We start from the raw sequence: 56,550 nt of genomic DNA on the forward strand, positions 1-56,550 counted from the left end.
GAGGGAGCGCTTGCTGCGGACGCTCTTGGACTCCTCCACGCTGTTGTATTTGTAGGCGCAGGCCGGGTACGTCGGGCTCTTCGCGTGCCCCGTCACGTGTTTATAGAGACACCCCGTGGAAGCGTCGCTCTCGGGATGTTTGTCCTTGTCGGGAAGCTCGGTCCAGTGCCGTTTGGATGTCATGGTCGTGCCTCAGGCTACGGGGACGGGAGAGTGGATGAGCAGTGAGCCGCGGCCACCTTCATCGCCGCAGACCCAGAGGAGGGCGCTTGATTCTGGGAGGTAGCCTCGCTCGAATCCGCGCACCGCCATGCAGATTCCGAGTGGGCCAGAGGCCGCGCCTGTTTCTCCGAAAGAGGAGGCGGGGTACCACGTGGGTGAATCCCCGAGGTATCCATGCGCGCGCAGCGTGACGAGTGCATGGCCCCAGTCGGTCGCGCGATAGCTGTCCCCATTCAAGGCCGCGATGACCCGGAGCGCCTGGTCCCGTGGCTCGCCGAGCGAGGCCAGGGTCCGCCGGATGCAGCGCACGAGTGCTCCGCCCAGTGCAGGGTTGCGCGACAGCCGATGGACTGGCTCCGCGTCAACGTGGGGCGCATCCATCGTCGCCAGAATCCGGGCTCCGCGCCTGACCGCTGTGTCCCCGCGCTCCACGAGAATGAAGGCTGAGGCTTCCCCAGGAAGGAGTCCTACGGGATTCCCAGGTGATTTCAGCAGGCGCAGTTGGTCGAGCGCGTCGACGAGCCCGGGCTCCATGAGGCTGTCAACGCCTCCGATGATGCAGGAGTCGATCGTGCCTGCCTCGAGTTGCCGATGCGCGTCTTGCAGCGCGAGCATGAAGCCCGTCTCGCCCAAGGCGAGAGGTTGCACCTTCGGAGTGGCGTGGAGCCTCGCGCTCCGGAGAACGGCGGGGATCAGTCGCTGTTGGTAGCTGGCGAGGCGTTCCTCGTGGTTCGCGGGCGGGACCGCTTCTCGCTCAGCCAGCTGTTGAAGGTAGTAGCCATTCGGAGCGCAGAGATGGAACGCGCATCGTGGCCCGAGGAGCTCCCGGTCGGTCCGCGAAAGCAAGTCCAACAATGCCTCGGTGGCCAGCACCGCGAGGCGGGCATGACCCGAGAACCCCTCGGTGAGCCAGGGGATGCCAATACCTCGCGCGGGTTCGAGGTGTCGGCTCTCTGGGTCCCATACCTGCACATCCTTGAGCTCACTGATGCGGGACAGGCCCGCACGGCTGGCAGCGCAGCTGGCGATGACATCGTCGCCAAGCGCGGAGACCATGCCCAGCCCCGTGATGGCCAGCCGCCCCGAGGGTGGGCGTGTGCTCGGTCGTCGGCGGTCCGAACCCCGTTGCGCCAGGGGCATCACCCGCTGAGGTCGCGCGGTGGCGACCAGTTGCTGGAAGGGCTGATTGGGACTCACCCGTCCCAGGACGTCCTGGCTTGTCTGCAGCTGGGTCCGCTGTCTCGAAGTGAAGCTTCGTGACGAGAGGAGAAGCTGACCGCGGCTGCGCAGCTCCAACTCCTGAAGCAAGACGTGGCGCCGCCGCATGGGCACGTGCTCGAGACATTCCAGCAGCCACTTCCCGCTCAAGGGAGCGCCCAGCAGGTAACGTGCCCCGCGCTCGAAGCGGCCTCGGTGCTCCTGCCACCAGGTGCGGACCGCGTCAGACGCGGCGAGCGGGAGTTTGTCTGCGGAAGTGGGTTCCTCCGCATCGCCAGAGTCGTCCTCCTCTTCGGGATCGGAGGACTCCGGCGGTGTGCGCGCGTAGCGGCCCGTGAGACGCAGGCCAGTGATGGCACCGAACGCTTCCGCTGCGAGCCGTCCCAAGGCTGCGTCGTCGAGCAACTGCAAGCAGTGCTCCGCCGCCTCGACGCGCCCGCTGAATCCCAGGGCCCAGATGACCTCGTCGCGGTTGCTGGCCGATGTTGCCGCTTCCAGCAGCCACTCCATATCGGCGCCGCTGCCCCCGAGTCCGAGCAGGAGCAGGGCTCTCCCGTCTGGAGCGGGACCCTCGGCCAGTTTTCTGCACAAGGGCCAGGCCGAGCTCAGGCCCATGGCCAGTGCGGTCTGGAGTGCTTCGGCACGGACGGTGGGGCTCGGTGACTCCAGCGCCTTGAAAACCGAACGCTCGGAGACTCGTGCCTGGGTAACGCGAGCGACCTTCAATGCTGCCGCGACCACCTCGAGGGATGCGTGCGAGAGCAGTGGCTCAAGAGGGAGTCCGGGCTCCTCGCCCCAGGCAGCCATGACCTCTAATGCGGCGGCTTGCACGCCGGCTTCCGGCGCGGCGAGCATGGGTGAGAGGGATTTCAAGACGCGCGGCGAGGCACACAGCTCCAGGGCGCGTCGGAGTGAAGGGAGAGTTGCACTCTCGGCTTGCGCGAGCGCTTCGAGGACCGCGGTCTCCGCCTTCTCGTCTCCGGATGAGAGCAAGGCCAGTGCTGCCGCGGTGACGACCTCCGAGTCCTCCGCCGCGAGTCCTGGAAGCAGCAGTTTCTGGTGAGCGCGGGGGCCACCCAGCACCAGAGCGTCGACGTGCGCCAGCATGCGCGCCTCGGGACCCTCGGCCAACTCCGTCAGGGTGTAGTCCGGGGAGTCCAGCCCACGCTCCCAGACGGTCCACAGGAAGGAGGCCTCGTTGAGGTGATCCTCCAGAAGCTCCTGTTGTGCTTTGGAGGATGCGGGTCTCATGGTGCATTCAGCTGCCGCGGTGCGCGCCGCACTCAGTCATCAAAGTCATTGCTGCACGCCACGCACTTGGGCTTGCCCGCGCTCTTGCCGATCGCGACGACCGGCGGTTGAATCAAGGGCGCGGGCGGCGTGTTCTTGTCGTTGTGGAGCATGAGGTCCATCGCGCGAGCGACGTTCTTGCCCTCGAACTTGACGTCGAACGAGAAGTTCGCGAACTCGGCCTTGCCTTTGGTCTTTCCTGAGGCGACGCCACCAGCGGAGCCAGCCTCATCACCGGTGCTGGTGCTGAAGTTCGAGTCCTTCACGCAGACGGGATTGCCCTCCACGCTGACGTTCTTGGTGCCCTTGTCGGTGTCGGACGACTTGGCGACATTGGGATAAGGGATGGGCACGGGGCCACCGGGGGTCGGTGTCTTGCAAACATCTGGGAATGCGACCGTCACCCCGTTCGAGTCCTTGGTCACCACGGACATCTTGTTGACACCGACCGTGTTCGCCATGAGACCAAGTGTAGCCGTTGGCCTTCGAAGGGGGCAAATCCGACCTTGTTCCGCTACCGAGGTCTGCGCCCTGCAGCGGATCATCCCAGGGGTGGTGTCGCCGGTGACTTCAAGCCACCGATGAGGCATTGATTGTCTGGGTTTCAGGGCGAGTGACATCCCTTGAGATGGCGATACTCCCAGCCAGGGGGTTGGCCATGGCGCTGGATGCGCTTGCCCACCTGCCCCGCAGGGTGGGGTGGGCGAGGAACCGGCCCGTCGTTCGGGCCCGCGTGAAGTCTCGGTGACTTGGGGGGACCGAGGGGGCCGGCGCTTCGCTGGGCTTGGGTGCTTCTGTCCTGGCATCGCCCTGGGGCACTGCCCACCGTTGGCCCGTGAGCGGGCCACCCGTGGGCCCCAGCGACGAGAGGAAGGCACCGTGAGCGAGGAGTCGATTCCCGAGAGCGAGTATCACAAGCTCAGCCCCTTCGAGCTGAAGGACGAGCTCATCCAACTCGCGGACGAGTCCGTCCGCACGCGCGCCGCCGTGATGATGAACGCCGGGCGTGGCAATCCCAACTGGGTGGCCCTCACGCCTCGCGAGGCGTTCTTCCTGATGGGCGAGTTCGCCCTCACCGAGAGCCGACGCGTCTGGAATGAACCCGACGTCGGACTCGGCGGCATGCCGAAGTCTCCCCAGATTGCTCAACGCTTTCGCCAGTTCCTCGCCGGCCGCGAGGACAACGCGGCCGTGCGCCTGCTGCGCGACGCGCTCGACTACGCCACCTCCACCCTCAAGTTCGACCCCGACGCGTTCATCTGGGAACTCACCGACGCGGCCATCGGTGACAACTACCCCGTGCCGGACCGGATGCTCGTCCACACCGAGCGCATCGTGCAGCAATACCTCGCTCAAGAGATGTGCGACGGCTCGCCACCGCCGGGCCGCTTCGACCTCTTCGCCACCGAGGGCGGCACCGCCGCGATGACGTACATCTTCTCGTCGCTCGTGGCCAACGGCGTCCTCCGAAAGGGAGACACCATCGCGCTGGGCGCGCCCATCTTCACGCCCTACCTGGAGATTCCGCGCCTCGACGAGTTCGCCTTCCGCACCGTCGATGTCTTCCAGAGCGAGACCACCGCTCACGGCGAGCACACCTGGCAGTACCCGGACTCGGAGCTGCGCAAGCTCGAGGACCCTCGCGTGAAGGCTTTCTTCGTGGTCAATCCGTCCAATCCCGGCGCGGTGGCCATGCGGCAGAAGTCCATCGATCAGCTCGTGCGGCTCGTGCGCACCAAGCGCCCCGACCTCATCATCCTCACGGATGACGTGTACGGCACGTTCGTCAATGGCTTCCGCTCGCTCGCGGCGGACCTGCCGCACAACACGCTCCTCGTCTATTCCTACTCCAAGCACTACGGCTGTACGGGCTGGCGGCTGGGCGTGGTGGCGCTGCACGAGGACAACGTCATCGACGCCGCCATCGCGAAGCTGCCCCAGCCCGAGCGGGCGCGATTGACCGCGCGCTATGGCTCCATCGCGCTGGAGCCCGCGAGCTTGAAGTTCATCGACCGGATGGTGGCGGACAGCCGCGCGGTGGCGCTCAACCACACCGCGGGCCTGTCCCTGCCGCAGCAGCTCCAGATGGCGCTGTTCTCCCTCTTCACGCTCTTGGACAAGGACGAGTCCTACAAGAAGCGCTGCCAGCGCATCTGCCGAGACCGCTTGCAGGCGCTCTTCCAGGGCATGGGCATCCCCTTGCGAGACGACCCGCTGCGCACGGCCTATTACCAGACGCTCGACCTGGAGGCCTGGTGCCGGGAGCACATCGGGGAGGACTTTGTCGACTTCGTGGAAGCGCACCACGACCCGTTGGACATCGTGTTCACCCTGGCGCGGCGCTATGGCACGGTGCTGCTCAACGGCAGTGGCTTCGATGGCCCGCCCTGGTCAGCGCGCGTCTCCCTGGCGAACCTGGATGATGACGCCTACCCGCGCATCGGAAAGGACCTCAAGGAGGTCGTGCTGCTGGCCATCAAGGAATGGAAGGAGTCCGGGGGGGCTCCTTCGCGCACGATTCACTGAGGTCCGGGAGGCTCGACCATGGGACGTCTTGGCACGGTCTTGAGGAGCTGGCTCGTCATCTGGGGGCTCGCGGTTCCCGCGCTCGCGGTGGCGCAAGGGCAAACATCCTCGCAGGAGAAGGCGCCCGCGGCAGCCGCGGCCCCGAACCCGAAGGATGCAAAGCCCGAGAAGCCACTGGCCAAGGTGCGCATCGTCGCCACGGGAGGCACCATCGCGGGCTCCCAGGGCAACGCGCAGCAATACGGTTACAAGTCCGGGGCCTTCAAGGTGGAGGACCTCATCAAGAGCGTGCCCAACGTGGACAAGCTCGCGTCACTGAGTGGCGAGCAGGTCGTCAACATCGGCAGTCAGGACATGAATGACGCCGTCTGGTTGAAGCTGGCCGCGCGAGTCAACGCGCTGCTCGCCTCGCCCGACGTGGACGGCGTGGTGGTGACGCACGGCACGGACACCATGGAGGAGACCGCCTACTTCCTCGACCTGGTGGTCAAGAGCGACAAGCCCGTGGTGCTGGTCGGGTCGATGCGTCCGGCCACGGCCATCAGCGCGGACGGGCCCGGCAACATCTACAACGCGGTGGCGGTGGCCGCGGATCCGAACGCGAAGGGGCGCGGCGTGCTGGTGGCCATCAACGATGAAATCCACGCGGCGCGGAACGTCACGAAGATGAACACCACCAACGTGGAGACGTTCCAGAGTCCGAACCGGGGCGCGGTGGGCGTGGTGCACACGGGCGACATCAACTGGTTCGAGCGCATGGACAAGAGGCACACCACGCAGTCGGAGTTCAGCGTGGCCGGGCTGGAGAAGCTGCCCCGCGTGGACATCCTCTACGCGCACGCGAACATGAGCCCGGACCTCATCGAGGCGGCGGTGAAGAATGGCGCCAAGGGGCTCGTCATCGCGGGCGTGGGCGACGGGAACATGACCCAACAGGCCATCGATACGCTGGCGAAGCTGGCGAAGAAAGGGATTGTCGTCGTGCGCAGCAGCCGGGTTCCCACGGGGCTGGTGCTGCGCAACAACGAAATCAACGACGACTCGATGGGCTTCGTCGCCTCGGGGGAGTTCAACCCGCCCAAGGCCCGCGTGCTGCTCCAGCTCGCGCTCACCCAGACGACAGACCCGCACAAGGTCCAGGCCGCGTTCGACAGTTATTGAGCGCGCCGGGGTTCGCCAAAGAAAACCGCCTGCCTCGAAACGGGTTTCCGAGGCAGGCGGACTTCATGACCTCAAGCTGTCGGACGCGGGGTCACTCCGTCGCCGGCAGACTGCAATAGCCCGGCGCCGGGGTGCTGTACCAGGCGCAGATGTTCTTCGGACAGAACTGCTGGGTGGTGTAGCTGCGGCACCACGAGTCGGGAGCGCCCTGCGCAGAGACGTCCTTGTTCGGCTGCTCCTCGCTGCCCGCGCCACAGGCGCTCACCAGACCGACCAGACTCACGAGAGCCAACAATCGCATTGCCTACCTCCGGTTTGGGGGGGTGTGAAGCCTAACTCACCTCCGGTGCTAGCTGCGGCCTTTCAGCTTCCACCACACCCAGCGGACCCAGGACGCGGGACTCGGCTCGACACGCATCAGGACTTCGTCCTCGCGGCCTCGGATGGGCGCGGGCAAAGGTGGCCCGCGTGCGGGCGAGGGCAGTGGCTCGGTGCCGTGCAGCCCTCGGGCCTGTCGCTCCATCACCTCGGCGAACGAGCGGCGAACTCCGTTGCGCTGCGTCACGGGTGCGGCGCTGTCCACGCGCTCGGTGGCCCGCACACGGAGGACGCCGTCCGCGCCCTCCGCTCGGGAGATGCCGGAGACCCGGTCGACGGGTCCCCGTGTTCGACGTCCGTGGCTCATGCGGACCTCCAGCCCGCGGGAGCGTAACGCCCTCGCGGCGCTCAGGCCACCGAGCCTCGGCGTGGTGCTACCCCACCTTCTCCTCGGTGGCGCGGGTGATGCGGTCGAAGTCGAAGTTGGGCGAGGGGTCGTGCTTCTTACTCGTGATGTCCTTGTGGCCCACGACGTTGTCCACGGGGACGTCGTAGCGCTTGGCCAGATAGGGGACGAGCTTCTCCAATGCCTTGTACTGGGCCTCGGTGTAGGCGTCCTTGCCATCACCCTCGTTGACGATCTCAATGCCAATCGAGCGGTTGTTCACGTCCCCCGGCTTGCCCGGCAGCGAGCCCTCTCCCGCGTGCCATGCGCGCTTCTGGTCGCCGACGAGCTGGTAGATGGTGCCGTCCTTGCCAATCACATAGTGGGCGCTGACGGGACCGCCGCGCTGCTCCTTGTACCAGACCTTCGCCTTGCCCCAGGGCGTGCTGGACTTGCCCGTGAGCGTCTCCAGGCTGCTCGTGTCAGAGCCATCCGCCGTGTGGTGCAACACGATGGAGTCGATGTCCTGGCCCGCGGGCCGGTCATTGAAGTTCTTCGAGGGCCGCACGACCATCGGCGGCGTGGGGTTGGTGGGATCCGTCGACGGCGGCGTCAGCGGCGCCGGGGGTTGGGGCGGCGTCGGAGCGGGGCCTGGGCTCGGAGACGGCGTGGGTTGAGGCTTCTTCGACGGCTCGAACGTGTCCGTGGGCTTCGGCGTCGGCCCGGGCGTAGGCGAGGGCGCTGCCTTCGCCGTGGGCTTGGGTGATGACGTGAGCCCGAGCGGGCGCAGCACGGTGTTGCGAAGGATTCGCGAGAAGGGTCCGACCATGGGGAGAGATCCGGGACGGCGTGGGGAGATGAACGATTTATCGGCCCGGGCGCGACCAAGTTGTGCCGAATTCTGCGAAGACGTTGCGGAGGCAGCCTCGTGACGCGTCAGGCCGATGCTTCGCGTGCGAGCGCTTCGCAACAGGCCAGCACTTGCGCGAAGGGCCACTCCTCCAGTGCGCCAAAGAGCGCGTGGCCTCCCAACTTCGCGCGCGTCAGCGCGGGGCTGCTCAACCCGCACAAGAAGCGCGCGGCCTGTCGCGGGTGTCCCAGGGCCTCGGGGTGTCGCGCGACGAGCGCGCGGAACGTGGAGGTGTCGAGCTGCTGACGAGGCTCGGGGCGAGCCCGTGGTGCGGGAAGGGACTGGGCCACGCCCGTGCGACAGAAGGTGCAGTGTCCGCAAGGGCGGGCGCGCTGCTCGCCGAAGTGGGCCACGAGCGCGTTGGTCTGACAGCCCGCATGCGTGACCAGGCGCAGCACCGCTCGGACGCGTGAGAGCTCCTGGGCTTCGCGCTGCTCGAAGCGGCCCTGAAGCAGCGTGACGAGCGCCTCGGCGTCTTCGTGGGGACGCAGGCGCGTGTAGCGCTGGCGCGGCTCGGAGACCTGCGTCTCCGCGAGCCCCTGCTCCTGGAAGTAGTCGAGGGCCTTCATCACGCGCTCGCGTGGCTGGCCCAGCGCCTGGGAGACGGCTTGCATGTCGAAGGTAAACCAGGTGCGCCCCTTCTTCGCGTGGGCGAACAGGTCGCGCACGAAGCGCGCGCGCTCCCCTTGGAAGCGCCCGGACAGCTCCTCCAGCGACACGAGGGGCCGCACCTTGTAGCCCGCATAGTACGGCGTGCCTTGTCGCAGCACGCCCGCCAGCTCCAAGTAGGTCAGGGCCGTGCGCAGCACCAAGGGGCGCAGGTCGTGGCGCTGGCCCAGGGCGAACAGGTCCACGTGCGGCTCGGGGCCCGCGCCGAGCAGCTCGGTGACGAGTCCTCGGAGCGCGACCGGGAGCGGTGTGTCTCCCAGCGCGAAGTTCTCCAAGGTGGGCACGTCGTCCGGGCACGCGAGCAGCTCCACGATGGACGGCTGGCCGTCTCGTCCCGCGCGGCCCACTTCCTGGCTGTAGCTCTCCAGGCCCTTGGGCAGATTGTAGTGGTACACGAAGCGAACATCCGCCTTGTCGATGCCCATGCCGAACGCGATGGTCGCCACGACGATGCCGGAGGCCGAGGCCGTCCAGGCTTCTTGCACCTGCGCGCGCGCCTCGGGCTCCATGCCCGCGTGATAGGCGCTCGCGGGGAAGCCCTTCGCGCGGAGCATGGCCGCCACGCGCTCGGCCGTCTGCTGAAGCGTCACGTAGATGATGGTGGGCCCGGGCGCGCGAGCCCGCAGTCGCTCCACCAGCAGCGCGTCTCGCTGCTCGGCGGAGGTGGGGGTGGTCTCCAGCGTGAGGTTGTCCCGGTAGAAGCCAGTGACGATCGCGTTCTGCTCCGGGATGCCGAAGCCCTGGCAGATGTCGCGGACGACGGAGGGCGTGGCCGTGGCGGTGAGCGCCAGGGTGCGCTCGACCTTCAGTGCACGGGCGGCCTGCGCCAGCTTCAGATAGTCCGGACGGAAGTTGTGGCCCCACTCGGAGACGCAGTGGGCTTCGTCCACGGCGAACAGGGAGATGCGCAGCCCGTGCAGCAGCTCCACGAAGCGCTCGTTGTTGAAGCGCTCGGGGGCCACATAGAGGAGCTTGAGCGCGCCCGTGCGCAGCGCGTCCGTCACCTCCCGCGAGTCCTCCAAGGACAGAGAGGAGTCGAGGCGCGCGGCGCGGATGCCTCGGCGCTCCAGGGCATCGAGCTGGTCCTTCATCAGCGCGATGAGCGGAGACACCACCACGGTGAGTCCCTCGAGGACTTGCGAGGGGAGCTGGTAGCAGAGTGACTTGCCTCCGCCGGTGGGGAACACCGCGAGCGCGGACCCCTGCGGTGGCAACAGCCGCGAGAGCACTTCGCGTTGGCCGGGGCGGAAGTCGTCCAGCCCGAATCGCTCGCGCAGCACCACGCTCAGCGTGTCGTCTCGCATCGTCCATCCTTCGCCGACGGGGCGGCGTTCTCCCACCGAGTCGATGAGGTGCCGCCTCTCTTTCCGGAGGCGCACTCCACCGTCAAGCCCCGTTCTTGATGCAAGCGGCGTGTTCGAGGTGGAGCCCATCCCTTCGGACCGCGGCGGCGCTGCGATGCGTCTTGCGTCACCGCCTCGCGTCACGTCGCGCGCGGAGGTGGCACGCGGCCTCTGGTGTGTGGGTGCGCCACCGGCTTCCTCGCACGGTGGCTGCGTGGGTGCGGACCGCGGGCGCGCGGCTCAAGACCTTGGAACAAGACGGGTTGCGCGGGTGGGTTCGCACAAATGTCAGTCCCCCAGTGCACAACGTGCGCGGTTCGTTCAACCCCGTGCCGTTGTTCATCGAGAAGGCTCAGAATGTCCGCGATTTCATTTCTGTCGGGCGGCGAAGTCCTGGAGCGCGTTCGCCGCTGTGCCGCGTCTGTCACCCGCTATCCCCTCGATATCCTCACCGCGGAGGCCCAACTCGAGGATGAGCTGGGGATCGACTCGGTGAAGCTCGCCGAGATTGTCGCTGTCGTCTGCCGAGAGTTCGCCATCCCCGCGGAGTCGCTGCCGCGAGGTGGAAAGGCCCGGACGTTGGGGGCCATGGCGGAGCAGGTTCACGTTCTGCTCGGGGATGCGCGGCCGTCCCGAGTCATCGCTCCCGTCCCCGTGCGCGCCGAGGAGAAGGCTCCCACGCCTCCGGTCGCGATCGTGGCGGAGTTGGAGCAGCGCGTGCGGGCGGTGTTCGCTCGCGTGACGCGCTATCCCGAGGCGCTGCTCACGATGGAGGCGGACCTGGAGGACGAGCTGGGGATCGACTCCGTGAAGCAGGCGGAGGTCCTGGCGGTGCTCGTCAAGGAGCTGGGGCTGTCCCAGGCGCCGAAGCCGTCCCAGCGATTGAGGACGATTGCCGCCATCTGCGAGGCGGCGCGGGTGCAAGGGAAGCCTGCACCGGCTGCGCCTCCCGCCGAGGCACCGGCTGCTCCGCGTGTGGCTCCTGCCGCGAAGGCGCCTCGCACGCGCGCTCCCTTCGAGGGGAAGGTCGCCCTCGTCACGGGATCCGGCAAGGGCATTGGCAAGGTCATCGCCACGCGGCTCGCCAGCGCGGGCGCCACGGTCATCGTCAACTCGTTCCACTCGCGAGAAGAAGGGGAGCGCACCACGCAGGAGATCCTCGCCGCGGGCGGACAGGCGATCCACCTGTGGGGCTCGGTGGCGCAGGAGGAGCACCTGGAGCGGATTTTCTCCGCCATCGCGGAGCGGTTCGGTGGGCTCGACTTCCTGGTGTGCAATGCGTCCAACGGTCTCATTGGCCCGTTCGATCGAATCACTCCGCGCGATTGGGACAAGGCCTTCCGCACCTGCATCACGGGCACCTACGAGTGCGCGATGCGCGCGCGGCCCTTGATGGCGCGTCGCGGTGGCGGCTCCATCGTCACGATGTCCACGTCCATGTCGCAGCGGTACATGCATGACCTGGGCTGCCAGGGCGTGGTGAAGGCGGGAGTCGAATCGCTCACGCGGTATCTGGCGGCGGAGCTGGCGCCCGAGGGCATCCGCACCAACTGCGTGTCCGCGGGGCCCGTTCACGGCGAACTGCTGGAGATGTTCCCAGCTGCGGCGGACCGGGTGGCGCGGTGGGAAGCCGCCACGCCCGGCGGAGTGCTCTGCAGCGCGGATGACGTGGCCGACGTGACGGAGCTGTTGCTGGGCGCGAAGACGCAGCGCGTGAATGGCGCCATCTGGGTCGTGGACGCCGGGCTCTCCGGCACCGTCGATGGATTGTTGCCGAGCACGGACCGCGAGACTTCCAACGGACATGGCCGGCGCGTGCAGCCCACGCTCGATGCCTGACAGGGGACGGACCACCATGGGCTACTTCGCCGTCCCGTACGACATCCACTTCGATGACACGATGGCCTACGGGAGCCATCACTTCCTCACCAACTTCAAGTTCCAGTGCGCGGGCCGAGAGCACCTGCTCTTCAGCCCCCACTTCTTCGAGGTCCCCGAGTTCCGGCGCGACTTCGATCAGGTGCTCCTGCTGACCTATGAGGGGTACTCGCGCAACCTCGCTCCCGCGAACCTGGGCGACTCGCTCGTGGTGCTGACCACGTTCGAGGAGCTGGGCGAAGTCTCCGTGCGCTTCTGCTTCCGGACGCTGAAGAAGGATGGGACGCCGGTGGCTTGCGGCTACCAGACCGTCCTGTGCGCGGACCGGGGAACGGGTCACCTGCGCGCCTTCCCCGCCTCCTTCCGCCCGTGCTTCGAGTCGCTGCGCGCGATGTTCGAGCCGGAGTCAGAGGACAGCTTCCGTGACCGGGTGCTGCGAGGCGGCGCCTCGACCCATGGCCTCTTCCCGGACTCGCTCCGGGCGCTCGCGCGCGAGCTGCTGGCGGGCCCCACGCCGCTGGGGAGCGCGCGCATCGTGGAGGAAGCGTCGCCCGTGGCCCCCACGGGCCCCGCGCTCCCCGTCATGTTGCCCGAGCCTCGACTGGCGCCGGGCTCCTCGGTCTTCCTCTTCGCGGGACAGGGCTCCTTCGACCCCGCGCTCTTCGTGCGACTCAAGGCGCTCCAGCCCGAGCTGCGCGACGAGCTGGCCTCGGTCGTGGACGTGGCGCGCCTTCACGGGCTCGATGCGGCGCCGTTGCTCGCGGCCGTGGATGCCACGGCGGTTCAAGCGGCGTTGGAGCGCGCGCCCTTGTTGGATCAGCTCGGCATCTTCCTGTCGGGTGTCCTCGGGGCTCGGTGGCTGTGCCAGCGCGGCGCGACGCCGGACGTGTTCGTGGGACACAGCTTCGGAGAGATCGCCGCGCTGACGGCGGCAGGCGCGTTGGACCTGCGTGGGGGCGCGGAGGTGGTGTGCCTGCGCATCCGGGCGCTTCAGTCCGTGGCGGACGACCTGGGCACGCTCGCCGCCGTGGCCCTGGGGAGAGAGGAGACCGAGCGTGCCATCGCGGACAGTGGCGCGCGACGGTTGGAGCTCGCGGGCTTGAATCATGCTCGGCAGACGGTGGTCTCTGGCGCTCGCGTGGAGTTGGAGCGGCTCCAAGGCCATCTGGCGCGGCGGGGGCAGGGGTTCACGTTCGTCACCAGTCGCTATCCCTTCCACCACTCGGGGCTCGCGTCCGCGGCGGAGGTGTTCCGCGCCTCGCTGGCTCACGTGACGATGAAGTCTCCCCAGGGGCTCGTGTACTCGCCCATCGAGCGACGCGCGTATGCCGGTGCGCCGGGGGAGCTGGCCTCCGCGCTCGCCTCTCACCTCGTGCGTCCGTTCGACTTCCTCGGCGCGGTGGAGACCCTGGCGCGCGCGGGCTGCACGCGCTTCGTGGACTGTGGGACGGACGGTCGGCTGGCGCGCATCGTCCGACGCATTCTTCCGTTGGACTCCCAGGTCGAGACGAGCACCCTCGTCAGCGCGCTGCCGGAGCCCATGCCCGCGCAGGCGCCGCGTCATGAATCCGCTGCCCCCATGCGCCCCTCGCGTGGGCCCGAAGGCAGCGCTGATTCGGAGATCGCGGTGGTGGCCCTGGGTTGCATGCTCCCGGGTGGAGCGAAGGACCCGGAGGCGTATTGGCAGAACATCCGGCGCGGCATCAGCGGCATCGTGGATCCCGGCGTGAATGAACCGTCGCTGGTGACGGACTTCGTGGGACCTGCGGGCACGCCGGACCGCACCTATACGCTCCTCACGGGCGCGGTGCGGGATGCGGACCTCGTGGCTCCTGCCGGCATGGCGCCCTCGCGGTTCCAGGGCTACGTGCGGGAGCAGAAGCTGCTGGCCATCGCGCTGTCCCAAGCGATGCGCGGTCTGGGTGACGTCACGGCATGGAGCGCAGGGCGCATCCAGTGCTTGCTGGGATCCACGGCGGAAGGCTCCGCGGACTACGACGCCGCGCTCAGCCTCGAGGCCGGCGAGGCCCTGCTGCGTGCCCAGGGGGTCCATTCCGCGGAGGTGGACGTCGTGGCTCGCGCGGCGCGCTCGGTGCTCGGAGTCACGTCTCACTCCTCCGCGTTGGCGCCGCATCCGACGCTCCAGGCGGTGGTGACGGAGGTGGTGGGCTCGGGGGTCTCCACGGTGCTGCTCGACGCCGCATGCGCTTCGTCCCTCTATGCCATCGCGCTGGGGATGAAGGCGCTCCAAGCCGGCGACGCGCGGCTCGTCCTGGCAGGAGGCGTCTTCTCTCCGGGTCCTGGCAACAGCTGTCTGTTCTCTCAGTTCAATGGCCTGTCCGCCACGGGGAGTCGTCCCTTCGATGCGCGCGCGGACGGGGTCATCTTCGGAGAGGGCGCGGGCGTGGTGGGGTTGATGCGGGTGTCGGATGCGCTCGCGTTCGGGCTGCGGATCCACGCCGTCATCCGTGGCGCGGGGCTCTCCAGCGATGGGCGCAGCAGCTCCGCGAACGTCCCTCGCTCGGAGGGACAGGTGGCCGCGATGAAGGCTTGCTACGCGGCGGCTCAGGTGGACCCGTCCACCATCCAGTACATCGAGGCGCACGGGACGGCCACGCCCGCGGGGGATGCCACGGAGCTGAAGTCGATGGCGCGCATCTTCGGAGGCCAGGGCAAGGGCGTCCAACTGGCCAGCGTCAAGGCGCTGATTGGCCATGTGGGCTGGGCCGCGGGCGCCGCGTCCGTCATCAAGCTGTGCAAGGCGCTGGAGCATCAGTGCTTCCCGAAGCAGTCGAACTTCGACCACGCGGGCGCCGAGCTGCGCGCGCTCGGCTCGGACTTCGAGGTGTCCACGCAGGAGCAGCCCTGGCCGGAGAACGGCGTGCATCCGCGCCGTGCCGCGACCAATGGCTTTGGCTTCGGCGGCACCAACGCGCACCTGGTGCTGGAAGAGTATCGAGAAGGTGCGGCGTCGCGCCGGGTCGAGCCTCGGACCACCGAGGGGCTCAATCTGGTGGTGGTCGCAGCGGAAGGACTGTTCCCGGATGCGAAGGGGGCCCCCGTCGCGGGAGTGCCGGCGGACACGGGCACGCGCTTCGACACGCGGGCCTTCCAGTTGCCGTCCACGGTGCGGCTGTTGCCAGACATCTCGGAGGACATGGACTTGACGCAGGGCATGGCGCTCTCGGTCGCGAGCGCACTCGTCCAGAAGCTCGCTGGCTTCGACGCGCTCAAGTCGGGGACCGCCATCGTGCTCGGGCTGGAAGGGAAGACCCGGCGAGGCGTGGAGGCCATTCAACGCGTCCTGGCCTCATCCACGCGTCGCGGTCTGCTCGCGCTCGCGGGGCGCACGCCGGAGGGGCCTGCGCTGAGGCCGCTCGCGGAGCGCTTCCACGACGCCGTGCTGAACTCCTTGCGGCCGTCGGGGCCCTATACGCTTCAAGGGATGATGCCCAACGTCACGCCAGGGCGGGTGGCGGGAGCGCTCGACGTCAAGGGGCCCAACTTCGTCATCGACGCGGCCGGTGCGTCGCTGGCGGCGGCGCTCCGCGCCTCACGGGGCATCTTGGAGAGCGGCTTCGAGCTGGTGCTGGTGGGCAGCACCCACGTGCTCCGACCGGGAGCGCGTGAGATCGCGGCCACGCCCGCCGAGGGCACGGTGTTGCTCGCGGTCACGACGGAGGCGATTGCCACGCGGCGAGGACTGACACCGCTCTGTCGGCTGCGCGCGTCCTCCGAGGGCTCGACCTCGCCGGCTCCGCACACGGAGCTGCCCGCGCACTCCGCGGGTGAGGCGTTGGCGCTGCTGCGCGCCGCGCGTGCAGCGGGAGCGGGACACGCCACCACCCTGCGCTTCCATCCGGAGGCGGCGACGGGCGCGCGGCTGGAGGTTCAGCTCCAACCCATGACACCCGCGCGGGCCTCCTCGCCGAGCCCGCAAGCGGAGCCTGTCGCGGCCGAGGTGTCCGAGGGTTTCGACCACTCGGCGCCCATCGGCTATCACGCGCCGGTGCTCGTCGAGCGCTCGGTGCGGGCTCCGGGCACTCCGCGGTTGAAGGGGCGCCGGGTGCTCTTCCTCGCGCGAGACGAGGCCATGGCCCGCGCGCTGGCGAACCATGCGGAGTCGCTGTGTGGGCCTGACTACTTCATCCTTCATGCGGGGGGCGCCGGCGGCGTTGGGCGGGTTCGAGGTCTCGACCTGTCACGAGAAGACGCAGTCGAGGCGGGCCTCGAGGCGCTCGCCTTCGAGCCGCAGGTCATCCTCGCGGTCTGCCGACTGGAGCCCGAGGTCCGCGAGGTGGAGGTCGTCACTGAGACGGCCTTGCGCCATGAGGTGCTGGAGTTGCTCTTCCTCGTCGCGCGGCGGACCTACGAGCGCCTCCGCGCGGGAGAGGTCGAACTGGTGAGCGTGTGCGTGGGCGGAGTGGGGCCGCGACGGGTCCTTCACCCCGTCACGGGCCTCTTCGCCGGAATGCTCAAGTCCATCGCGCGCGAAGTCCCTGCTCGAAACGTCCGCGCCATCGCGACGTCGCCGGGAACGCTCCAGGAGGCCCTCACCCAGGCCATCACCGAGCTGGGCTCGGAGGAAGAGGGGGAGCACTCCGTCGAGGTCTGCTTCGACGGACCCCAGCGGTGCGTTCGTCGCCTGCGTCCGACGGTGCGTCCGGCGAAGGGGGCCGCCCTGCTCGATGCGAACTCCGTGGTCCTGCTGACCGGAGGTGGTCGAGGCGTGACCGCGGTCCATGCCGCGGCGCTGCTCAAACGCTACGGATGCAAGGTGGTGCTCCTGGGGCGCAGCGATCCCTCGGATGCTCCCGAGCAAGTCTTGCGCGCCGCGGACGACGCACTGCCCACGGTGGAGCGGGAGTTCTACGCCGCGGAGTTGGCCGCCAACCGCGCGGCGAAGATGCCGGAGCTGCGCGCGCGCTTCGAGCGCTACCTGGCTGTGCGTGAGTTGAGAGCGACGCTCGAAGGACTGGCGAGACTCCCGGGGCGGACCGTCTACCGCGTCGCAGACGTGACGAATCCGAGCGACGTGGCGCGGGTCATGGATGAGATTGCGCGAGAGGAGGGGCGCCTGGACCTCGTGGTGCATGGGGCCGGAACGCAGACCTCCAAGAAGTTGAACCGGCGTCGGCTCTCCGAGCTACGGACGAACCTGGGGACCAAGCTGCTCGGGTTGAGGAACCTCCGGGACGCTTGCGAGAGCCGGTTCTCGAAGCCGGTGTCATTCCATGTCCTGACGTCTGCCTTCAGCTTCTTCGGCAACGATGGACAGGCGGACTACGGCGCGGCGAACGAGGCGCTGGACCGGCTGTGCGCCTGGGTCAGCGATGCCAGCCAGCAGGTGCGCTGGTGCAGCGTGGGGTGGCTCGCCTGGGATGGAATCGGGATGACGCGTGGCTCGGAGTACCGCGTGCTGGGAGCCAGCCGTCAGCTCCGAGGCATCCGCGCCGAAGAGGGAGAGGCGCTGTTCCTCCAACTCGTCGAAGGACAACCGAGCGAGCCCATCAACGTGCAACTCACCGACAGCGAGCGTGCCTTCTACGCGTTGGAGCTGCTCCCACCCGAAGCTCCGCGAAGCGCGGTGATGGGGCCCGTGCGGCGAGACGTCGTGGTCGATGCGAATCGGGTCCCGTGCCTGGCGGATCATCTGGTTCGGGGCACTCCCACGCTGCCTGGGACATGGGCGCTGGACTTGATGCTGCGCGAAGCACTCGGCGACCAACGGCCCGAGCTGCGCACCGTCACCATCGAGGACGTCCGCTTCTCACGCTTCATCCGAGTGAAGCCCGGAGGCCAGCAGGCCTTGCGCGCGGAGTGCACGACGCTGGAGGACTCGAAGGCGCGGCTCGTCGTCCAGGTGAAGCTCACGGGGGACATCGTCCACGCGACCGGCGTGGTGCTGGAGCGAGACCTCGTCTACGCCGAGGCCCGCTTCACGCTGACCGCCGATGCGCCTCGGGGTGAGCCGTGGCTCGACCTCGCGAAGCCCTCGGGCGCTGGCATCCCGGCGCACGACCCGCATTGCGCCACCGGTGGCCCCATCGAGCTGCGGAAGATGTTCGATTGCCTGACGGACATCACGCTCGACCGGTCGGCGCGCTTCGCGAAGCTGGGCCTCCCCTCGACACCGGGGCAAGCCGGGGACGCGGTTCCCGCGCTCGTCATGGACGCGGCGCTGCGGCTGAGCGCGATGCATGTCGAGGGGGTGTCGGACGCGGTCTTCGCGCCCACGCATTTCCAGCGTGCCACGTTCGACCGAGGGCTGGTGACGGGCCAGCGCGGGGGGCCTCCGCACCTCTCACTCAAAGCGCTCACGCCTCGACTGGAGGGGGACGTTCTTCGCTGCGGCACTGTCGCGGCCATCGATGACGCGGGACGCCTGCGGATGTTGCTCGAAGGTGGCCTGGCGCGGCCCATGGCCTGAACGTCGTTCTTCATCGGTGACCCATGAATTCGACCGCGCTTTCAATGTCGACCGTTCCCGTTCCCGTGGACGACCCGAAGTTGCTTCGCTCGGAGCTGCGGCGCCTCCTGCCCGCGGAGGCGTTCAAGCCTCAACCGCTCCGAGGCGTCATCGCGTTGTCGCTGGTGCCACTCAGCATGGTGCTGATGGGGTGGATTGCGTGGGGAGGGCTGCCTGGTTGGGCCTGCTTCCTCCTCTCCTTCGTGGTGGGGCAGTTGGTGACCACGGTGGGGCTGGCCGCGCACGAGGCCCTGCATCACGCGGTGTTCCGCAGCCGGCGTCTCGAAGACCTCATCGGTTGGTTGGGCTTCAGTCCCTTCCTGGTGACGCCCGGCAACTGGCGCGCGTGGCATGTCCAGGCGCACCACAGCGCCGCCAACGTCCACCTGCAGGACCCGGACATCCTCCCGCGCCAGCCAGACCTCCGCACCCAACGGTTCGCACGGCTGTTCCACGCGATCTCACCGGGCTCGCGAAACTGGCTCAGCTACATCAGCTTCAGCCTGTTCTTCACCGCACAGGGGCAAGCGTTCCTCTGGTACCACTGCGACCAGCCGCAGTTCCGACACGTCCGGTTGAGCCGGCTCCGGGAGCGGTCGTTGACGGTGCTGCTCGCGCTGGGCTGGGGTGGCCTCGGGTGGATGATGGGGCCGAGGGGCGCGCTCTACGCGCTCGTGTTGCCGCTCGTCTTCGCCAACATCACCTTGATGATCTACATCGCCACCAATCACTGGCTACAGCCCGCGTCGGAGGACAGTGACAACCCGTTCGTGAACACCGCCAGCGTGCAGACGCACCCGGTGATGAACTGGCTCCACCTGAACTTCAGCTATCACCAGGAACATCACATCTTCCCGGCGATGAGCCCCAAGTTCGCCCCGCTGGTGCGCGAGCACGTGCGAGCGCTCAACGCGGAGGCGTCCACGGTCTATCCCCACCTCCGGGCGCTGCGGATGCTGTACTCGCGGCCGGCGCTCTATTCCCCCGTGGATGGGCGCACGTTGGTGGGACCCGAGGGCGCGCCCGCCGTGACGACCGAGTCACTGCGCCACCAATTGTTGGCCCCGGACTCATCGGCATAGGAGCGCTCCGGGGGGGCGCGGGCATCTCCGGGGAAGCGCTCCCCGGGGGTGCCGCCTCGCGCGCCGGGTCCACCGTGTCGTCAGCGCGGCGGAGCGTCACAGCGCCAGGAGCACATCCACTTTCGCGCGCAGGACCTGGGCCTCGGCGTGCTTGCCGAGGCTGGCGAGCTGCTCCGCCGCGTCCCGGCGCTCTTGAATCTCTCGCTGGACGAGGGCGTGCACTTCCTCGGGGGACAGCAGCAGACGGGGCACCTCACCGCTCCCCAGTCCGCCCGAGGTTCCGGCGACCTCTCCGAGCACGGTCGCGGGGGCGTGACTCAAGTCGGGCGCCTCGGCGTTGTCGATGGCGGCGAGCGTCTCTCTCAGGACCGCAACGCCGTGCGTGTCGCGATTGCGCAGGGCGGTCTTGATCGAGGTGCGCAAGGTGGCCTTCCACTCCTCCACGGTTCTCATGCGGTCACCGTAGCGGCGCCGCCTGGGGCGCTCAAGCGAAGTCGGGACCTCGGACTCCGGAGGGGGGCAGGCGCGTCGGCTCACCTGCCAGCATTCCTCGACGAGGACTTCACGCGCGTGTCGGAGCGCCACGGCGCCCCTTCCCAGTCCTCGCGATGACCTTTCCTCGCGCGTGACACCCACGGTCAGGGATGCGCTGCGCCCGAACGCTCTATCCGGAGCGCACGGCTTCAAGTTGACAGGATGCTGTCTGATTCATACATCGACAGCATGCTGTCGAAGTGGATGTCCAACCCTGGGGAGTCGAAGCGTGCGTGAAGCCATGGCGATGTGCCTGAGTCGTCGGGTCTGGGGTGTGTCGTGGGGACTGCTCCTCGCGTCGTGCGCGAGTCACCCTGGCACCCAGCCCGAACCCGGGCCTCCTGAGGTCGTGATGAAGTCGAAGGTCGTGGAGGGACCGCAGGGGCGCTTGTCCGTGCGGGAGGCAGGAGCAGACGGGGCGCCGCCTGTGGTGTTGTTGCACGCGGACTCGGGCCGGGCGAGCCAATGGCAAGAGGTGCAGCTTCGCCTCGGGCGCGAGTACCGAGCCGTCGCGCTCGATTTTCGCGGCAGCGGAGAGAGCGAGCCCGCGAGGGATGGAGACTACGGCTATGGGGGGCGGGCCGCGGACCTTGGCAGCGTGGCGGACGCGTTGGGTCTGAAGCGCTTCGTGTTGGTGGCCCACAGTGGTGGCGGCGCGGTGGCCCTGGAGTACGCGGCGCATCATGCGGAGCGCGTCGCGGGGCTCTTCCTGGTGGATCCGCCCACGGACCCTCGGGCCTTGCCGCAGGCCGTGCGAGATGGGTTCGTGGCGGCGCTGAAGGGACCGGACTCGCTGGCGTTCCAGCAGGACTACTTTCGCTCGATTGCCGGCGCGGACCCAGTGGTGCGCGAGCGCGTGGTGGTGGACTGCGCGGCCGTGGCCCCCGCGTGCCGCGCGGGCGTGGGCGCGGCGCTGGCGGAGTGGAACCCCGAGCCCACGCTGAAGGCCTGGCAGGGGCCCTTCTTCATCCTCGCCAGCGCCGCGAATGACAACGCGAACGCCCTCTATCGCTTGCGCGCGGACGTCCCGCATCAGGTGTTGTCCGACACAGGACACTGGCTTCAGCTCGAACAACCCGCGATGGTCGAGGATGCCATCCGGCGGTTCCTCGCTGGACTGGAGTCGGAGGCCCCCTGAGCATGCCCGTCGAGAAGAGCGAAGCCGCGTCCATCCTGACCGACATCGTCCTCCTGGTGTTCCGGCTCGAGGGCGGCTTCATGGACGCCGCCGAGCGCATCGCGATTCCGGCGGGGCTGACGGCCGCGAGTTGGAAGGTGCTGGGGGCCACGCTGGAGGCGCCGCGCACCGTCGCGGAGATTGGCCGCAACATGGGGCTCGCGCGCCAGAGCGTCCAGCGGCTGGCGGACATCCTGGTCTCGGAGGGGCAGGCCACCTATCTCGACAACCCCGCGCACAAGTCGGCGCGGCTGCTGACGCCGACGCGGGCGGGCCGCGCCGCCATTGACCGGCTGCGCGATCGCCAGTCTCGCTGGGCCAGCGCGGTGAGCGAGGGGCTGGGCGAGAAGGCGCTCGCGCAGTGTCGCGCGACGCTGCGCGGGTTGGTCGAGCGGACGGAGCAGGTGGAGGCCGAGTCGCGGGAATCGGACTGAGCGAAGCGATTGCGGGAGGGCCGTTCTACCCAGGAGCCAGGAACTGACTGGTCATCCTCAAGCGCCCCTCCCCTGGCTTCTTCCCATGCAGTTCTGACGGCAGGGGGTACCACGGTGTCATTGACATACATGTCGCGCATGCTTGGCTTGGGTTTGTTGCTCCTGAGCGTGGGGTGTGGAGGCGGTCACGGGGTGAAGCCCGGAGGCCCACAGTCGGGCACGGCGTTGTTGATTGGAAATGTGGGGGGAGATGGGGGTGGCTTCATCATCCTCCCGAACGGAACGCTCGGGCGCATCCCGCCTTGGACGGGCCCCCTGGCGGTGCGGTGGTTGGATTTGCTGTCGAACGCGGTGCTGTTGGACCGGCTGGAGGACTCCAAGGATTCAGAGGAGCAGGCCCTGCGGCCTCGCGTCGAGCAGCGCATGGCGGACCTCGCGGTGGAGGTCCGGCGGCAGATGGTGCCGGAGCCCAACTTCGCCACCGAGGCGCTGCAGCGGGAGATGGTGGTCCTCATCTACCTGAGCCCGGGCGTGTCGCGGGATGGCGGTGGCTACGCCATCACGACCAATGGACGCATCATCAAGGTTCCACACCACAGCCCTGACGCGCTCCGGGTCATCCTCCAGGTGGCGCAGCGGCTTCAGCTCGCCCCGGAGCCGCGCGGCAAGCCGCAGCCGGACCCCTGGCGTCCCATCTTCGAGCAGCTCGAGGTGGGGCTGGCGGATGCCATGAGGGCGCTGCCCGCTGCGCTCCAGGCGCTCAACTGACCCGAGCCCGTTGCCCGTCCTTGGAATGGACGGGCAAGCCGGGCGTTGGGAGTCCGCCGTGGGCCTCGCGTGGGGAACACGTCCACGCGAGGGGCTCATGATGCAGGGGTGACCGCAGGGCAGGGGGTGGGCGCGCTGCTGATGAGCAAGTCCTGGGCGGCGGTGGTGCGTGAGGACCTCCACGTGCCGGGCGAGCCTGGCATCCGGCTGGCCCAGGACCTCGCGCGCGCCGGACACGCGGTCTTCGTGATGGATGCCCGAGGGTACGGAGGCTCCACCCAGCCTCAGGCGATGAGCGTCCCCGCGGCGAGCCCGACGCTGGTGGGCTGGGCCACGGGCGGCCATTGGGCGGGCATGTACGCCAGCCTCCATCCGGAGCAGGTCAGTCACCTGCTCATGCTCAACGCGCTGTACGCGGGGAGCGCGCCGCACGCCATGCTCGGGCGCGGCACGGACTTCGAGGACCCTCACCGGCCCGGCCAGTTCAACACCGAGGGACTCCAGGCCTACCGCTGGGACACGGCGGCCTCGCTCCATCCCCGTCGAGGACACGTCGCAGTGGCGCTCGCCCGAGGTGGCCGCGGCCATTCAGCGCGAGGCGCTCGCGAGCGACCCGTTGGCGGGAACGCGGACTCCGCCCGCGTTCCGCGCGCCCTCGGGAGCGCTGGAGGACAGCTTCTACCTCGCCATGGGTCGGCAGCTGTGGGACGCCGCCCCCATCACCGCGCGCGTCCTCATCGTGCGCTCGGAGAAGGACTTCTGGAGCCGGCCCGAGGACGTCCGCCGGCTCCAGGAGCACCTGGCGCACGCGGCCCAGGTGAAGGCCGTCACGCTTCCAGGTGCGACACATTTCGTGCATCTGGACCGCCCCGACAAGGGGCGGGACCTGTTGCTCGCGGAGACCCTCACCTTCCTCGCGGAGGGCTCCGCGTCGCGCGGGCCGTAGCCTCGCTCAGTACGACACCACGGTGTTGGGCAGCATGAGGCGGCTGTCGCGCACGGCGGGCGCGGCGGAGTCCTCCAGGCTGAGCTGGATGACCGCGTGGTGGTGGCGCTTCAGCTCGGAGACGGGGGCCCGGAAGTGGATGGGTTTCGGAATGAAGCGCAGCGCTCCGGCGCTCCCGCTGGCCTGCTCCTGGTAGGCCCCGAAGTCATCGAACCGGGCCTGGACCTCCACCGTGGCGGCCGCGCTTCCGGACGGGAGCCAGAAGTAGGCGACCAGGGGCGAGTGGTCCGCGAGCGCCAGGTTCATGGCCTGCGCGGTGGGCTGAAGCGCCACGGTCAGGGGCTTGCCGTCCGCGGTGATGGTGACCTCGCGGATGCTCGCGAAGGCGGCCTCGTAGTTCGTGGCGCGGGTTCCCGTCAGGCGCAGTTCGTAGCGTTCCGCGACATTGTCCGCGTCGTCATGCCCGCGGATGTCCATGGGCGTGTTCCCGCTGTCACACGCCGTCCCCAGCAGCCCCAGGGCCAGGCTCACTCCCCACATCCAGCGCATCCCTTGCTTCACGGCGTCCCCCCCACCGACTGCATCAAGTCCACAGCGTGCACGGGCGTGCTCGGGCCCGACTGAAATCCACGAGGCGGCGTCAGCTGCGCGCCCTGGTGGTGCAGCGACAGCAACCGCTCCAGCGCCCCCTGCTGCCCGGACGTCCCGGTGAGCCACTGGTTCTCTGCGTCCTGCATGGCCTGCGCGAAGTCCGACGACGGCGTGAAGAGGCGGCGGTTGCACTCGCCCACCACCAACTCGCGCGCCAGCTGCGTGCGCAGCGCGCGCTCCGGCGTAGCGGGCGCGCCCTGCATCTCCAGCGCGGGGTTGGCCCAGAGGACCTGCAGGGCCCTCTGCACCGAGTCGATGACGACGCCCGGGGCCAGCTCGATGCTCCCCGTCGCCAGGCAGCGGTCCAGCGCCTGCTCATGCGTCAGATAGAAGCCGCGGTCCTGGAGCGGCCGAGGCGTCGCCGGCGTCAAGAACGGGCAGCTCGTCATGTCGCCGATGGCCAGCGGCGCCTGGGTGGTCAGGAAGGTCGCCACGCTGGTGGTGACGTTCACCGCGAAGAGCGCGTTCTCCAGCGGGTTGACCGTGTAGCACTGCAGATAGAACGTCCCGTCCGTGGTGAACGAGCCCGAGCACGGCTGGATGCCGACGTTCGGGAGGGTGGGACCGTAGTCCGCGAGCACCCCGGTGGTGGGGTCGAACGTGCACAGCCGCGCGGTGTAGCTGTTGTAGCCATAGATGATGTTGTCGAGCGGGTTGACGGCCCAGGCGAGCGGCAGATGGTCGAACGTGTGGCCCGTCTGCGTGACAGTCAGCGTGGGCAGGTCGATGGTCGCCCAGGTCGTGCCGAAGTCTCCCAGCACGTAGGTGCCCGTCCGCGTCACCGTCCCGATGATCCACTCATGCCCCGCCAGCTCGGGAAGAGGCCGGACGTCCTCGATGGAGCCGTCCGAGGCGATGCGAATGAGGTGGGGGTTGGGGTCGGGGATGAGGTGCTCGTTGCTGATGGCGTAGATGTGGCCATCCAGCGGGTTGAGCCCCATGGCGTCATAACCCCACTCGACTGTCGTGGAGATGGGCGCGGTGGCGAAGGTCGTCGGGTCCAACGAGTGCAGGTCCGTGACGGTGGCCACGCGCGAGGACACGTAGAGCGTGTCGCCGCACGTGAACTGGGGCGAGGCCTTGCACTCGACGAAGGTGGAGCACTGGGCCGAGCCCGTGTCCCAGCCAATCTCCAGCGTGTCCGAGAAGGACGGCGTCCCACCGCCCAGGGCCTCGCAGTCCGCGAGGCTGTTGATGGTGTGGTCGAAGTCGTAGGTGACAGAGTCCCCCACGGGGATCGTGACGGGCGGCGCTGGCGTGAAGGACCAGCCGAACGGCGCCAGCAGCGGGTCCTCCGCCGTCAGCAACTCCGAGGGCAGCGTGGGGTGGGTGTTGCTGACCTGGTAGTGGAAGTGAAGCGTGGCCGGGTAGCTGGACAGAACCAGACTCGACTCGCCATTCACTTGCGTGGTGCACTTCAAATCGTGGGCGCTGGCCTGGCCTGCCAGGAGCAGCGTCCCGAGGAAAATTCCCCATGAGGTTGGTCGCATGCGCGCCTGCTGTGCAGGCCGAGTGCCGAGCCCGGGTTGGCCCATTCATGTCCTGGGATGGGCAGATACAGGCCGGACACAGGCCCCAAGCGGGGCAACCTGGGAACAACGCTGGCACGCGAGTGGAAGCCAGGACCCCAACGTGGGAACGGCGTTGCTCCGGTGCGCTCGCTGACCGTTGACCGGTGCACGGGCGAAGAAGGCGGACGCCTGCATCGTCCCGTGGGGGGCCCTCGCCCCGAGGACGCGCGGGGGACCGGCCGCTACCCCTCGGGGAGTTGGTCGCTCTCCATCGGGCGGATGCGCTCGTCGGGCTGCGCGGTGATCTCCCCTGCCTGCTCCGCTTCATCACCCCGGCGGAACTCGTGGATCTGGTCCGGGAGGATGTCCCGGAAGTCCGCCTCCTCTTCGAGGGGCGGCGTCATGGCCAGCTCCTGGTCGGTGACGTTGATCTCCTCCTCGCCTGTGTCGGGGTTCACGTGTCGCAGCGAGGCGGACTCCCCCACGTCCTCTTCTCCGAGCTTCTTGAATCGCATGGCGTCGGCTCCTCCGGGCGGGCTCGCCGGGACGACTGCTTCGGCCGCCCATCATGAGAACCGCCGAGGAGGGACGCCGCAATTCGCGCCGCTCGCTCGGCTGGCCTGCCATGTGGCGTCGCTGGCGGCGTCGCTAGTGGGGAGTCGCCGGGCTCGCGCCGCCGGAGGGGTAGGTGGGCTCCACCTCGAGCAGCACCATGGACAGCGCCAGCACGCGCGACAGCGTCTCGCGCAGCGTGTAGCGCCACGGAGTGGGCCGTCCTTCATCCGCCGCCACGCCCCAGGCATCGATGCCCACCGAGTTGGCGATGAAGAGCGCCCGCGACAAATGGAATCGCTGGGTGACGAGCAACGCCCGGCGCGCGCCGAACACGGTGTGGGCCCGCAGGCAGCTGTCGTACGTGGACAGCCCGGCCTCGTCGCCCATCACCACGGTGTCCGGCACGCCCCGCTCCAGCAGGTAGCGCCGCATGGCGCGCGTCTCGTCATGGAAGGGCGCCGAGGAGTCCGCGCTCACCAGCACGGCCTCCACCTTGCCCTGACGCCACAGGGCGATGGCCGCGTCCAGCCGCTGCGCGAGGACCGGGGAGGGCACCGCGCCCGGCGCCAGCCCCGCGCCAAAGACGAGCGCCACGGGCGCGCGCGGGGCTCCGGAGAGCGGCACGATGCGGTCCTCGTAGCTCTGCCGCACGAAATGCGACAGCGCCAGGATGGCCAGCACCGCCGCGACCAGGGCGACGAGCCCCCTGCGCACCCAGACCCCGCTCGCCACGCCAGACGTCATGGTTCCCGTGAACACCGATGAGGAAGACGGGGCATTCTCCCTGGCCCTCCCTCGCGCGGGAAGGCGAGTCTTCGCCCCGTGTCCACTGACGCCCAGGGGCCGGCTGCTCCCCGGACAGCCGGTCCGGGCCACCCCTGTCTGCGGGTCTCTGGGAGACGGGTGGCACCCCGCCGTTGACCGCCCCGCGCCTCGCTTATATAGGGGGCCCCGCCGTGCGCCCGGCCTCATGAACACGAAGGCGTGCGTCCCACAGGAGCTCCCAGGTCCATGGCGTCCCTTCGAGACATCCGCAAGCGCATCCGCTCGGTGAAGAACACGCGTCAAATCACCAAGGCGATGAAGATGGTCTCCGCCGCGAAGCTCCGCAAGGCGCAGGACGCCATCCTCGCCGCGCGGCCCTACGCGCAGACGCTGGATCAGATCATCTCCGACCTCGCCGCCCGCGCCGCGGACGAGGGGCTCGCCCACCCGCTCCTGACGCCGCGCCCGGTGCGCCGCGTGGAGCTGGTGGTGCTGACGTCGGACCGCGGCCTCGCCGGCGGCTTCAACTCCAACATCACCCGCCGCGCCAACCGCTTCCTCTACGAGAACACCGCGCTGGAGAAGATCCAGATCTCCACGGTGGGCCGCAAGGGCAACGACTTCTTCCGCACCCGCGGCTTGACCATCCGCAAGGACTTCGGCGGCCTGTATCAGCGCCTGTCCTACCGCGCCGCCGCGGATGTCGCCGAGGAGCTGGTCGCCAGCTACGTGAACGGCGAAGTGGACCAGGTCATCGTGGTCTTCAACGAGTTCATCTCCGCCATCAACCAGAAGGTCACGATGATGCAGCTGCTGCCGCTGCAGACCTTCGGACCCCAGGTGCCCGCCGAGGCGCAGGGCCCGGCGCTGGTGGACTTCAAGTACGAGCCGGACCGTCAGGCCGTCCTCGACCGGCTGGTGCCCCAGGCGGTCAACATCAAGCTGTACCGGGCGCTGCTGGAGAGCGTGGCCAGCGAGCACGGCGCGCGCATGAGCGCCATGGAGAACGCCACCAGCAACGCCACGGACATGATCAACAGCTACACGCTGGTCTACAACCGCACGCGTCAGGCGGTCATCACCAAGGAGCTGATGGAGATCGTCTCCGGCGCCGAGGCGCTGAAGTAGCTCCCCACCTCGCTGGTGGTACCCCAGGGCCCGCTCGCGCATGTCGCGGCGGGCCCTCTGCTTTGGGGCCGAGCCCCGGGAGACCGAGAGGGCGGGCGCCCGGCGCACCCCTCCGCTAAGCGCGTCTTACACCGGAGGGCCCGGGAAGCTTGACCCTGCGGGGTCCCCCCCGGTAAAGGGGGCCCGCCCTTCCATCCGGGCCGAATTTCTGACGGAGCGCGGTACCCCGGCCGCTCCCGCACGAGGCAGACGAATTCCATGAGCGCTCAAGTTCCGACGACTGGCAAGGTCACGCAGGTTCTCGGCCCCGTGGTCGACGTGGAGTTTCCGCCCGGCGGACTCCCCGAGGTCTACTACGCCCTCAAGCTGACGAACCCCAACCTGGGCGACACGCCGGACAACCTCACGCTCGAGGTCGCGCAGCACCTGGGCGAGAACACCGTGCGCTGCATCGCCATGGACTCCACCGAGGGTCTCGGCCGTGGCCAGGCGGTGAAGAACACGGGCGCCCCCATCCAGGTGCCGGTGGGCAAGGCCACCCTGGGCCGCATCCTGAACGTCACCGGTGAGCCGGTGGACGAGATGGGCCCCGTGACGTCCTCGGAGTACTGGTCCATCCACCGCGCGCCCCCGCCCTTCACCGAGCAGGACGTGCGCGTGCAGATGTTCGAGACGGGCATCAAGGTCATCGACCTGCTCGCCCCCTACACCCGCGGCGGCAAGATCGGCTTGTTCGGCGGCGCCGGCGTCGGCAAGACGGTGCTCCTCCAGGAGCTGATCCGCAACGTGGCCGTGGAGCGCGGCGGCTTCTCCGTGTTCGCCGGCGTGGGTGAGCGCACCCGCGAGGGCAACGACCTGTACCACGAGATGCAGGAGACCAAGGTCATCAAGACCGACAACCTGGAGGCCAGCCAGGCCGTCCTCGTGTACGGTCAGATGAACGAGCCGCCCGGCGCCCGCGCCCGCGTGGCCCTCTCCGCGCTCACCATGGCCGAGTACTTCCGCGACGTGGAGGGCCGTGACGTGCTCCTCTTCGTGGACAACATCTTCCGCTTCACGCAGGCCGGTTCCGAGGTGTCCGCGCTCCTGGGCCGCATCCCCAGCGCCGTGGGTTACCAGCCGACGCTCGCCACGGAGATGGGCGGTCTGCAGGAGCGCATCACCTCCACGACCAAGGGCTCCATCACCTCGGTGCAGGCCATCTACGTGCCCGCCGACGACCTGACGGACCCGGCGCCGGCCACCGCGTTCGCCCACCTGGACGCGACCACGGTGCTCAACCGCTCCATCGCCGAGCTCGCCATCTTCCCGGCCGTGGATCCGCTCGACTCCACCAGCCGCATCCTGGATCCGGCCGTCGTGGGCGCCGAGCACTACGCCGTCGCTCGCCGCGTCCAGGGCATCCTGCAGCGCTACAAGGAACTCCAGGACATCATCGCCATCCTCGGCATGGACGAGCTCTCCGAGGACGACAAGCTGGTGGTGGCGCGCGCCCGCAAGATCCAGCGCTTCCTGTCGCAGCCGTTCTTCGTGGCCAAGGTGTTCACGGGCAAGGACGGCCGCTACGTGAAGCTCCAGGACACCATCCGGGGCTTCAAGGAAGTGTGCGAGGGCAAGCACGACGACATCCCGGAGACCGCCTTCTACATGTGCGGCGATATCTCCGAGGTCCAGGAGAACGCGCGCAAGCTGGCGGCGGCGTAAGCTGTCCGGCGTCTTCTCCTCCCGCCCGAGGTTGCCATGCGCCACTCCGCGCTCGCCCTGTCCCTGATGTTGCTCGCGCTCCCCGCCCTCGGTGCGGAGCGCGCGGGGCGGGCTCGGGTGAGCGCGAACGGCGTCTACAGCGTCCGGCTGGTGGAGGTCTCCCCCGGACACTGCCGGTTGGAGATGCTGAAGGAAGACGGCCCCGTGTGGCAGGTGGACGCGTGCGCGGGGACGGTGGACGACCTCTACTTCGCGTCCAATGACGGCGAGCGGGTGTGGGTGCTGTACCCGCTGGTGGAGAAGGGCAGTCCTCCGCCGCGCAACCCGAAGGTGAAGAAGAAGGACCGGATCCCCGCCTGGGCGAACGTGGTGGTGGCGGTGCAGTTCGACCGCACCGGGCAGCGGCTGCAGGAGAAGCGGTTGCCGGAGTTGCTCACCCTGCGGCAGCTCTCCGAGGTCCGGCAGATGGAGCACCACTTCAAGTGGCTGGAAGGCACGCTGGGCATTCCGGGCAAGGGCCCGCGCCTGACGGACGCCGGGGTGGTGGAGTTCGAGCCCGTGGGTGTGAAGACCCACGCGCTGACATTCTGAGGATGGTCATGGCCAAGCTGACTGTGGAAATCGTCACCCCCGAGAAGCGCATCCTGTCGGTGCAGGCAGACGAGGCCATCGTGCCGGGTGGCCGAGGCCTCTTCGGCGTGCGTCCGGGCCACACGCCCTTCCTGTCCCTGATGGAGCCGGGCCCGCTGACCCTCATCGAGGCGGGGCGCCAGGACACGTACTTCGTCGCCGGCGGCTTCGTGGAAGTGGGCAACGACAAGGTGCTGGTCCTCGCGGACGGCGCCGAGCAGGTGGCCGGCATCGACGTGGAGAGCGCCCGCCAGCGGATGGCCGACGCCCAGAAGCGCCTGAGCGCGCTGTCCGCCGACGACGCCCGCTTCGAGGTCGAGCAGGCCACGGTGCGCCGCGAGGCCGCGCGCATCAACGTCGCGGGCATGCGCTAACGCAGCGCGTGCCTTCCCCGTGCGAGCGGGGAGTCCGGGGCGAGGGAGCTGTGCTCCTGGGGCGTGTGTCCCGGTGAGCGAGCCCCCTGGCCCCGTTTTCTTTTCGCGGCGATGGGCCTGGGCCAGGCGCATGATGTCGTGCCGCCATGAGCTCGCCCACACTGGAACTGTTCCACCGCATCGCGGACCCGCAGTCCGCCACCGCGCGCCGCTTCGTCACCGACCATCAGCTCGAGGACCGCGTGCGCTTCCGCAACCTCACCTATCCCGAGGTCGAGGCGGACTGGCGCCGCCTGGGCGGACAGTCCTCGCCGGCGCTCTGGGATGGCACGCACCTGCACCAGGGCGCGGAGGCCGTCGTCGCGCGGCTGTTGGCCGTGGTCAACCTGGGCCGAGACGCGTCCTGATGTGCGCCGTGTCGCGGTGGAGCGGCGCGACGAGGCCTCGTCAAGGTGAACGCATGATCCCGTGTGCGGGGCTCGCGCATGGCGTCATCACTGCTGCGCGCGGACCATCCTGCGGTGGACATGCGCGCGTCATCACGCGGTGTCATGGGCGCGCGTGCTTGCCGCGATCATCCTGATTGCGGTAGCTACCGCGCCCCCGGGTGTGTCGCGGGCGACGGTGGAGGCGGACGGTGACGACGTGCGCGATACAGCTCGGCGGAAGGCTCCGGACACATGGAACCACCGACCCCGCCCCGTGCACGTCAAGTCCCCCTGTCCAGCCATGCGCGCATGCCACGCGAATCTCGGGGCTCGTCCTTGGCTGAGGCTCGGCTAATCTCTGCGCCTCCGATGCCGCTGACTCCCTCCGAGCGCCAGGACAGGTTTCATGCGGCGTTCCTGGGCCTCGCCATTGGGGACGCGCTCGGCTTTCCGCTGAGGGGCATTCCTCCCGCGAGCCTGGCGCGCCTGCCGGGGTTGGCGGAGGACTTCGCTCCGCGCCCGCGCGGCAAGTTCGCCAAGGGCCAGTTCAGCGACGACACGCAGCTCTTGCTCGCGGCGGCGGAGAGCGTCATCCGCGAGGGCAAGGTGGATGGCCGCAGCGCCGCGGCGCACCTCGCGTGGCTGTGGCAGGAGGGCATCATCCTCCAGCCGCCCCGCAGCCTCTCCGAGTCGCTCCAGCGGCTGGCCGGCGGTACGCCGTGGATGAGCGCGGGCGCGCCCCTGGGCACCAAGTGTCCGTCCGTGCTGAGCCGCGCGCTGGTGGTGGGACTCTTCGAGGGCGGACAGCGCGCGCGACTGCCGCATGACGCGGGCGTGCTGACCGTCATCACCCACAAGGACCCCATCTGCGCGGCGGCGGCGGCGGCCTTCGCGCAGGCGGTGGCGCTGGGCATGGAGGAGGAGGCGCTCACGCCCGCCGCCTTCTGCGAGCAGCTGGCCCTGGCCGCCCAGGTGCACGACAAGCAGCTCGCGGAGGAGATTCGGCACCTGCCGCGCCTGCTGACGTGGGACACCACGCGCGCGCTGAACCAGCTGCGCAAGGTGGGGGTGCCGCCCAGCGAGCTCAAGGGCGTGGACGGGCTGCCGCCGCACGTGGTGCCGGTGCTGCTGACGTCGCTGTACGCCGCGCTGAAGGTGCCTCACGACTTCCGAGAGGCGGTGGCCGTCAGCCTGCGCTGCGGCGGCGAGGCGGACGTGGCAGCGGCCCTCACGGGAGCGCTGGTGGGCGCGCACCTGGGCACGCGCGCCATCCCCGCGCGGCTCCGCAAGCAGGTGCTGTACGTGGAGAACCTCGTGGACACGGCGGACCGCCTCTTCCGGGCCCGCCAGGTGCGCGAGACGCTCGCCACCGCCATGGCGCTCCACAACCGCCGTCGCTGAGGCTCCCGCGGCGGAAGGCTCCAGGAAGCGGCCGGGCGGGCGCGGGACGCGCGGGCCGGGGGCTTCCGTGGGCGCCGAGGCGCGCGCACCTTGTGCGGAGGATGGCCACGGGCCGCACGGGCGCCAGGCGGGCGAGCGTGGGCGGGCTTCGTCGCGTCCGCCCAGGAGGCACCCGCCGTGGACCTCGAATCCGAACGCCTGGAGCGAGCCCAGCTGGAGACGCTCTCCACCACGGAGCTCATCCGTCATGCGCTCGCGGAAACGCGCCTGCTGGTGAAGGCCGAGGTGCTGCACGCCAAGAAGGAGCTGCGCGAGGAGGTCAGCGCCGCGCGCACCGCGGGCATCCTCCTGGGTGCGGGAGCGGTGCTGGCGCTCGCGTCGCTGGCGGTGCTCTTCGTGGCCCTGGGGCTGGCCTTGCCGATGTCCTCGGCCGTGGGCGTGCTGCTCGTGGGCGTGCTGCTGGTGCTAGTGGCGGGTCTGCTGCTCTTCCTGGGAGTGCAGCGCCTGCCCAAGAAGCCGCTGCCCCACACCCAGGAGCGGCTGCGCGCCGACTACGCGCTCACGCGGGAGACGCTCCAATGAACGACGAGCCGAGCGAGCAGGCCCCTCACGTGGACCACGCCATCACCCGCGGCATGGATGTGCGCGAGCAGGTGGAGCAGACCGCGGACCGCATCCGCGACGGCCTGCTCCTCACGTTGGAGGAGTTGGACCGCCGCCGCGAGCGCCTGCTCGACGTGCGCTATCAGGCGGTCCAACACCGAGGCACGCTCGTGGCCGTGGGCGCCGCCGCCGTGCTGCTGGTGGGCGCGGGCGTGGCTTATGCGGTGTATCGCGCGCGCACGCGGGAGGAGCGCCTGCGCGAGAAGCGCCGCAAGGCCCTGGAGCGCGCCTGGCGACACCCGGAGCGCGTGGCCAACAACGGCGAGGATCGCCCCCTCTCCTCGGAGCTCGGGCGCAAGCTGGTGCTGATATTCGCGACCAGTCTGGCCACCTCCGTCGCCCGCAATGCCATGCAGACCCTGGTTCCCTCACGCGAGGACGAGCCCAGTGTCGCTGGGAGCATTCAGAAGAAACGATAATTGTTAAATATTTACGTATAAAGCATCCTGATGCGCATGACGGACCTGCTCTTTGCTCGTGCGCAGATGGGGCTGTCGCTCGCGTTTCACATTGTGTTCGCGGCGGCGGGTGTAGCGCTTCCGGTGTTGATGGTGCTGAGCGACTTGAAGGCGCGCCGCACCCAGGACGCCGACTACCGATTGCTGAGCCAGAAGCTGGCGAAGGGCACGGCCATCCTCTTCGCGGTGGGCGCGGTGAGTGGCACGGCGCTGTCGTTCGAGCTGGGCCTGCTGTGGCCCGAGTTCATGGGGCGCTACGGCGCGGTGATTGGGCTGCCCTTCAGCCTGGAGGGCGTGGCCTTCTTCACCGAGGCCATCTTCCTGGGCATCTACCTGTACGGCCGTGAGCGCGTGTCACCGGGGCTGCACCTGTTCAGCGGCATCATGGTGGCGGTGAGTGGCGCATCCAGCGCGTTCTTCGTGACGCTGGTGAATGTCTTCATGAATGACCCCACGGGCTTTACCCATACCGCCGCGGGGCCGGTGGACATCCAGCCGGTGGTGGCGATGTTCAGCCCGGGCTGGCAGTACGAGACCGTCCACGTCATCGTGTCCTGCTATCAGGCGAGCGCCTTCGCCATGGCGGGCCTCCACGCCTTCATCCTCCTGCGCCACCCGGGCGCGGCCTTCCACCGGAAGGCGCTGTCGGTGGCGCTCCCGCTCGCGTGTGTCACCGCGCTGCTCCAGCCGCTGGTGGGAGACCTGTCCGCGAAGCACGTGGCGCGGGCGCAGCCCGTGAAGCTGGCCGCGATGGAGGGCCAATTCGAGACGGAGGTGGGCGCGCCGCTCCGGTTGGGCGGCCTGCCCGACGTGAAGTCCGGCACGGTGCGCGGCGCGGTGGACATCCCCAAGGGGCTCTCGGTGCTCGCGTTTGGTGACCCGAACGCGGAGGTGCGCGGGCTCAACGAGTTCCCGCGCGACGAGTGGCCTCCGGTGGCCAAGGTCCACGTCGCGTTCCAGGTGATGGTGGGCACGGGCAGCGTCATGGCGCTCCTGGCGCTGGTGACGCTCGTGCATCGCTGGCGCAAGAAGGCGTGGCCGCACGCCGGAGCGCTCCTGCGGGCGTGGCTCTGGGCGGGGCCGCTGGGGCTGGTGGCGCTGGAGGCCGGTTGGCTCGTCACCGAGTGGGGGCGCCAGCCTTGGATTCTCCGAGGTGTCATGCGCACGTCCGACGCGGTGACGCCGGTGCCGCACCTGTCCGCGCCGTTCTTCACCTTCACGCTCGTGTACCTGTTCCTGGGAGTCACGGTGCTGTTCGTCCTGTCCAGACAAGTGGCCGGCACGCTGCCCGGTCAGAGGGATGCCCATGTCCACTGAGGCGCTGTTGGGATTCGCGGTGGCGGGCACGTTCGTGCTCTACGCGCTGTTTGGCGGCGCGGACTTTGGAGGCGGTGTCTGGGATTTGCTGGCCTTCGGGCCGCGCAAGGCGGAGCAGCGCGCGCTCATCGCCCAAGCCATGGGCCCCATCTGGGAGGTGAACCATGTCTGGCTCATCGTCGGGCTGGTGTTGCTCTTCAGTGGCTTCCCGCGTGCCTTCGCCGCGCTGAGCGTGGCGCTGCACGTGCCGCTGACGCTCCTGCTGTTGGGCATCGTCTTCCGAGGCACGGCCTTCACCTTCCGGACGTATGACACGCGCGGCGACCTAGTGGAGCGCCGCTGGGGCGTGGTGTTCAGCGTCGCGAGCCTGGTGGCGCCGCTGCTGTTGGGCATGTGCGTGGGCGCGGTGGCCAGCGGCGACATCCGCATGGAGGGCCACGTGGTGGTGAGCGGCTTCTTCGCCCCGTGGACGCGGCCCTTTCCGATCGCCGTGGGGCTCCTGGCGCTGGGGCTCTTCGCCTTCCTGGCGGCGGTGTACCTCACGCACGAGGCGGGCTCGCCCGAGCTGCGCGAGGACTTCCGCAGGCGGGCCCTGGTGACGGGCGCGGGGGTGTTCGTCCTGGCCGCCACCGTGCTGGTCCTCACGCGTGACGGTGCGCCGCGCGTCTGGGCCGGGCTGCTGCATTCGCCCTTCGCTCTGGCCCTGCACGCGGCGACGGCGGTGGCGGCGGTGACTGCGTTTGCCCTCCTGGGCCTGCGTCACTTCCGCGCCGCGCGCGTGGCGGCGGCCTTTCAGGTGGGCCTCATCGTCCTGGGCTGGGCTGCCTCGCAGCACCCGTACCTGGTGGAGCCGGACCTCACCCTCCAGAACAGCGCCGCCGCGCCCGAGGTGCAGCGCTTGTTGATTGTCGCGCTGTGCGTGGGCGTCGCGGTGGTCGTCCCCTCGCTGGTGTTCTTCTTCCGCGTCTTCCGGCCGCGCCCGCCCGGCGCCACGCCGCCCGCCCACGCATGAGGCGCCGTGACGCGGACCCCGACAGGCCCTTGCGCCTGCTCGGGGTCGGCGATATGTAACTTCGGCGGTTCCAAATCGTCGTGGGAGGATGGGTGAACAGCCGCTTCGTCATGGCCGCGCACGTGCTGGGGATGCTCGCGTTGCACGAACGCGAGGACGCCATCACGGTGACGTCCGAGGCGATGGCGGAGAGCATCCAGACGAACCCGGTGGTGGTGCGGCGGTTGCTCGGGGACTTGTCGCGGGCGGGGTTGGTGGAGACGAAGCGGGGCGCGGGCGGCGGAGTGCGGCTCGCACGCGCGCCGGAGTCCATCACCCTGTGCGACATCTACAAGGCGGTGGGGGAGGGCGCGGAGCTGTTCGGCCGTCACCCGGCGGGCCCCAACCCCATGTGTCCCGTTGCGCCGATGGTGGCCGAGTACCTGGAAGAAGTCTTCCGGCGCGCCGAGGCCGCGGTCCACCAGAGTCTGGGCGGCACCACGGTGGCGCAAATGTCCCATGAGGTTGACAAGCGCATCCGCGCGCTGGGCGGCAAGGGCTGTCGTTGAGCGCGGCATGTCGGGCGTGACGTATTGGTCTGTCTTTAAATGTAACTGGCTTTGTTCTGAATTGATGCGAAGCGGATGTGAGAAACGCAGTGGCGCGCGGGAGTCCACAGATGAAGCAGAAGATTGCGTATTGGGTGCTGACGGGGTTGTTCAGTCTGATGATGGTGATGTCCGCGTCGGGCTATCTCACCGCGAGCCCGCAGATGGTGGAGGGGTTCCATCACCTGGGCTACCCGGACTACTTCCGCGTGTACCTGGGGGTGGCGAAGCTGGTGGGCGTCCTGGCGCTCGTGGTGCCGTGGACGCCGCGCACCGTGCGCGAGTGGGCCTATGCGGGCTTCGCCATCACCACCGTCTCGGCGGCGGTGTCGCACGGGATGTCCGGTGACCCGGCGGGCATCGTCGTCGCGCCGGTGGTGGCGCTCGGCGTGTTGCTCGGCTCGCACCAGCTCTGGCGGCGCCTGCGTGACGAGGCGCCCCGGCCGGTGGCTCAGCCCGCGGTGGCCTGACGTCAGGCCTCGGGTGGAGGCGGGGGCCACGCCAGGCGCGGCTCCTCGTCTCCTCGCGCGACGAGCAGCGTGGCGCCCTCGAGGAACTCCTCCGAGTCCAGCGCCTCGACGACGGTGCGCGTGGCAATGTCCACGTCCATCACCAGGCAGTAGACGCGCATCTTCCCGGTGACGGTCTCTCCGCCCTCGACCTCGCCATTGCCCGTCCAGCCGAGCATGTCCGAGAGCAGCTCCTCCACGGCCTTGCGCTTCTCGAAGTCGTGGCCGGTGCCCTTGCCCTGCACGGCGTACTCCACGATGAGCGCCACCTGGGCGTCCGGCTCGGGCTCGTCATAGCCCGCGTCCACCAGGGACTCGGCCTCCTGGGCGATGAGCATGTCCACGTCCTCACCCGAGGGGATGGGGAGCTTCTTGTGCTCACCCATCTGTCCCACGGCCCCCCAGTGCACGGTGAGCTCGCCGTCGTGCTCCCACGCCTCCCAGTAGTGAAGGGTGTCGCCGTCCTTCTTGTAGAGCTTCAGCACGCCAATGGCCTCATGCGGGCGCGCACTCTATGCCAGCCGCGCCGCGCGGGGGCTCAGAAGGCGCGGCCTTGTCCGCCATCCACCGGGAGCGTGACGCCCGTCACCCAGCGCGCGCGCTCCGAGCAGAGGAACACCACCACGTCCGCGACCTCCTCGGGGACGCCGAAGCGGCCCCAGGGCATTTCGTCGCGCACCATGCGGGCCACCTTCTCGGGCTCGGCCTGCTGGCGACGGTCCCAGCTGCCTCCTGGGAAGAGGATGGAGCCCGGCGCCACGCCGTTGACGCGGATGCGGTGGCGCGCCAGGTCCACCGCCATCTCCTTGGTGAGCGCGGTGAGGCCCGACTTGGCCGTGGTGTAGGGCGCGCTGGTGGCGTACTCGCGGCCGAAGATGGAGTTGAGGTGGACGATGCTGCCGCCGCCGCGCTCGCGCATCACCTCCACCGCGCGTTGACTGCACCACACCGCGGACAGGAGGTTGCGATTGAGCACGTCCGTCCACTGCGCGGGCGTGGCCACGTCGAACGCGCCCGCGCCGCCGCTGCCCCCCACGTTGTTGACCAGGATGTCCAGGCCTCCCAGCGCCTGGACCGCCGTGTCCACCGCCTGGGTCGCCCCTTCGGGCGTGGCGACGTCCGCGACCACCTGAGTCACTTCCGCGCCCTCGGCGCGCAGCGTCTCCGCGGTGGCCTCCAGGGCCTCGGCGCCTCGGGCGGTCAGGCAGACCCGGACACCCTCTCGGGCGAGCGTCGCCGCGATGGCCCGACCGATGCCTCGGCTGCTGCCGGTGACGAGCGCCGTCTTCCCGTTGAGTCGCAAATCCATGCGGCGCCTTCTACCCGCGGCTCGCGTGATGCCAAGGGGGCTTCGTGAGGAAGCGTTCATGATACGAAGCCCCCACGATGGACGTCACGTACCGGATCGCCCTCCCCGAGGACTTTTCCGCGCTCGAACTGCTGATGGCCGCGCAGTTCCACGATGAAGAGATCGCCGTGGACTCCCACCGCCTGACGCGTGTCATCCGCCCGGTGCTCGACTGGCCCGAGCGTGGCTTCTTCGTCCTTGCGCACACGCCCGAGGGCCAGCCCGTGGGCGCCGCCTACGTGCCCTGCTACTGGTCGCTGGAGCACGAGGGCATGGCGGCCTGGCTGGAGGAAATCTACGTGCTCGCCGCGTACCGGGGCGCGGGCGTGGGCACGGGACTCGTGCGAGCCGCCTGCACGGAGGCCGCCGCGAGGGGCTGCCTCGCGGTGGACCTGGAGGTCGGCGTGGGCCAGGAGCGCGTGGCCCACCTCTACGTCCGGGAAGGCTTTCAGCCCCTCCAGCGAGATCGCTGGGTGCGCCGCCTGCGCGAAGCCTGACGGCGCAGTTCAGCTGGCCTGGAAGCGCGCCTCCACCGGTGAGGCACCCTCCACGCGGCGCACGCCGTGGTCGCCATTGGCGGCCAGGTGCTCCAGCAGCTTGAACACCGTCTCCGCGTCATCCGGCGCGCCCAGGTCCGCGGCGAGCTGCTCGGCGGTACGAGCCTCCGCGCGCGCCTCGCGCAGCCGCGAGAGCAGCCGCGCTTGCAGCTCCAGCACGCGGCCGGCCGCCTTCTTCCCCGCCTCCACGCCGGGCTGGTGGTACGCGTTGATGTGCACGAGCGAGGCGTAGAGGCCCACGGCGCGCTCGTACAACGCGATGAGCGCGCCCACGGTTCGCGCGCTGGCGTCCGGCACGGTGAGCGTCACGGACTCGCGGCCCTTCTCGAACAGGGCTCGGCGCGTGCCGAGGAGGAAGCCCAGGAGGAAGTCGCCGCTGGTGACGCCGTCCTCCACGCGCATGGACTCGCCCTGGCGGTCCTTCAGCACCTCGATGAAGGTGACGAAGAAGTTGTTCACGCCCTCGCGCAGCTGCTGCACGTACGCGTGTTGATCCGTGCTGCCCTTGTTGCCGTAGACGGCGATGCCCTGGTTCACCCCCTTGCCGTCCAGGTCCTTCTCCTTGCCGAGCGACTCCATCACCAACTGCTGGAGGTAGCGCGACATGAGCATCAGCCGGTCCTTGTACGGCAGGATGACCATGTCCTTGGCGCCGCGTCCGTTGCCCGCGTGGAACCACATGAGCGCCAGCAGCGCGGCGGGATTGCGAGCCACGTCACGCTGCCGCGTCGCCGCGTCCATGTCCCGCGCGCCCGCGAGCATCGCGTCGATGTCCAGCCCCTGAAGCCGCGCCGGGAGCAGGCCCACCGCGGACATCACCGACGTGCGTCCCCCCACCCAGTCCCACATGGGGAAGGTGCGCAGCCAGTGGTGCGCCTTCGCGTAGCGGTCCAGCTCGCTGCCCTCGCCGGTGACGGCGACCGCGTGCGCGCCGAAGTCCAGGCCGCGCTGTGTATAGGCGCGCTCGGCCTCGACCATGCCGTTGCGCGTCTCCTTGGTGCCGCCGGACTTGCTGATGACGACGGTGAGCGTCTCGGCCAGCCGGTCGCCCAGCGTGGCGAGCACCCGGTCCATGCCGTCCGGGTCGGTGTTGTCGAAGAAGGACACCTGCATCGCGTCTCGCGACGTGCCCAGCGCGTCCGCCACGAGTTGTGGCCCCAGCGCTGAGCCGCCGATGCCCACCAGCAGCACGTGCGTGAAGCGCGCGGCCTTCTGGGGGCGCACCCGGCCCGCGTGCACGTCCTCGGCGAACCGGTGCACGGCGGCCACCGTGTCGCGAATCTCCTTCGCGAGCCCCGGCTCCGGCGCCAGCTCCGGCGCGCGCAGCCAGTAGTGCCCCACGCGGCGCTGCTCATCCGGGTTGGCGACAGCGCCCTTCTCCAGCGCGTCCATCGCGGTGAAGGCCTCCTCCATGCGCGGACGCATGCGCTCCAGGAAGTCCGCCGGGAAGCTCATGCGCGAGATGTCCAGCGTGAACCCGACGGACGGGACGACGCACAGGTACCGCTTGTACCGCTCCCACAGCTCACGCTCGGTCATGACATCTCCTCGCCTCGGGGCGTCGGAAGGTCCGGGCCCAGGTGGGGCCGCGCTGGCGTGGCTTAGCCCCTCCGCCCCGGGGGAGGGAAGCCGCGCGAGCGTGCCGCCTCACAGAAGTCCACCGGTGCCCGGGCATCGGCCCGGTGCTGAACACCCCGGCGCGTCAGAGGACTCAGGCGGAGGGGCGCGGTGCGTCCACGGTGGGGGGCTCGGGCTTCCAGGCGGGGTTGCGGAAGACATAGCCCCAGCGCTGCCGGAGCGGCCCGGGCCTGAGCGCGTCCCGGGCGATGGCCGCGAACTCGTGGAAGGCGATGCGCACCGGGTTGAACGTGCGCAGGTTCTTCGTCAGGCCGTAGACGGGCTGCTCCACCTCGGGCTCGAAGGTGCCGAAGAGGCGATCCCACACGATGAGGATGCCCGCATAGTTCTTGTCGATGTAGCGCGGGTTCGAGGCGTGGTGCACGCGGTGATGGGACGGCGTGTTGAACAGCCACTCCAGCGGACGCGGCAGCCGGACGATGGCCTCGGTGTGAATCCAATACTGGTACAGCAGGCTGATGGACTGCTGCGTGACAATCATCACCGGGTGGAAGCCCGCGAGCGCGAGCGGCGCCCAGAACAACCAGCCCGTCATCGGCGTCCACGTCTGACGCAGCGCCGTGGACAGGTTGTAGTGCTGACTGGAGTGGTGCACCACGTGCGAGGCCCAGAAGAAGCGGCTCTCGTGATGGACCCGATGGAAGGCGTAGTAGCAGAGGTCCTCGGCGAAGAAGAGGAGCACCCACGCCAGGGCGCCAAACCCGAGCCGCAGCGGCGTGAGCTGATACAGCGCCAGGTAGCCCGCGAAGGCCACGCCCTTCCAGAACACGTTGATGGCCACGTTGCCCAGGCCCATGGAGAGGCTGGCCGCGGTGTCCTTCCAGGTGTGGCCGGCGAACTCGCGGCCCGCGTCGCGTTGCTGTTTGACCCAGAGGGCCTCGGCCACGACGGTGAGGACGAAGACGGGGATGGCGGGGAGGATGAGGTCCGGGATGTGCGGTGCGTCCACGTCAGCCCTCCAAGGGACGGGCGCGGCGCCGAGGCCGCGGTGGGGGAACCAGGGTGGCGCGCATGAAGCGCGCGAGCGTGTCGAGCATGCGCCGATGCGCGGGGTCCGCCGGGCGGGCCGCTCCACCCACCGCCGCGCCCTGCACCGCGTCCAGCGCCAGCTCCACCACGTCATCGAAGTCGGGGTGGGAGGTGGCCTCGGGGAACAGCTCGCGCGCCACGCGGTGCAGGTTCTGACGGTGCGGCCCATCGACGATCGCGAGCGCGGCCTGAAGCTCCGGGGCCGTGCGCGCCGCGACGTACAGCTCGATGGCGGCTTGAAGCTCTGGCCGCTGGTAGATGGTCCACAGCATGTCTACCGCCGCCGCGATGCGGTCCCTGCCTGCCTGCCGCGCGCTCACGCTGGCCAGGTAGTCCTGGATGAGCCGAGGGAAGAGGTGCTCCACGGCGACCGCGAGCAGCTCCTCCTTGGTGTCGAAGTGGGAGAACAGCGCCCCCTGCGACACGCCCGCCCGTTTCGCCACCTCCACCGTCGTCAGGCGCGCGTAGCCCAGCTCCACCAGCGTCTCGATGGTGGCGTCGAGCAGCTTGCGCCGCGTCGTCTCGCGGCGCTCCTGCTGGGTGCGGCGCGGAGGCCGCGCGCCTGTCTTTGTTGGGGACCGCTGAGCCATGTGAACGCAATGTAGTCTCCTGGATAAAAAGTGACCAGTCACTTTCCTGGTCGCTTTCCCGCGTCCCGAGGGTGGGAGGTCGCGGCACCGGGTCCGACTCCCGTGGGGGAGCGAGCGGGCGAGGGGCGTGTCAGGCCGGGGAGGAGGCGGGCCGATGATGTCAGGCATTGCGGCGGGCAGGCGAGCAACGGCCTGACTGTCTTTGCGCGGCGCTTCGCTCGGGCGCGCGCGGAAGCCTCGCCTGCAGAGGGAGCGAGGCCCGGGTGGACGGGTTGGGCCGCTTGCGGTTTTGCGTCAGAATGTCTGGGAAATAACGCGCGGTCTTGCCGCCGTTACCCGCCCGCCCTCCCATGAATCTTTCCGCACTTGTTCTCGGGTCGCTGCTTGCTGTGGCGCCAGCGACTTCCTCGCCCGCTTCTCCCGTGTCCCAGCCCGAGGTTGGGGTGCCGTTCGCGTGTGGTCGCATCTACACCGTGAGCCAGGGGCACGACACGGGCAGCCATCTGCACAACGACACCTACGCCTGGGATTTCCGCATGCCCGAGGGCACGCCCATCGTCGCCGCGCGCGACGGGGTGGTGCGCATGGCGCGTGGGGACAGCAATGTGGGCGGCTGCGACGAGAAGTTCGCGCCCGCCGCCAACTACGTCGTCATCTCGCACGGGGATGGCCTGGAGACGCAGTACCTGCACTTCAGCGCGGTGGTGGTGAAGTCCGGCGAGCGCGTGAAGCAGGGACAGCTCATCGGCTACTCCGGCGCCACGGGCTGGGCGTGCGGCGCGCACCTGCACTTCAAGGTGGCCCGCGAGACGGGCAACGGGTGGAACAACCCCTCGGTGCCCGCTCGCATCGTGGGCTACGGCGATCCGGTGCGCGACACCCAGATTTCCGCGCCGATGTGCAATGAGAAGGCGCAGCAGCCCATCATGGCGTCCAACGAGGGGACGCACGCGCCGGGGGATGCGGTGATGTCCATGTCAGCGCCCTCCGCCGAGCAGCAGGAGCAGGCGCCGCGCGGCCTCCCGCCCGGGGCGAAGGCCATTCTCGACGGCCTCTCCCAGCCTCCCGCCCAAGGCGGCGAGGGCCTCGACAAAGCGCGTCCGACCCGCGCCCCGAGCGCGACGCGCAGCGCCCGCGAGACTCGCTGACGCGAGCAGCGCGCCCGCGCCGGACAGCAGCGCGAAGAAGGCCCCCGCGTTGACGAAGTACGCGAGTGGCAACAGGGGGCCTTCCACATACGCGCGCACTACGCGGTAGCCCACGTGTCCCAAGAGCGCGAGCAGGGGCAGGTTGATGAGTGGCAGCAGCAGCCACCGCGCCGTGCGCCACCAGCCCGCCACGGTCTCCGCCACCGCCGTGCTCGCCGTGTAGCGCCACGCACCCGCGCGAGCCACCTGGAGCTCCGCCAGCAGGGTGTCCACCTCCGGAACGCCCAGCGTCTGCGCGTCGAGCCCGCTGCTCCGCGCCACCGCGCGCGCCTCCGCCAGGGCGGTGCGCGCGGCGGACTCCGCGGAGAAGTCGTCCTCGAAGGGTTCCACCACCGCCACCTCCGCGGCCCTCGCGCGCGTGCGGTCTCGCACCGCGTCGACCACCGTGGAGGCCGCCGCCACCGCGAGGCCGGCCGGCAGGCTGGCGCGCGACACCAGCGCCGCCGCGCCCAGGCCGCTCGCGCCCCACCATGACAGACGCAGCCCCCATGCGGCCGGGCCCCAGAATCGTCCCGCGGCTTGTCGCCGGACCTCGGCCGCGAGGTGTCCCTGGGCCAGCGCCAACCGCGCTTCAAAGTCACCCTGAAGCGCCTCGTTCGCGCGGCCCAGGCCCGAGTCCAGCGCGGCGTGCGTGCGTGTCAGCAGGGCCTCGGTTTCGGAGAGGGCCTCGCGGACGCGGGTGGCCATTTCCTCCAAGGCCCCCACGGCATTGGCGCGCCGCACTCGCGTGGCCACGGCTTGCGTGGCGAGCCCGCGCAACTGGAAGAGGAGTGGGCCGAACTCTCCCGAGACGTCTCGGCCGTCTTTGGCGGCACGCGCGCTGATGGCGAACACGGGCACGGACTCCGCAGGCTGTCCGTACTGCTCGGAGGCGAGCTTCCGTGTCTGGGCTTTGAGCGCGTCACGCGAGCTTTCGGACAGCTCGTCCGCGAAGTTGAGGAGGAAGACGAGCGCGCGCCGACGGGCGAACTCCGCGAGGAACTCCACTTGAGTGGCCTCGGCCACGCTGCCCCGGTGCAGGACCACGAGCGCCACGTCCGCGCGTTCGAGCATGGCCCGCGCCACCTCGCGATGCGCGGTGGCCACGCTGTTGAGGTCCGGCGTGTCGATGAAGACCTGACCGCTCCAGAGTCCCTCGGGGCCGGGCGTGTAGCGCAACACGCGCGCACCGGTCTGGGCGAGCGCCTCGACGTTGGCGCCTTCGGGCGCGAAGACGGTGGCGGCGGTGCTCGTGGGACGGTCGACGCCTTCTCGCGCGAGCGACTGTCCCGCCAGTGCGTTGAGCAGGGTGGACTTGCCCGCGCCCGTGGCGCCCACGAGCGCGACGGTCAGGGGGGCGTCCTTGCGCGCGACGCCCCGCGCGTAGTCCTCCACGAGGCGCTCCAGGCGCACGGCGTGAGGTTGCAGCGCCGGCAGTGCCAGCGCGGCGGTGAGCAGAGGGCGGAGGGCTTCGGGGTCGGGGAGGCTCGTCTCGTCCACGGGAGGGACTAGCCTCGCCCGACGGGACGCGGCTGGCTACGGTGAAGCGCAGGCAGGGTGCGCCACCGTGCAGTCAGCGCCCTGGGGTTGGGCCATGTGTGCAGCGTCGGCGGAGCGCCGCATCGCGCACTCCGCCGATATGACTGGCCTGGGGTCTACGCGTCGGCGGCGAGTCGCTCCAGTACCCGCGCGGCGAGCTCATCCGCGCTGAGCGCCGAGGTGTCGAAGACGAGGTCGTAGCGCCCAGGATGCAGCAGGGCCTCTGCGTCCGCTGAGCCCGCGAGCTTCGCGAGGTTGGCGAGGTCGGCCGCGTCCCTCGCCCTCAGTCGCGCGTGGGTCTCCTCCACCGTGCCTGGGTCGTCACCCTCGGCGTGGCGCGTCTGGACGCGCCGGGCTCGCTCCTCCAGTGGGCAGGTGAGCAGCACGCGCAGCAGGCGGCCTCCGCGCCGCGCCAGCTCGGGAGCGAGCTTCGCCGCGACCCATGGACCGAAGAAGCTGTGCAACAGCGCTCCACCTTGGAGGACGCGCTCCGCTTGGAGTCCGTCCAGGAAGGCGTCCAGCTCGCGCGCGGCGTCCGCGTCGAGCGAGGTGCCGTAGCGCTGCACGCTGGGGAACCCGCGCACCGCGGCCATGCGGCGCTTGAGGTCACCGACGTTGTAGGCGGTGAGGCCCGCCGCTCGCGTGAGGCGCTCGGCCAGCGTGTTCTTTCCGGCGCCGTGGGAGCCGCCAATCACCACCGTCCAGGCGCCCGCGGTTGTGTCCTCCGTGGCGGAGGCGGCCCAGGTGTCGGGCCCACGGTCTCGGTAGACGCGCAGCAGCTCATCCGCGGACTCGCGCGCCTGCGCTTCCAGGAATCGCGCGCTGGCGGCCTGGAAGGCCCCGCGGCGAGCCGTGTCGCTCGGTGGAATGTCGTGGCTGGCGAGCACGTTGCCCGTGCCCGGCTCCTGGCGCTCGCGTCGTGACTCATCCAGATCCACGGTCTCTTCCAGCGAGCGCAGCGGATCCACCATGTCCAACACTTCCGCGCCACGCGCCACGTGCTCGCCTTGGATGCGCACCGCCTTGAGGCGCACGCACAGGCCCGGTTTCAGCGCGGCATTCATCTCGTGCTGCACGTCGTCCAGGAAGAGGACAGCGGCGGCCACGAGCTGGATGGCCTCCGAGCCCGCGTCGAAGCCATAGAACTCGTTCACGGCCATGATGCGCGCGCCCATGGACTTGCCGCCATGGTCGGGTCCCCACTTGATGGGTCGGTGCTCCTGCTCGATGAAGCGCGCCGAGGTGTACGCGCTGTCCGTGAGCTGGATGAACGTGTCCCGCGCCGCGAGCCCCGTGCCGAGCAGCTCGCCCTCCAGCGCTTCCTGACTCCACAGCCCCGTCACCGGGTCGCGCAGCTCGCGAGGGATGGGCAGCGCGCCCTCGCCATGGAGCCAGTGCAGCAGCGCCCGCGAGTCAGGCTGGAGGATGGCCGAGTCCTTCTCTCCATCCTCCGTGTCCTGAGGTGGATGCTCCACCAACACCAGGCAGTCCCGCCGCGTCTTGTCCTGCTGCGTTCAATGACTTTCAGCGCAATGCGTTGCGCGTCAGGGAATGTCTTGCATGTGTCTGTCTTGCCCCCTGGGGCACGGACGACCTTGGCCCGCGTTGTGGGAGCGCGGGGGCCAGGAGTAGAAGTCTTGGGCCATGATGGATTTCTTCCTGATGTCGCCGCCGGGGCGCGGCTGGGCGCTGCGCGGGCGCTCCAACTTCCGCAGTCGCGAGGCCGCGCAGGTGGATGCGCGGGGCGCCCGTCGTGAGTGGTTGGCGCTGGCGCGAGCCATCGAGGCGCGGGGCGGCACGGTGGTCGCGCTGCCCTCGCCCTCGGAGGTCCTCACGGGGATGCCCTACGCGGCGGAGTGTGGTCAGGTGGTTTCGCGCGAGTCCGCGCCGCCCTTGTTCCTGTTGCCTCGGATGATGAGCGCCCATCGTCAGGAAGAGCGGGCGCACTGGGCCCCGCTGGCGCGTGCCCTGGGCATGGAGGTCGTGGACCCTGGCGTGGGCATCTGGGAGGCGCATGGGGATGTGGCGACCTTCGAGGGCGTGACGTTGCTGTTCTGGGGCGGGCGCACCACGCGCGAGGGACTGGACGCGGCCGCGCGCTACTTCCCAGGAGCGCAGCTCCACCTCCAGGTCCGCGAGCCTGCCTTCCACGGCAACATGGCCGTGCTGCCATTGCCCGCGGTGGGGCGGATGCTCGTGTGTCCGGAGGTCCTCGCGCCTGATTCGTATGCGGCGCTGGTGCAACGCTTTGGCGCGGAGCGATTGCTGACGGTGAGCGAAGAGGAGATCCGCCACTACGCGACCAATGGACTTCCCATGGGGCGGGACTTGCTGGCGCCCTCCGTGGTACCCGAGCGGGTGGTGCGGCTGGTGGAGTCGCTGGGCATGCGGGTGGTGTCATTGCCCATGCCTGAGCTGACGGAGAAGGGCGGGGGCTCGTCGCGCTGCCTCGTGTCACGCGCGTGGGTAGACCCGGCGCGGGTGGTGATTCCAGAGGCCTTCCGGTTGTCCTCCGTGGCGCGGGAGCTCGAAGCCGATGGGTGACGCGCTCGCGACGATGGCGGCGGAGTTCCAGCGCAACCATCCCGAGTTGTCCTTCGCCGCGCTGGGATCCGCGGCGCACGCGGACGCCCTGGACCTGCTGCCCGCGGGCATTCCGGTGACGCACCTGCCCGCCGAGCAGCACGAGGCCCTGGCGCGCCAATACCTCGCGCTCAACCAGTTCGCGTTTGGGGGAATCGGGGTGCCGCGCTGGGTGCTGTCGGACCTGTACTTGATGCCGGGGGCGGTGGGGTTGGTGCGCTGTCCGGCGCGCATGCTGAAGAAGGAGGTGCGCGCGCATCTCGGGCTGGCGGAGGATGCGCTCGCGGTGGGCGCGGCGTACTACGCGGCGCCTTCGCTGACGCCGGGGCTGTTCATCGGCGTGTCACTGCTGAGCTTCTTGCCCGGCACAGGAGCGGGCGCCTGGGTGAAGGCGCTCACGCTGCGCATGCTGTGCGCGACGCGACTGCGAGGCGTGGCGCAGTGGGACAACCCCAGCCTGCGCGTGCACACGCGATTGGGCGCGCTGCGGCTCGTGGGGCACGTCCCCGGAGGGCACGAGTACGCGGAGCGCACGTTCGTCTATGAGACGGACCTGCGGGACACGACGGCCGTCGCGATGGCCATGGCGCGCGGCTCAGGAGGCACCGCCACGCAGCGGGTCCCGGTGACCGACCTGAAGACGTTGGGCGCGGTGCTGACGCGCGCCGAGGCGGGACGTCGGGTGGAGATTGTTCCTCCAGGGTTGGACTCCGGGCACGTCCTGCTGCGCGAGGTCGCTCCCGAGACGCAGTGACCTCGGACCCGGGCATCCGTCATCGGGCGGAGGGGACGCAAGCTGCTACGGCCCCATTCGTTTTCACGATATGGCCTCAGGGCCGCGTCACTTTTGGAGCTCCGCATGTCCTTTCGCCGCCTCGTGTTCCCGTCGTGTCTGCTGTTGTCCTGCCTCTGGACGTCATCCTGCGGGTCCTCGGGTGTGTCGTATGCGTCGGACTACGGGAGCGAGGGCGGAGCACCCACGACTCCGACGGTGGCGGCGGACAAGCTGGTGCGGCCGGATCTCCTGACGCTGCGCTTCAGCGTGCGGCAGGAGTCGGAAGTCGCCGCGCAGGCGCTGCCCGCGCTGAAGGCCGTGGTGGACAAGCTCGTGCGCGCCTCCGCCGAGGCCACGCACGCCGAAGTGGCGCCGCGCATGAAGACCTTCGGCACCGAGACGGGAAGCTCCCGCAAGCTCTCCTCGGATTCGGACAAGTCCGCCGTCGCCGTGCACGGAGTGTTGGAGGTCGCCATGCCGGCGACGATGGATTTCTGGGGGCGGTCCGAGCTGATGGCCCGACTGATTCAGGTGGCCAAGACGACGGCCACTGAGTCGGAGAAGCAGGGCGTGCGCCTCTACTTCAGTGCCCCCGAGCCCTCGCTGCGCGACGCGGACGCCCACCGCGCGGACCTGCTCCGCCGCTGGGTCGAGCGCACCCGCTCCTTCACGCTGTCCGCGCAGTCCGAGGCCGCGCCGATGGGGCCGGTGGAGTGCTCCACTCCGGAGGCCGTGCAGCAGCGGCCCGTGTCCCTGGAGGAGGTGGCGCTCACGTTGCCGGTGAGCTGTCGCCTCGCGGTGTTGCCCGCGGCCTCGGCGCCGAAGCTGGCGGGCGGCGCGGTGAAGTAGTCAGGGAGCGGGGGCCGATGGCGCCTCGGTGTCGCGTTCGAGCGCGCGCCGGAGCGCCGTGGCCCCGTCCTTCACGATGGGCTTGCCGTGCGCGAAGCACACGGTGTCCACGGGCAGGTGGTCCAGGATGCGCCGGACGCTCAAGCGCGTGCGCGCCGGCTCATCCTGGTACTCGCTCGGGACGAAGCGCGGCGTGCCGTTGCCGTCGTGGGTGAGCAGGTCCGAGATGAAGACGACGGCATGGGGATGCAACTGGAGCCACAGCGTGAACATCGCCTCGGTGGGGCCAGGGGTCTGGAAGGTGCTGAGCCCGCCGGGCAACGTGTCGCCCGAGACGTATTGGTAGTCCGGTGACTCCTCCAGGCCCTGGGCTCCTTCGGGCGCCCAGACCGGAACGCCGAGGCTCTTGCGGAAGTGCCACGCCGAGCGCTGGTGATTGCCCGCGGTGAGCACGATGCCGACGATGGAGCCGAGCCGACGCAGACTCTGTTCGTCGATGGGCAGCGGGTCGATGAGCGTGACGGCGCCGTCATCGTCGACCACCGCGTAGGCCTCGCTCCGCATCCCCCCGATGCGCTCATCCGCGATGGTCCAGTGGTGCACGCCGTGCACCACCTCCATGGTCTTCCGGGCCTTCGCCTTGGGCTCGCTCATGCTGTCAAAGCTAGGCACCCTCAACGCGTTGCCACCCTCTGCCCGACGTGTCGCCCTCCAAGCGGCCCGCCAGCCCTGCTCCCCTGGGGCGCGGGGCACGTCCATCCTTCGAGGATGGGAGGCATGCGCGCGGCCGTAAGGACTCGACCCCTCGTGCTCTATGACGGGGACTGCGGGTTCTGTCTGCGTTGGGTGCGGCGTTGGATGGAGCGCACGGAAGGCCGGGTGCGGTTCGAGCCCTCGCGGTGGTGGCTGCGCGCACTGTTCGGAATCTCCCGCGAGGAAGCGCGGCGCGCGATGCAGTTCATCGAGCCCCAGGGCCGACGGTCCTCGGGTGCGGAGGCCGTCTTCCGGCTGCTCACCTGGTCGCCCCACGTGGGGACGCGCTGGCTGGCGGCGCTGGGCTTGTTGCCCGGTGTGCGGCAGGCCGCGGGTGGCGTGTACGCGCGGGTGGCGCGCCACCGTCGAGGCGCGGCGCGATGGGACCGGTGGTTGTTCGGCCGCTCGACGCAGGTGCCTCGCTATCGCGCGGTGCGCTGGGTGTTCTCGCGGATGTTGGGCGGCACGTTCCTCGTCGCGTTCACCTCGCTGGGGCGTCAGGTGCTCGGGCTCTATGGTGCGCGTGGCATCCGGCCCATTCGCGAGGTCGTGGATCCACCACTGCGCGCCTCCACCGCGCGGCATCGTGCGTGGCGGGCTCCGTCGGTGTTCTGGTGGGGGGCTTCGGATGCGGCGCTCGTGCGCGGCTGTCGCGCGGGACAGGCGCTGTCGGTGGCGCTGCTGTTCGACGTGGCACCTCGGTTGAGCGCGACGCTGCTGTGGGGCCTGTACCTGTCCTATGTCTCGCTGGGGCGCGAGTTCCTCTCGTTCCAGTGGGACGTGCTGCTCCTGGAGATGGGGTTGCTCGCGGCGCTCACCGCGCCCGGTGGACTGCGGCCAGGACTGGGGCGCCATGAGCCAGCCGCGTGGGAGGTGCTCCTCTTTCGCCTGCTGGTGTTCCGGCTGTACCTCGGCTCCGGGCTGAGCAAGCTCCAATCAGGAGATAGAACGTGGCGCGAGCTGACGGCGTGCGGCGTCTACTACGAGACCGCGCCGCTGCCGACGCGAGGCGGCTGGTACGCGCACCACCTGCCGCGAGGCTTCCAACGCGCCGCCACGTTGATGGTGCTGGGGCTGGAGACCGCGGTGCCCTTCCTCGTCTTCGGTCCGAAGCAGGTGCGGCGCTTCGCCTTCGCGTGCTTCACGTTCCTCCAGGCCGCCATCAGCGCGACGGGCAACTATGGCTTCTTCAACCTCCAGTCCTGGGCGCTGGGATTGTGGCTGCTGGATGACTCCGCGCTGCGGCGGGTGGTGCCGGCTCGACTGTGGAGCGATGCGCCGAGCCCTCGTCCGCGATGGCGTGCGGCGCTGTCCGCGCTGGCCGCCGTGCCCGTGGGAGTCCTGAGCGCGACGGAGGTGCTCCAGCGCTTCTCGTGGTGGCCGCCGCGACGACCGCGCCGTGTCCTCGAATGGTTGGACCGCTTGGAGGCCTCGGCGCGTCCGCTGCGCTCGTTGAATCGGTATGGCCTCTTCGCGGTGATGACCGTGAGTCGTCCGGAGATTGTCGTGGAGGGCTCGGAGGATGGGGTGAACTGGAGGCCGTACCCTTTCCGTTTCAAGGTGTCGGACGTGCGGCAGGCGCCTCGTCAGGTGGCCCCGCATCAGCCGAGGCTCGACTGGCAGATGTGGTTCGCGGCGCTGAGCCGGCCGCCCTCGTGGTTCCTCGCGTTCCTGGGGCGGTTGTTGGAGGGGGCGCCCGAGGTGCTGGGGCTGCTGGCGGGCAACCCCTTCGCGGGCTCTCCGCCCCAGCATGTTCGCGCGTGGCTGTACGACTACCGCATGGCCTCATGGGAAGAGCACCGGCGGACCGGGGTGTGGTGGCGACGCGTGCCGCTGGGGCCCTACGTGCCCCCGCTGCGCCGGGTGCTCGGGGACGAGCCGGAGTGGATGCCGCCTCGACTTCAGTGGAGCGAGTAGGGGCCGTGCCTCTCGCCGCAGGGCGAGCGAACGAACGCGCGGGGTCTTTTCACGCCAGGCGCGCGCGTGGACGGTAGACTCGCGCATCCTCGCTCCCGGAATGCTGTCCCGGGACGGGAGCGCGTCGAGGTACCGCCCGAGCCTCGGACGGCGTCCCCGACGCGACGACCCGACTCCCACCCTCCTTGTGCCGTGACGACGTCGCGCCTGCCTGTTCGCCCACTCCTCCTTGGCCTCCTCGCCCTCAGCGTGCTGAGCGCGTGCGGCCCCACGCCGACCACCATCACCCTGCAACCTCCCGAGGTGCGCTACCTGCGCGCGTCGGGACAGAGCGTGGCGCTGGAGTACACCGTCCAGGATGCGGAAGGGCAGCGCATGGCGAGTCCTCGCCTGCGCTGGACCAGCTCCGCGCCCGAGGTGGCCTCGGTGCAAGACGATGGCACCGTGGTGGTGCGCAAGTCGGGGAAGGCCATCATCGGGGTGCAGGGAGGGCGCGCGAAGGCGGCGGTGCCGCTGGAGCTCACCATCCTCGCGGGGCTCGACGTACGAGCCCCGGGCGCGGACTTCGTGGAGACGGGCCGCACCATCAAGCTCCACATGGTGGCGCGCAACGAGCAAGGCCACGTCATTCCCAACCCGGCCATCGCGTTTCGTTCCAGCGATGAGACCGTGGCGTACGTGAAGGACGGTCTGCTCGTGGCCGCGTCGCCCGGAGTGGCGACGGTGACGGCGTCCCTGGGGCATCTGAATCGGGCCATCGCCGTGCAGGTGGTGCCCGTGGACTTCGTGCGACTGGGCCTCAACTTGACGTCGTACACGTTCAAGAAGTCGGGCCAGTCGGTTCAGCTCCAGGCCCGCGCGTACAACCGCAACGGCGCGGTGCTCGACAAGGTTCCGCTGGAGTGGTTCTCGTCGGACGCGTCCGTCGTGACGGTGTCTCCCGAAGGTCGCGTGACCGCCGTAGGCGTGGGGCGCGCGGTCGTCTCCGTCGTCGCGGGACGCCGACGCACGGCTGCGGACTTCATCGTCGTGCGGTAGTGGCTCGCGGGTACACCGGCGCCTTCGTCATCGAAGGACGCCAGTGTGCGGCTGCGTGATGAGGGCGCGTTGCCGCGCCTGTCGACAGGGTGAAGTGTTCGCCAGCGGTTCTCCGCGGGGGTGAGTCTGTGCGGAGGCGTCACCTGCGCTGACGAGGTCAGCCGTCGCTTCTGTCGGGGGCTCCGGAGCGCGGCGCCAATGGATGCGTTGGCGCCAGGATGCGCGGCCTCATGTTTCGAGGCCGCGCTCCCATGAATGCTCGCGCCTACTTCTTCGCGCCGTTGGGGGCGGGGGCGACGGGTGCGGCGCTTGGCTTCGCGCGGCTGCCCTTTCGTCCCTTCTTCGCCGGAGGCTCTTCATCCGGGCACGGCGGACGCGGTCCCTCGCTCGGGGGCTGGATGGTGAACTCGACGCGGCGATTGAGCGCCATCCCCTCTTCGCTCGCGTTGTCCGCCACCGGCCGGCTGCGTCCGAAGCCCTGCGAGCACACCCGCTCCGCCGCCACGCCGTTCTCGATGAGGAAGCGCTTCACGCTCGCGGCGCGGCGCTTCGACAGCTCCAGGTTGTAGGCGTCACTCGCGCGCGAGTCCGTGTGTCCCTCCACGAGCACCCGGTCGATGCTCGTGTTCTCCGTCATCACGCGAGACACCTCCTCGAGGATGGGGAAGGACTCGGAGAGAATGACGTCCTGGTCGGTGGCGAAGTTCACCTGCTCCAGGATGACGATCTTGTTCCCCGACATGCGCGCGAGCGGGCAGCCGTCACGGCCGTGGCTTCCGGCAGGCACGTCCGGGCACTTGTCGAGACGGTCCACCACCTTGTCGTTGTCGCGGTCCGTATCCGGACAGCCCGCGTTCTCCACGGGGCCCGCCACGTCCGGGCAGCGGTCCTTGTCACCAATGACCGAGTCGCCGTCCGGATCCACGGGCGGAGGCGGAGGCTTGGGCGGATCCTTGAAGCGCTCCAGCGCCTCCCACTCGCGCGTCTTCGCGGGCACCCAGATGATGGAGGTGAAGAAGCTCAGCGTCGGCGAGCCCAACGAGCATCCACATCCCGCGCCGCCGCCAAAGGTGAAGGTGACGCCCGTGGAGCTGTACCAACGCAATCCGACGAGCAGCTCCGCGGGCACCTGCCGAGCCTGTCCCGGCAACTTCTCCAGCCCCACGGCGCCACTGACCATGGCCAACGCGGTGATGCCGCTGCCGCGCAGGATGGGGACCTCGGTGCCCAGTCCGAACGGCGCCATGTCCCCGAGCTTCACGTTGTTGAAGATGTGGTCCGGCCGATTCCAGAAGCCTCCGTTGAACGCGAGGAGGATGCCGGACTCGAAGCGGTAGTCGACCACGAGCCCCGGGGCCCACGTGAGCTCGCCATCGCTGGCGAAGGCCTCCTGGTTGCCGGAGGGGAAGCTGACATTGAGGGTGAGGGCGGCGCCAAAGCCATGCCCCTCCGCGGGGCGGCGAAGGCCTGGGATGGCCACCTTGCCCATGAGGCGCAAGTCCCCGAGCACGGAACTCGCGACAGAGCCCTCGGTGCCGATGACCTCCAGGTTCTGTCCGCCCTGGGCGAGGATGAGCGGGATGTCCACGCCCACCTCAGCCCAATCAAACAGACCGATCGAGCCCATGACGTCGAGCTGCAGGCGGTTGCCCACGAGGCTGATCTTCCCCAGGTCCCCGTCCTTGGGCACCAGGGTCAGGGGATTGAACGTATAGCTGAAGTAGGGGCCCGCGGACGCGGAGAGGTGCGACAGGGGTCGCGACTGGCTGACCAGCACGAGGTCCTGAGGCGCACCGGAGGGCCGGAAGAGCTGGATGTCGAAGCGAGCGTCAGGTGCGCTGAGCGCGGGACTGGCCAGGCCCAACGCGAGCAGGAGGATGAGGGAGAGCGAGGGCTTCATCGGACGCGACGGGAAGGGCGAAGGAGCATGAAGCCCGCGGCGAGCAGCAGCATCATGACGGTGCTGCCAGCGGGAGTGGCATCGGCGGTGGTGCCGCAGCAGAAGGCGCCGCCCTTGGGCTCGGTGCCGGGTTTGCGCCGGCCGCGCTCACATTGCTGCGTCTCGGCGGAGCAGAACTGCACGCCGAGGCAGTCCCCGCTGTCATCGCACGAGGCGCTGCACGTCTTGGTGGAGAGGTCGCAGGTCCCGCCGCAGGGGCAGTGCGCGTCGGCGTAGCACTCGACGCACGAGGCGCCGTCGCAGACCCGCCCCGCCGCGCAGCTCACCGCGCACGCTCCGGTGTTGGTGCAGCTGTGCGTCGTCGCATCGCAGGAGCCGCTGCCGCAGTCGGTGTCATTGCGGCACCCCACGCAGCTGCTGTTCTGGACCGAGCCATCCGTGAGGCAGAACGGAGTGGTGCCCGTGCAGGCGGATCCGCGCGAGCCGCAGTGTCTGTCCGTGGTGGAGGAGGCGCACTCGCCACTGAGGCAGTACTGGCCCGCGCCGCACTCGAGGTCGTTGCGGCACTGCACACAGACCTCGCCATCGAGACAGAAGGGGCGGTCGGTGGGGCACTTCGAGCACCCGGGGCCACAGCGGTCCGCGGTGTTGCACTCGGGAACCTGCGTGACGCAGCGCCCGTTGGCGGTGTCGCAGCGGAGTCCCGCGGCGCACTGACTGTCGGACGTGCACTCCACGCAGGATGGCGGCGCGCCGGGAGTCGGAGCCGTGCACTGGGTTCCGCTCGGGCAGCAGTTGCACGAGTTGCCAGCGCAAGCCGTGTTGGTGTCGCAGACGACGCAGACGTGGTCGGAGCAGCGCAGACCGCGATCGCAATCCGCGTCCTGGTTGCACTCACGGCACTGGTGCGTCTCGGTGGCGCAGACCTGCTTGGGCGGGCAGTTCTTGTCGGTGAGGCACTCGACGCAGGTGGCGGTCGGGATATCGCAGAGCTGGCCGTTGGGGCAGTCGCCGTTGTCGTTGCAGCCACGGCAGGTGTTGTCGCTCAGGTCGCAACGCCCGGTATCCGGACAGTCGGTGTCGTCGTTGCAGCCACGGCAGACGTTGTCGCTGAGGTCGCAGCGCCCGTTGGGGCAGTCCCCGTCGTCGTTGCATCCGCGGCAGAAGTTGTCGGCGGGGTCGCAGCGTCCATTGGGGCACTGCGAGTCCTCGGTGCACTGCACGCACTTGGTCACGCCATTGAGTTCGGCGCAGACCGGAGTGGAGGGACCGCACGCGAGGCATGCGGAACCGCAGGAGAGCGCCGTGTTGCAGGGGGCACAGAGTGCAGCAGCGTTGCAGTAGTAATACGGGCCGCAACTGCTGTTGCCGTCCTTGTTGGCATCATCGCGGTTGCACTGCTCGCACTTGTTCAGGTCGGTTGGGTACGAAGGGCGACCATTGTCCGTCTGGAAGAACTGGGCGGGCTGAGCGAGTGCGAAGCCTGCACTTGGGGTTGTGAGGGGAATGACCGGAGGATCGTTGGCAGCACGTTCAAAGTCAGAGAACGTGCTGCCGGAGATTGCGAACTCTAGCGCCCCATGCTCAATGATTTGCACATAGATCAACTCGATTGGGTACAGGCCCGAGTGAAGGAATGTGATGCTGTTTGTGGTTCGCCAAGTGGCTGCGCCCAGTTCTGGCGGACGGATGACGACGTTGTATCGCTGCTTGGCATTGTCGATGACAACGAGACTGATTGCGTCGTCGGCATAGAACCCGAAATGAAGCAGCTTGTTGGCCAGACTGGGAGGGATGTTGATGTATCCCCTGAACCTGGCGACG

At 69.4% G+C, this 56,550-nt stretch carries 49 protein-coding genes and 2 pseudogenes (2 of these 51 cut by a window edge); 28 read left to right on the forward strand and 23 right to left on the reverse strand.

What is annotated here, in order from left to right; genetic code table 11:
- The 3 genes in view from KRR26_RS20325 to KRR26_RS20335 are tightly spaced (at most 32 nt apart) and all read right to left on the reverse strand, a layout consistent with a single transcriptional unit that may run on beyond the window.
- Positions 1-183, reverse strand: the 5' end (the start) of a protein-coding gene (locus tag KRR26_RS20325) for an AHH domain-containing protein (protein WP_120210567.1). It extends 660 nt beyond the left edge of the window; the window shows 183 of its 843 coding nt (coding positions 1-183); it begins with the start codon at positions 181-183; the stop codon falls past the left edge of the window.
- A 9-nt stretch (positions 184-192) separates the two neighbouring features.
- Positions 193-2,691, reverse strand: a complete 2,499-nt coding sequence (locus tag KRR26_RS20330) for a TIGR02270 family protein (protein WP_120210566.1) — start codon at positions 2,689-2,691, stop codon at positions 193-195.
- A 32-nt stretch (positions 2,692-2,723) separates the two neighbouring features.
- Positions 2,724-3,191: a DUF4150 domain-containing protein gene (locus tag KRR26_RS20335; protein ID WP_120210565.1), complete on the reverse strand. Its 468-nt coding sequence runs from the start codon at positions 3,189-3,191 to the stop codon at positions 2,724-2,726.
- 418 nt (positions 3,192-3,609) lie between these two features.
- Between KRR26_RS20335 and KRR26_RS20340 the strand changes: the two genes are divergently transcribed.
- Positions 3,610-5,256, forward strand: a complete 1,647-nt coding sequence (locus KRR26_RS20340) for a bifunctional aspartate transaminase/aspartate 4-decarboxylase (protein ID WP_328707177.1) — start codon at positions 3,610-3,612, stop codon at positions 5,254-5,256.
- Between the two features lie 18 nt (positions 5,257-5,274).
- Entirely contained in the window at positions 5,275-6,417 is a 1,143-nt protein-coding gene (locus tag KRR26_RS20345) for a type II asparaginase (RefSeq protein WP_217080598.1), read from the forward strand.
- A gap of 91 nt (positions 6,418-6,508) precedes the next feature.
- Here the strand turns inward: KRR26_RS20345 and KRR26_RS20350 are convergent, their stop codons facing one another.
- The 4 genes from KRR26_RS20350 to KRR26_RS20365 form a co-directional block, all read right to left on the reverse strand.
- Positions 6,509-6,718, reverse strand: coding sequence for a hypothetical protein (locus KRR26_RS20350; RefSeq protein ID WP_120210562.1), 210 nt, complete (start codon positions 6,716-6,718; stop codon positions 6,509-6,511).
- 48 nt (positions 6,719-6,766) lie between these two features.
- Positions 6,767-7,102, reverse strand: coding sequence for a hypothetical protein (locus tag KRR26_RS20355; RefSeq protein WP_120210561.1), 336 nt, complete (start codon positions 7,100-7,102; stop codon positions 6,767-6,769).
- A 67-nt stretch (positions 7,103-7,169) separates the two neighbouring features.
- The gene (locus tag KRR26_RS20360; protein ID WP_217080599.1) at positions 7,170-7,949 is read right to left on the reverse strand and encodes an N-acetylmuramoyl-L-alanine amidase; all 780 of its coding nucleotides are present in this window, start codon (positions 7,947-7,949) and stop codon (positions 7,170-7,172) included.
- Between the two features lie 107 nt (positions 7,950-8,056).
- Positions 8,057-10,003, reverse strand: coding sequence for a RecQ family ATP-dependent DNA helicase (locus tag KRR26_RS20365; RefSeq protein ID WP_120210559.1), 1,947 nt, complete (start codon positions 10,001-10,003; stop codon positions 8,057-8,059).
- Between the two features lie 396 nt (positions 10,004-10,399).
- On the opposite strand from KRR26_RS20365, the gene KRR26_RS20370 reads away from it, so the two are divergent.
- From KRR26_RS20370 to KRR26_RS20380, 3 genes are read left to right on the forward strand one after another with little or no spacing between them, the layout of a single operon-like run.
- Positions 10,400-11,881 (forward strand): SDR family oxidoreductase, encoded by a 1,482-nt coding sequence (locus KRR26_RS20370; RefSeq protein ID WP_217080600.1) that lies wholly within the window; start codon positions 10,400-10,402, stop codon positions 11,879-11,881.
- 16 nt (positions 11,882-11,897) lie between these two features.
- Positions 11,898-18,350 (forward strand): type I polyketide synthase, encoded by a 6,453-nt coding sequence (locus KRR26_RS37470; protein ID WP_217080601.1) that lies wholly within the window; start codon positions 11,898-11,900, stop codon positions 18,348-18,350.
- A gap of 44 nt (positions 18,351-18,394) precedes the next feature.
- Positions 18,395-19,471 carry a fatty acid desaturase family protein gene (locus KRR26_RS20380; RefSeq protein ID WP_236068877.1) on the forward strand — a complete coding sequence of 359 codons (1,077 nt, stop codon included), beginning with the start codon at positions 18,395-18,397 and terminating at the stop codon, positions 19,469-19,471.
- A gap of 96 nt (positions 19,472-19,567) precedes the next feature.
- On the opposite strand, the gene KRR26_RS20385 is transcribed toward KRR26_RS20380, so the two are convergent.
- On the reverse strand, positions 19,568-19,924 hold the full coding sequence (locus KRR26_RS20385; RefSeq protein WP_120210555.1) for a GatB/YqeY domain-containing protein: 357 nt from the start codon (positions 19,922-19,924) through the stop codon (positions 19,568-19,570).
- Positions 19,925-20,357: 433 nt separating this feature from the next.
- Here KRR26_RS20385 and KRR26_RS20390 point away from each other — a divergent pair, with 433 nt between their 5' ends.
- From KRR26_RS20390 to KRR26_RS37845, 4 genes are all read left to right on the forward strand, one after another.
- Positions 20,358-21,143 carry an alpha/beta fold hydrolase gene (locus KRR26_RS20390; RefSeq protein ID WP_158611592.1) on the forward strand — a complete coding sequence of 262 codons (786 nt, stop codon included), beginning with the start codon at positions 20,358-20,360 and terminating at the stop codon, positions 21,141-21,143.
- Positions 21,144-21,145: 2 nt separating this feature from the next.
- Positions 21,146-21,616, forward strand: coding sequence for a MarR family winged helix-turn-helix transcriptional regulator (locus KRR26_RS20395; protein ID WP_120210553.1), 471 nt, complete (start codon positions 21,146-21,148; stop codon positions 21,614-21,616).
- Between the two features lie 129 nt (positions 21,617-21,745).
- Complete coding sequence (locus KRR26_RS20400; RefSeq protein WP_147423093.1) at positions 21,746-22,384, forward strand: hypothetical protein; 639 nt, start codon at positions 21,746-21,748, stop codon at positions 22,382-22,384.
- Between the two features lie 370 nt (positions 22,385-22,754).
- Positions 22,755-23,330: an alpha/beta fold hydrolase gene (locus KRR26_RS37845; RefSeq protein WP_407931728.1), complete on the forward strand. Its 576-nt coding sequence runs from the start codon at positions 22,755-22,757 to the stop codon at positions 23,328-23,330.
- 6 nt (positions 23,331-23,336) lie between these two features.
- Here KRR26_RS37845 and KRR26_RS20410 read toward each other — a convergent pair whose 3' ends face one another.
- The 4 genes from KRR26_RS20410 to KRR26_RS20425 all read right to left on the reverse strand — a co-directional run bounded on the left by KRR26_RS20410 (position 23,337) and on the right by KRR26_RS20425 (position 26,791).
- Positions 23,337-23,861: a hypothetical protein gene (locus tag KRR26_RS20410; protein WP_147423092.1), complete on the reverse strand. Its 525-nt coding sequence runs from the start codon at positions 23,859-23,861 to the stop codon at positions 23,337-23,339.
- A gap of 26 nt (positions 23,862-23,887) precedes the next feature.
- Positions 23,888-25,471, reverse strand: coding sequence for a DUF6923 family protein (locus KRR26_RS20415; protein ID WP_147423091.1), 1,584 nt, complete (start codon positions 25,469-25,471; stop codon positions 23,888-23,890).
- 263 nt (positions 25,472-25,734) lie between these two features.
- Positions 25,735-26,007: a hypothetical protein gene (locus KRR26_RS20420; RefSeq protein WP_120210549.1), complete on the reverse strand. Its 273-nt coding sequence runs from the start codon at positions 26,005-26,007 to the stop codon at positions 25,735-25,737.
- Between the two features lie 133 nt (positions 26,008-26,140).
- Positions 26,141-26,791 carry a SanA/YdcF family protein gene (locus tag KRR26_RS20425; protein WP_217080603.1) on the reverse strand — a complete coding sequence of 217 codons (651 nt, stop codon included), beginning with the start codon at positions 26,789-26,791 and terminating at the stop codon, positions 26,141-26,143.
- 267 nt (positions 26,792-27,058) lie between these two features.
- Between KRR26_RS20425 and atpG the strand changes: the two genes are divergently transcribed.
- From atpG to KRR26_RS20485, 12 genes are all read left to right on the forward strand, one after another.
- Positions 27,059-27,940 (forward strand): ATP synthase F1 subunit gamma, encoded by an 882-nt coding sequence (atpG, locus tag KRR26_RS20430; RefSeq protein WP_120210548.1) that lies wholly within the window; start codon positions 27,059-27,061, stop codon positions 27,938-27,940.
- 258 nt (positions 27,941-28,198) lie between these two features.
- The gene (gene atpD, locus KRR26_RS20435) at positions 28,199-29,644 is read left to right on the forward strand and encodes a F0F1 ATP synthase subunit beta (protein WP_120210547.1); all 1,446 of its coding nucleotides are present in this window, start codon (positions 28,199-28,201) and stop codon (positions 29,642-29,644) included.
- A 36-nt stretch (positions 29,645-29,680) separates the two neighbouring features.
- A complete protein-coding gene (locus tag KRR26_RS20440) occupies positions 29,681-30,235 on the forward strand; it encodes a hypothetical protein (protein WP_217080604.1) in 555 nt (184 codons plus the stop codon).
- An 8-nt stretch (positions 30,236-30,243) separates the two neighbouring features.
- The gene (locus tag KRR26_RS20445) at positions 30,244-30,648 is read left to right on the forward strand and encodes a F0F1 ATP synthase subunit epsilon (RefSeq protein ID WP_120210585.1); all 405 of its coding nucleotides are present in this window, start codon (positions 30,244-30,246) and stop codon (positions 30,646-30,648) included.
- Between the two features lie 146 nt (positions 30,649-30,794).
- The gene (locus KRR26_RS20450) at positions 30,795-31,055 is read left to right on the forward strand and encodes a hypothetical protein (protein WP_120210545.1); all 261 of its coding nucleotides are present in this window, start codon (positions 30,795-30,797) and stop codon (positions 31,053-31,055) included.
- A 390-nt stretch (positions 31,056-31,445) separates the two neighbouring features.
- A complete protein-coding gene (locus tag KRR26_RS20455; protein ID WP_120210544.1) occupies positions 31,446-32,477 on the forward strand; it encodes an ADP-ribosylglycohydrolase family protein in 1,032 nt (343 codons plus the stop codon).
- Positions 32,478-32,654: 177 nt separating this feature from the next.
- Positions 32,655-33,059, forward strand: coding sequence for a phage holin family protein (locus tag KRR26_RS20460; protein WP_120210543.1), 405 nt, complete (start codon positions 32,655-32,657; stop codon positions 33,057-33,059).
- A complete protein-coding gene (locus KRR26_RS20465) occupies positions 33,056-33,559 on the forward strand; it encodes a hypothetical protein (RefSeq protein ID WP_120210542.1) in 504 nt (167 codons plus the stop codon). The genes KRR26_RS20460 and KRR26_RS20465 overlap by 4 nt, the downstream gene beginning before the upstream one ends.
- Positions 33,560-33,595: 36 nt before the next feature.
- Complete coding sequence (locus tag KRR26_RS20470) at positions 33,596-34,915, forward strand: cytochrome ubiquinol oxidase subunit I (RefSeq protein ID WP_328707179.1); 1,320 nt, start codon at positions 33,596-33,598, stop codon at positions 34,913-34,915.
- The gene (locus KRR26_RS20475) at positions 34,905-35,927 is read left to right on the forward strand and encodes a cytochrome d ubiquinol oxidase subunit II (RefSeq protein ID WP_217080606.1); all 1,023 of its coding nucleotides are present in this window, start codon (positions 34,905-34,907) and stop codon (positions 35,925-35,927) included. The genes KRR26_RS20470 and KRR26_RS20475 overlap by 11 nt, the downstream gene beginning before the upstream one ends.
- A gap of 92 nt (positions 35,928-36,019) precedes the next feature.
- Positions 36,020-36,475, forward strand: coding sequence for an Rrf2 family transcriptional regulator (locus KRR26_RS20480; protein ID WP_199723960.1), 456 nt, complete (start codon positions 36,020-36,022; stop codon positions 36,473-36,475).
- A 110-nt stretch (positions 36,476-36,585) separates the two neighbouring features.
- Entirely contained in the window at positions 36,586-36,984 is a 399-nt protein-coding gene (locus KRR26_RS20485; protein WP_120210539.1) for a DoxX family protein, read from the forward strand.
- A 2-nt stretch (positions 36,985-36,986) separates the two neighbouring features.
- On the opposite strand, the gene KRR26_RS20490 is transcribed toward KRR26_RS20485, so the two are convergent.
- Together KRR26_RS20490 and KRR26_RS20495 are read right to left on the reverse strand one after the other, a co-directional pair.
- Positions 36,987-37,508: a hypothetical protein gene (locus KRR26_RS20490; protein WP_120210538.1), complete on the reverse strand. Its 522-nt coding sequence runs from the start codon at positions 37,506-37,508 to the stop codon at positions 36,987-36,989.
- A gap of 53 nt (positions 37,509-37,561) precedes the next feature.
- Entirely contained in the window at positions 37,562-38,332 is a 771-nt protein-coding gene (locus tag KRR26_RS20495) for an SDR family NAD(P)-dependent oxidoreductase (RefSeq protein WP_120210537.1), read from the reverse strand.
- A 77-nt stretch (positions 38,333-38,409) separates the two neighbouring features.
- Here KRR26_RS20495 and KRR26_RS20500 point away from each other — a divergent pair, with 77 nt between their 5' ends.
- Positions 38,410-38,868 carry a GNAT family N-acetyltransferase gene (locus KRR26_RS20500; RefSeq protein WP_217080607.1) on the forward strand — a complete coding sequence of 153 codons (459 nt, stop codon included), beginning with the start codon at positions 38,410-38,412 and terminating at the stop codon, positions 38,866-38,868.
- A gap of 9 nt (positions 38,869-38,877) precedes the next feature.
- Here the strand turns inward: KRR26_RS20500 and KRR26_RS20505 are convergent, their stop codons facing one another.
- From KRR26_RS20505 to KRR26_RS20515, 3 genes are all read right to left on the reverse strand, one after another.
- Complete coding sequence (locus KRR26_RS20505) at positions 38,878-40,467, reverse strand: glucose-6-phosphate isomerase (protein ID WP_217080608.1); 1,590 nt, start codon at positions 40,465-40,467, stop codon at positions 38,878-38,880.
- A gap of 172 nt (positions 40,468-40,639) precedes the next feature.
- Positions 40,640-41,515 (reverse strand): sterol desaturase family protein, encoded by an 876-nt coding sequence (locus KRR26_RS20510; RefSeq protein ID WP_120210534.1) that lies wholly within the window; start codon positions 41,513-41,515, stop codon positions 40,640-40,642.
- A gap of 1 nt (position 41,516) precedes the next feature.
- Complete coding sequence (locus KRR26_RS20515; RefSeq protein WP_120210533.1) at positions 41,517-42,185, reverse strand: TetR/AcrR family transcriptional regulator; 669 nt, start codon at positions 42,183-42,185, stop codon at positions 41,517-41,519.
- 350 nt (positions 42,186-42,535) lie between these two features.
- Between KRR26_RS20515 and KRR26_RS37475 the strand changes: the two are divergent.
- Positions 42,536-42,979, forward strand: a pseudogene (locus KRR26_RS37475) (M23 family metallopeptidase); the annotation flags it as partial.
- A 183-nt stretch (positions 42,980-43,162) separates the two neighbouring features.
- Here KRR26_RS37475 and KRR26_RS20525 read toward each other — a convergent pair.
- Complete coding sequence (locus KRR26_RS20525; RefSeq protein WP_120210532.1) at positions 43,163-44,872, reverse strand: GTPase; 1,710 nt, start codon at positions 44,870-44,872, stop codon at positions 43,163-43,165.
- Between the two features lie 155 nt (positions 44,873-45,027).
- Entirely contained in the window at positions 45,028-46,392 is a 1,365-nt protein-coding gene (locus tag KRR26_RS20530; RefSeq protein WP_217080609.1) for an AAA family ATPase, read from the reverse strand.
- A gap of 163 nt (positions 46,393-46,555) precedes the next feature.
- Between KRR26_RS20530 and KRR26_RS20535 the strand changes: the two genes are divergently transcribed.
- The 3 genes from KRR26_RS20535 (at position 46,556) to KRR26_RS20545 (ending at position 49,118) form a co-directional block, all read left to right on the forward strand.
- Positions 46,556-47,455, forward strand: coding sequence for a dimethylarginine dimethylaminohydrolase family protein (locus KRR26_RS20535; RefSeq protein WP_233577509.1), 900 nt, complete (start codon positions 46,556-46,558; stop codon positions 47,453-47,455).
- On the forward strand, positions 47,448-48,248 hold the full coding sequence (locus tag KRR26_RS20540; protein ID WP_120210530.1) for a hypothetical protein: 801 nt from the start codon (positions 47,448-47,450) through the stop codon (positions 48,246-48,248). The genes KRR26_RS20535 and KRR26_RS20540 overlap by 8 nt, the downstream gene beginning before the upstream one ends.
- Positions 48,249-48,353: 105 nt before the next feature.
- Positions 48,354-49,118: a hypothetical protein gene (locus KRR26_RS20545; RefSeq protein ID WP_217080610.1), complete on the forward strand. Its 765-nt coding sequence runs from the start codon at positions 48,354-48,356 to the stop codon at positions 49,116-49,118.
- Here the strand turns inward: KRR26_RS20545 and KRR26_RS20550 are convergent, their stop codons facing one another.
- Positions 49,119-49,772: an MBL fold metallo-hydrolase gene (locus KRR26_RS20550; protein ID WP_217080611.1), complete on the reverse strand. Its 654-nt coding sequence runs from the start codon at positions 49,770-49,772 to the stop codon at positions 49,119-49,121.
- Positions 49,773-49,886: 114 nt separating this feature from the next.
- On the opposite strand from KRR26_RS20550, the gene KRR26_RS20555 reads away from it, so the two are divergent.
- On the forward strand, positions 49,887-51,788 hold the full coding sequence (locus KRR26_RS20555; protein WP_217080612.1) for a lipase maturation factor family protein: 1,902 nt from the start codon (positions 49,887-49,889) through the stop codon (positions 51,786-51,788).
- Positions 51,789-51,980: 192 nt separating this feature from the next.
- Positions 51,981-52,826 (forward strand): Ig-like domain-containing protein, encoded by an 846-nt coding sequence (locus KRR26_RS20560; RefSeq protein ID WP_217080613.1) that lies wholly within the window; start codon positions 51,981-51,983, stop codon positions 52,824-52,826.
- Between the two features lie 265 nt (positions 52,827-53,091).
- On the opposite strand, the gene traB is transcribed toward KRR26_RS20560, so the two are convergent.
- From traB to traA, 3 genes and pseudogenes are all read right to left on the reverse strand, one after another.
- Positions 53,092-54,726 (reverse strand): outer membrane exchange protein TraB, encoded by a 1,635-nt coding sequence (gene traB, locus KRR26_RS20565; RefSeq protein ID WP_120210526.1) that lies wholly within the window; start codon positions 54,724-54,726, stop codon positions 53,092-53,094.
- A complete protein-coding gene (locus KRR26_RS37670; protein WP_328707180.1) occupies positions 54,723-55,961 on the reverse strand; it encodes a hypothetical protein in 1,239 nt (412 codons plus the stop codon). The genes traB and KRR26_RS37670 overlap by 4 nt, the downstream gene beginning before the upstream one ends.
- A gap of 243 nt (positions 55,962-56,204) precedes the next feature.
- Positions 56,205-56,550, reverse strand: a pseudogene (gene traA / locus KRR26_RS37675) (outer membrane exchange protein TraA family protein); its annotated part runs 425 nt beyond the window's last position; the annotation flags it as partial.

It is taken from the genome of Citreicoccus inhibens, from assembly GCF_019039035.1.
In the GTDB taxonomy this organism is placed as follows: Bacteria; Myxococcota; Myxococcia; order Myxococcales; family Myxococcaceae; genus Citreicoccus; species Citreicoccus inhibens.

What these genes read in the sequence shown, in the direction of transcription:
- KRR26_RS20345 (WP_217080598.1), top strand. Translation starts at nt 5,275, where the DNA reads ATGGGACGTCTTGGCACGGTCTTGAGGAGCTGGCTCGTCATCTGGGGG.
- KRR26_RS20515 (WP_120210533.1), bottom strand. Translation starts at nt 42,185, where the DNA reads ATGGCTCAGCGGTCCCCAACAAAGACAGGCGCGCGGCCTCCGCGCCGC.
- KRR26_RS20505 (WP_217080608.1), bottom strand. Translation starts at nt 40,467, where the DNA reads ATGACCGAGCGTGAGCTGTGGGAGCGGTACAAGCGGTACCTGTGCGTC.
- KRR26_RS20370 (WP_217080600.1), top strand. Translation starts at nt 10,400, where the DNA reads ATGTCCGCGATTTCATTTCTGTCGGGCGGCGAAGTCCTGGAGCGCGTT.
- traB (WP_120210526.1), bottom strand. Translation starts at nt 54,726, where the DNA reads ATGAAGCCCTCGCTCTCCCTCATCCTCCTGCTCGCGTTGGGCCTGGCC.
- KRR26_RS20485 (WP_120210539.1), top strand. Translation starts at nt 36,586, where the DNA reads ATGAAGCAGAAGATTGCGTATTGGGTGCTGACGGGGTTGTTCAGTCTG.
- KRR26_RS37470 (WP_217080601.1), top strand. Translation starts at nt 11,898, where the DNA reads ATGGGCTACTTCGCCGTCCCGTACGACATCCACTTCGATGACACGATG.
- KRR26_RS20350 (WP_120210562.1), bottom strand. Translation starts at nt 6,718, where the DNA reads ATGCGATTGTTGGCTCTCGTGAGTCTGGTCGGTCTGGTGAGCGCCTGT.
- atpD (WP_120210547.1), top strand. Translation starts at nt 28,199, where the DNA reads ATGAGCGCTCAAGTTCCGACGACTGGCAAGGTCACGCAGGTTCTCGGC.
- KRR26_RS20395 (WP_120210553.1), top strand. Translation starts at nt 21,146, where the DNA reads ATGCCCGTCGAGAAGAGCGAAGCCGCGTCCATCCTGACCGACATCGTC.
- KRR26_RS20380 (WP_236068877.1), top strand. Translation starts at nt 18,395, where the DNA reads ATGTCGACCGTTCCCGTTCCCGTGGACGACCCGAAGTTGCTTCGCTCG.
- KRR26_RS20355 (WP_120210561.1), bottom strand. Translation starts at nt 7,102, where the DNA reads ATGAGCCACGGACGTCGAACACGGGGACCCGTCGACCGGGTCTCCGGC.
- KRR26_RS20540 (WP_120210530.1), top strand. Translation starts at nt 47,448, where the DNA reads ATGGGTGACGCGCTCGCGACGATGGCGGCGGAGTTCCAGCGCAACCAT.
- KRR26_RS20365 (WP_120210559.1), bottom strand. Translation starts at nt 10,003, where the DNA reads ATGCGAGACGACACGCTGAGCGTGGTGCTGCGCGAGCGATTCGGGCTG.
- KRR26_RS20475 (WP_217080606.1), top strand. Translation starts at nt 34,905, where the DNA reads ATGTCCACTGAGGCGCTGTTGGGATTCGCGGTGGCGGGCACGTTCGTG.
- KRR26_RS20415 (WP_147423091.1), bottom strand. Translation starts at nt 25,471, where the DNA reads ATGCGACCAACCTCATGGGGAATTTTCCTCGGGACGCTGCTCCTGGCA.
- KRR26_RS20330 (WP_120210566.1), bottom strand. Translation starts at nt 2,691, where the DNA reads ATGAGACCCGCATCCTCCAAAGCACAACAGGAGCTTCTGGAGGATCAC.
- KRR26_RS20465 (WP_120210542.1), top strand. Translation starts at nt 33,056, where the DNA reads ATGAACGACGAGCCGAGCGAGCAGGCCCCTCACGTGGACCACGCCATC.
- KRR26_RS20335 (WP_120210565.1), bottom strand. Translation starts at nt 3,191, where the DNA reads ATGGCGAACACGGTCGGTGTCAACAAGATGTCCGTGGTGACCAAGGAC.
- KRR26_RS20450 (WP_120210545.1), top strand. Translation starts at nt 30,795, where the DNA reads ATGAGCTCGCCCACACTGGAACTGTTCCACCGCATCGCGGACCCGCAG.
- KRR26_RS20390 (WP_158611592.1), top strand. Translation starts at nt 20,358, where the DNA reads ATGAAGTCGAAGGTCGTGGAGGGACCGCAGGGGCGCTTGTCCGTGCGG.
- KRR26_RS20455 (WP_120210544.1), top strand. Translation starts at nt 31,446, where the DNA reads ATGCCGCTGACTCCCTCCGAGCGCCAGGACAGGTTTCATGCGGCGTTC.
- KRR26_RS20445 (WP_120210585.1), top strand. Translation starts at nt 30,244, where the DNA reads ATGGCCAAGCTGACTGTGGAAATCGTCACCCCCGAGAAGCGCATCCTG.
- KRR26_RS20545 (WP_217080610.1), top strand. Translation starts at nt 48,354, where the DNA reads ATGTCCTTTCGCCGCCTCGTGTTCCCGTCGTGTCTGCTGTTGTCCTGC.
- KRR26_RS20535 (WP_233577509.1), top strand. Translation starts at nt 46,556, where the DNA reads ATGATGGATTTCTTCCTGATGTCGCCGCCGGGGCGCGGCTGGGCGCTG.
- KRR26_RS20495 (WP_120210537.1), bottom strand. Translation starts at nt 38,332, where the DNA reads ATGGATTTGCGACTCAACGGGAAGACGGCGCTCGTCACCGGCAGCAGC.
- KRR26_RS20420 (WP_120210549.1), bottom strand. Translation starts at nt 26,007, where the DNA reads ATGCGATTCAAGAAGCTCGGAGAAGAGGACGTGGGGGAGTCCGCCTCG.
- atpG (WP_120210548.1), top strand. Translation starts at nt 27,059, where the DNA reads ATGGCGTCCCTTCGAGACATCCGCAAGCGCATCCGCTCGGTGAAGAAC.
- KRR26_RS20440 (WP_217080604.1), top strand. Translation starts at nt 29,681, where the DNA reads ATGCGCCACTCCGCGCTCGCCCTGTCCCTGATGTTGCTCGCGCTCCCC.
- KRR26_RS20550 (WP_217080611.1), bottom strand. Translation starts at nt 49,772, where the DNA reads ATGAGCGAGCCCAAGGCGAAGGCCCGGAAGACCATGGAGGTGGTGCAC.
- KRR26_RS20500 (WP_217080607.1), top strand. Translation starts at nt 38,410, where the DNA reads ATGGACGTCACGTACCGGATCGCCCTCCCCGAGGACTTTTCCGCGCTC.
- KRR26_RS20470 (WP_328707179.1), top strand. Translation starts at nt 33,596, where the DNA reads ATGACGGACCTGCTCTTTGCTCGTGCGCAGATGGGGCTGTCGCTCGCG.
- KRR26_RS20385 (WP_120210555.1), bottom strand. Translation starts at nt 19,924, where the DNA reads ATGAGAACCGTGGAGGAGTGGAAGGCCACCTTGCGCACCTCGATCAAG.
- KRR26_RS20425 (WP_217080603.1), bottom strand. Translation starts at nt 26,791, where the DNA reads ATGACGTCTGGCGTGGCGAGCGGGGTCTGGGTGCGCAGGGGGCTCGTC.
- KRR26_RS20400 (WP_147423093.1), top strand. Translation starts at nt 21,746, where the DNA reads ATGTCGCGCATGCTTGGCTTGGGTTTGTTGCTCCTGAGCGTGGGGTGT.
- KRR26_RS20555 (WP_217080612.1), top strand. Translation starts at nt 49,887, where the DNA reads ATGGGAGGCATGCGCGCGGCCGTAAGGACTCGACCCCTCGTGCTCTAT.
- KRR26_RS20360 (WP_217080599.1), bottom strand. Translation starts at nt 7,949, where the DNA reads ATGGTCGGACCCTTCTCGCGAATCCTTCGCAACACCGTGCTGCGCCCG.